The sequence below is a fragment of the Amycolatopsis sp. NPDC034160 genome (assembly GCF_055575355.1).
In genome coordinates, this window is the sequence record NZ_JBVISU010000026.1 from 57,672 (window position 1) to 112,772 (window position 55,101).

Genomic DNA, 55,101 nt, shown 5'->3' on the forward strand with positions numbered 1-55,101 from the left:
GTACGGTCCGACCGTACGCCGGTACTCGCGCTCGATATCGCCGGACCCCACCATCCCTCCTTGGACAGGACGCCTCATGATGCCCCGTTGAAGTTGTCCTGGGATAACAAAGCACAGGCCATGGAGCCGGAGGCGAACCCTTCTGTCGCCGATCCGGCCGACGGCCTGGTTCCGCTTCCCCTTCCCCTTCCCCTTCCCCTTGCCACGGGTGCCCCGATATGGTCCGAAGAGAGCGGTCGTGTACCGGATGCCAATCCGGTGGCCATGTGGTTCGCCGTGGTGTCACATTCCGTACCGCCGAAGATGGCCGAGACCGGCCGGAACGGGCTGGGCGGCTTCCTGGATGTCCTGGCCCGCAACATCAAGCTGCTCGACTTGACTGGGCGGGAGCCGCTGGACATCCGGCTGGAAGTGAACCTTCCGGCGGCTGAACGAGCCTTGTACGCGGCCGGGTTCTTCGCGACGCTGGAAAACGACCTGCGGACCGGACTCGCGCGGCGGGGTGTCACCCCGCGGGCGATGACGTTCGGCTTCGATCACTTGGAGCACGACCCTGGCGACGACCACAAGAAGCGTGGCGTCGGAATCGTCGTGCACAGGTCGCCGAATCGGCCGGTCTGGGGTTACCAAGCCGCGAGAAGTCTCGACCTGGCGCTGCCGTCGCGAAGTCGGGTATTCCCGGAGGCCGTACGGCGACGGCTACGCTGGATGCTGGAGGGGCTCGCCTCGCGGGTGAAGGAGAACCACGATCCGGAACGGCGCCCCTGGCTCCTCCTCGATTTGCGCGCTTCGACGCGGGCGATTCTTCTGCAGTCGGAAGCGGTGACGAACGAGGTGAACGCCGCGGTTCGGGCGATCCTGCCGGGAGCATCCGCGGTGGAGATCGAGAGTTTCATCGGGGACCACATCGAGTTCCGACGAGCTCGTACGACCAAGACCGCTGGACTGTTCCTCGACATCGGCGGGCCGGAACACCCCCTGGACCGGGTCTCAGGTGCGCGCGAGCTGACGTTGTCCTGGCTGGGGAAGGGCGACCGGACGTCCACAGCGGATCGGGTGGAGACGGTGGATCCGCCGGTCGAAGCCGCGATTTCGTTACCCGTCACGCAGGCTGCTCTTCAGTCCCCTCCGGTCGTCGGCATGCCGGATCCCGGCGCCGAGGTGTTCTGGCGAGCCGAGTTGCCGATGACCGGCCCGGTGCGGCTGTCGCCGGGGGACGAGGCATCGCTGAACCGGCTGGCCGACCGCATCGCGCGGAACACCGTGGAGCTGGAGTGGTACGGGCGGGAGCCGTTGGACATCAGGCTGCGGGTGACCGACACGGTGGAACGCCGGGCGGCGACGTTCGAGATGCTGGAGGAGCGTCTGCGGGCCGCGTTGCGCGCTCGCGGGGTGGATGCGGACGCGGTGTGGTTCGCCTTCGACCGCCTGGATACCGGTCCTCGTGACGGTGAGTCGCCCAGTGCGGAGGTTTCGGTGCGCCGCTCCCCGAATCGTTCCGTGCGCGCGTACCGGGCCGAGCGGGACCTGCGGTTGCCGTTTCTGCCGAACAGTGTGGCGTTCTCCCAGGCTTCCTGGCGGCGGCTGGGGTGGTTGATGGAGGGGTTCGCCCAGCGGACGGGCGACAGCGACGATCCGGGTCGGAGGCCTCGCCTGGTCCTTCGGCTCGGCTCCGAGCCCGAAGTGGTTTCGATGCGGACGACCGCGGTCACGATGCAGGTGGAGGCGGCGGTGCGGGCCGCGTTGCCGTGGGCTTCGGACGAGCGGATCGGTCAATTCGTCCAAGAGCACATCGAGTTCCGGCACGAGCCGTCGTCCGGGGACCCGGTGCTGGTGATCGAGGTCGAGGGACCGGTACATCCCCTGGACCTGACCCCTGCCGATCACTCCTTGACGTTGTCGTGGACCGATTCGACACCCGAAATTCCCGAGCCGTCCGTACCGACTCCCGAACCGGCCCCACCGACCGAGCCAGCCGAGCCGCTGTTCCCGTTGCCTGCCGCGCAGGGCCCCGCGCTGCGGACGAAGTTCATCGCGAAGCAAGTCGGACTGGACGCTCCGGTGGAGTACAACTGGTCCGCGGTACTTTCGGTGAGCGATCCATCGAGGCTGTCCGATGTGGGCCGACTGGCGCTGGGCGACCTGGTGGATCGTCTCGTCCAGGACGGCAAGGTTCCGGCGCCAGGGCACGAGCCGTTGGATGCCAGGGTGCATGTGACCACGAAGAACGGTCGAAGCCATCAGTACGGCCGCGCCCTGTTCTACATGACGAAAAAAGCGCTGCGTTCCGCGCTGCAGGACCGGGGCGTCGATCCGGAGGTGCTCGGGCCCGACTTGGAGCACGTCCCGCACCGGGTCGCCGGGGACGGTCCCGAAGGCGTCGGGATCACCGTGCATCGGTCTCCGGGCCTGTCCGAGGAGGCCTATCGAAATGCTCGAAGTCTCGACCTGCTCTTCCTGCCGCGCAATGCGGCGCTGTCGCGGGCGTCTCGGCGTCGGCTGGGTTGGCTGGTGGAGGGCCTGGTGCGGCAGGCAGAGCAGAACGTCGGCCAGGACCGGCTGTTTTTCGATCTCCGCAGCTGGCCCGCGATGATCGAGGATCGGGTGCGGACGGTGACTGCCGAGGTGAACGCGCTGGTGCGTGCGGCGCTTCCGGGGGCCTCCGAGGAGCGGGTCAAGGCGTTCATCGCCGATCGCATCGAGCTCAGGCAGGAGGCCGCGTCGAAGAAGTACAACGCGGTGCTGTTCGTCGATGTGACCGCGCCCGTCCTGGTCCCTCCGGTCGGTGTGACGCGGGCCGTTGAACCGATTCCCTTGCCCGCCGCCACGGACGCGATCCGCCCCTCGGCGATCGTTCGTCCGCAGGATCCGGTCTTGCTGGTCCGCTGGCGGGCCGAACTTCCCGTGACCGGGGCTCTGCGGTTGTCCCCGGAAGAGGAGACCGCGCTGGGTGAGCTGGCGAGTCGCATCGCGGAGCTGGAGCGGTCCGGCCGTGAGCCGGTGGACGTCAGGATGAAGCTGACCGACACACCCGAGCGGCGAGAGCAGTTCGGGCCGGCGCTGTTCGCCAAGCTGGAGGACGCGCTGCGAGCGGTGCTGCGCGCGCAGGGAATCGATGCGGACGCGGTGCGTTTCGCCTTCGACCGGCTGGAGGACACCGTGAAGGCTGACGCGCCGCCCAGTGTCGAAGTCGCGTTGTACCGGTCGTCGGACCGGACTGTGCGGAGTTATCAAGCGGCTAGGGACCTCCAGCTGACCTTCCTGCCGCGCCGGGCCGAGTTTTCGCACGCTTCGCGCCGCCGGCTGAGGTGGATGGTCGAGGGACTGGTCGAGCGGGCGCGGGACAACACCGACCCGGACAGGCGTGTTCGGCTGGTTCTGATTCTGAGTAGTTCGCAGCGGATGACCGGACCGCGGTCCGACGCGGTCACGGCCGAGGTGAACGCGGCGGTGCGGGCCGCGCTTCCTGAGGCGTTGGACGACCAGATCAAGCAGTTCATCAGGGGCCACATCGAGTTTCGTGCGGAGCCGTCGGACCAAAACGCGGTGCTGTACCTCGACCTGCAGGGCCCCGAGCATGCACTGGACCGGCTTCCGTCCCAGGTCGGACTGGACCCACCCGTGCGGAGCGACCAAACCGAGAAGAAACTCGTACTGTCCTTCCGCACCCGGAAGCCGGAACTTGCGAAGCCTTCCCGTCTGCGGCTGGGGAGGGCGGTGGAGGGGCTGGCCGAACGGGTGCGGGACAACACCGACCCGGACAGGCGGCCTCGACTGGTTTTCGAACTGCGTACGCCGCCGATGATGGGCACGCGGTGGGCGGAGGCGGTCACGGCCGAGGTGAAGGCGGCGGTGCGGGCCGCGCTTCCTTCGGCGTCGGAAGAACAGATCAGCCAGTTCCTCGAAGACCACATCGGGTACCGCCAGAGCCAGACGGAGCAAGAACCGGTCCTGCTTGTGGAGATCGACCCGGTGGACGGAATATCGGTCGAATCCAGGCTGGCCGGCTCTCCGATCCCGCTGCCTACCCTGGACGCACCGTCGCGGCCCCCGATGACCGACGACCGCGCCGGGACGGCTCCCCGCCTGGACGCGGTGTGGCAAGCCGGGCTGACGATGACTCATCCCTCGCGGTTGGCACCCTGGGATGAGGCGTCGTTGGACGACTTGGCGGCTCAGATCGCACGGAACAGCGTGGAACTGGACCGGCACAACCTGGAACCCTTGGACGTCAGGGTGATCGTGACGGACACCGCGGCGCGGTGGCGGGAGCACGGGCCGGCGTTGGTCGAGCTGCTGGAAAGCCGGTTGCGGGCGGCCTGGGGGGACCAGGGCGCCGAGTCCGAGGCCTTCCGGCTCCCCTTCGGCTCCCTCGAAGTCGAGGTACGTGAGGGCGAACGGCCGAGTGCCGTGATCATGGTGTACCGGTCACCGAACCGGTCTCAGCTGAGCTATCAGGCAGCGAAACGTCTCGATCTGGCACTCCCGGTCGTCGGCGAGGGGATTTCTCGTGCTTCTCGTCGTCGGCTGGACTGGATGGTGGCAGGGCTTGTCCAGCGCGTGCGGGAGAATACCGATGCCGCGCAACGGGTTCGGCTCGTCCTCGAGCTGCGTTCGGCGAAGCCCGGTGCCGTGGGCCTTGAGCGGCGGGTGACCAAGGCGGTCAACGAGGCGGTGCGGGCCGCGCTTCCTGAGGCGTTGGACGACCAGATCAAGCAGTTCATCGAGAACCATCTCGCGTTCCAGCTCACCGTCGTTGACTCGGCGTACCCGACCCTGCGGCTGGACATCGAGGGGCCGGACCATCCCCTGGACCGGACGCCTGCCGACCCGGAACCGCTGCTGTACTGGTCCGGGGCGAATCCAGTGGTGGACACCACCAGATCAGGCATCAGCGGTCTCTTCCACACGGTGAACGAGGAAGGTGCCCAGCTCTTCGCAGATGACGAAGGGAAGTTCAGGACGTTCGGCATCTGGCTGGGTGAGAAGATCGTCGGCCAGAAACCGGACGTGCAGCTTCCGGACGTGCGATTCATGGTGCGACTGCAGCGAGGTTCGGGCGACACGAGCATTCAGACGTTGGTGCGGGATTGCCTCCTCGGCTTGTTGCAGGAGGGGATGAGGCAGGGAGGGATGTCCCAAGCCGCGGCCCAGGACTTCGCCTTCACCTGGTCGTGGGGCCAGGACGCGGGCGGCTATGACGGCCTGGTCTCCCTGCGGACCCACGTCACGCCGAGACGAACACCGGATCACTACCGGCAAGCACGCGCACTCGTGGATTCCTTCCTGAGCGCCCGCCCGCAGCTACCGGTGGCCGTGGAGCAGCGGGTCACCTGGGCGCTGGAGGGTTTCTTCGGCCGATTCGCGGCCGCCACGGCCGAACGGCCGACCTTGTTCTTCAACCTCACCGGTTCCCCAGCAGCCGCACCAGCTCGGCTGAAGGCGTTCGAACAGCTGACTTTGAAGGTGCTGACGGACCTCTGGAACGCACGTGGACGGCGGTTCGGTGTGCCTCCGGTCGAGCAGATCATGCGTGACCACGTACGGATGGAGTGGCATCCGACGCTGAAACTCCCGCACAACAACACCTTCTCACTTCGGGAGACGATCCCGGGCGAGGCCGGTGTGCCGGTGGAGGACGTCCTGCCGGATGCGACGGCACCGGCAGCGGCGCGACCGGAACCGGCATCGAACGTGTCGGAAGAACCGGTGGAGGTGGATTCGCCGGAGAACACGCCCCGGAGCCCGGTGGACGAGTCGGGCGATGTGATCATGTCGGACGCGGGCGGGCCGCTGGCAGAGCACGACTGGCCGGGTTCGGTGTGGGAGAACGTAAGCACCGCCTGGGAAGAGCCGCCCCACTTTCCCGCGCAGTCGGCCTTCCGATCTCCGTCACCGTTGCTTTGGCCGGAGAACGGTGAGGGATCGGGTGAAGGATGGTTCGGGGACATCGACCCGGAGACGTTCGCGTCGATGGGATTCGATCCCGCCGACTTCCCTGACCTCGGTGATCCGCTGGACAGCGTGACGTTGGAACGACCGGCTGGGTCTGTCGGGGATCCGGTGTCGTTGGTGGAGGTAGTGGGTGGCGATCAGGTCGATCTGTCTGATGTGGATTTTGTGCCGTTGCGGGACAGCACTGGCCGTGTGCAGGGTGTGTTCTTTCCCTTGGCAGCGGGTGAGGTTGAGGTTGTGGGGTCGGCTTTCGCGCGGGGTGCGGGGGTTGCGGGTGCGTATTCGGTGGTGGGTCATGGTGGTGGTGGTTTTTCGGTTCGGCGGCGGTCGGATGGTGCGCGGGTCCGGTTGGATGAGGCTGGGTTGTATCGGTTGCTCAGTAGTCGTGAGTTGCCGGGTGGGCAGGGGTGGCGGGGCAGCCCCGAGTTGGTGGTGTTGAGTTGTCGGGTGGCTGATCCGGCGGTGGGTGATCTGCTGGGTGGTTTGCGGAAGTTGTTGCGGGAGAAGGACTACCACGGCGACGTGAAGGGTCCCGCGACGCCGGTGGAGATTCTCCGGGATGGCACCGTCCGCGTCCCCGTCAGTGCTTCTCCCTCGCAAGATTCGGTGAGACTCGGCCTCCTGCCGGAAATCGATCAGGACGCGTGGAGGTTCACCGAAGACACGCTCGCCGCGATCAACGGCAGGCAGGCTCCGGAGAACCGCCCCGAATCGGAGACGAGTTCGCTCGCGGAGTCCGAACGCGTTCCCGAGGCTCCGGATGGCGACGCTCCGGGAGTCAACCCGCTGGTGACGACGGCCCTCGGCGGACTCGCCGGGATTTCACCGGCGAAGGTGCCGTTCGCCCCGGGCCGGTCGACCGCGGACAGGGACGCTCTCGCCGGTGTCCGCGCGGTCGCGCGTGACGTGGCCCGCGTGGCGGTGCTCCGAGGGGACCTGGGGCTGGGCCCGGTCAAGGTGACGATCACCGGATACGGCGGCGGGAACGGCTTCTTGCCCGGACCGCGTGACACGACCGCCCAGCGGCGCGCCGGCCAGGTGCGCGATCACTTCCACGAGGCACTCGCCGAAGAGTTCGCCGTGCTTCAAGGGGACAACCGGACCGTCGGCGTGCGGGATGTCGAACTTCGCGTCGAAACCGGCCGCTTGCCGTCGGATGTGGCCTCGGCGGACCGGAATCGGGCCACCGTCGAGGTCGCTTTTGACGACGCTCCGAACACCCCGGAGCAGCAGGCCGCCGCCGGATACGACCGGGCCGTTCACGGGCTGCCAGGGCTGGAGCTGTCCCGGTCGGCACTGCGGGCCGGGATCGCCGAGTACACCGCGATGGCCGGTGAGGGCATCTTGGAGCACCATGCCCTGCCCGAAGGCACCAGGAAGCGGCTGATCGCACTCGACCGTTCGCTCGCCGCGCTCCCCGAAACCGGCAGGGCCCGCGTCCGCACTCTCGTCAACGAAGCGCTGCTGGCCGCTTCCCTAGTGCCCACTCGACAACAGCCGCGTCCTCCGAAACGTTCCCACGGTGGTGTCGAGGTGGACAGAAGGGCTGTGCAACCGGTGACGCCCGCCCGGCTCACGCAGATGCTCGAAGAGCTGAACTTCGGCATCGCGAGCGGTGCGGACCCGATCACGTCGGCCACCTCGATGTTGGTCGGTCTGGCCATCCCCGCCGACGCCGACCTGCCGGTGCGCCTCGCGCACCTGGGCCTGGTGAACCTCAGCGCCAGCGCCCGGATCGCCCTCGCCACCGATCCGTTGTTCACCGCGCTGTCGAAGAATTCCGCGGCGCTGACGGAAGCCTTGTTCGCCGCCACCGGCAATGAGGAGCAGTACTTCCTCAACACGGCTGCTTCGGCCGCCATCGACACGAGTGTCCGCGGCAGGGTGCCCACACTGGCGGGACTGCTGCGGTTGGGCCGTGCCGTGGCGGACGCGACCGAACACGGCCTCGCCGGGGCGAGCGCGGAGAGCCGGTCCAGGTCCGACCGGCCGTTCGGCCGCACCCAGGAGGAGATGGTGTGGAAGCGGGTCGCCGACGCCCGAGCCGAGTTCTCCGGTCTTGAACAGCGCGCCTTGCGTCTGGTGGGCGCCGACCAGGCCGACAGCGCCGTACGGCGGGAATGGCGTGAGCTGACCGCGCGCTGGGCCCGGTCCATGCAGAAGCTCGCCGCCGCCGAGCTGAACGTCGACGAGGCGCCGGTGCTGACCCGGAAACTCCTGCGGGACAGCCGGATGAGCAGGATGCTGGTGTCACCGCTGATCGTGGACCGGGGAAGCCGCCGCCTCGGCCGGGTCGACCACGAGTCCTATGCGGACAGGATGCGCCGTCAGCTCGCGTCGGACCCGGAAGTCACGCCGGTCGGTTCCGGCACCCTGGCCGACGGCACGCGGCCCGACATCTCCTTGTCCGAGGCGCTGCGAACGGCGGACGGGCGGACGTCGTTCTGGGAGCGGGTGGCGGAGACCGGTGGCGCCATGCTGTCCCTTCCGGACCACGCGGTTCATCTCCAGGCCACCACGGTGGACGGCCGGCGGGTGTTCGTCCTCAACGATCCGAAGGACGTACACCCGGCTTTGCTCACCTCGGACCAGTTCGCCAAGTGGGCGACCTCCGGGCAGGCCTATACGAACGCGAAGTTCTTCCCGGACCTCATCTCCGACGACGCGAGTGTGGCCGCGACGGAGCGCGAAGCACCGGCAGAGGAACCCGCCGTCCTCGACTCCGCCGAGCCTTCAGAGCGCCGGGCCGACACGGAACACTCGGACGTCCCTTCCGGCTCCGGTCTGCTCCGGAGACAGTCGAGTATCGCCTCGACCGTCGGGGAGATCTCACCCTTCGACCTGCGTCGTACGGCGAGTGAGGGCGAGCTGAACCGGCACCGGACCTCCAGTCTCACTTCGTCGCGCGGACGTGACACGCCACGCAGTCACAGCCCCGAAATTCACCGGTACGGCGGGCGGCGCCCCTCGCCCGGGAGGCGGTTCGGTGGCAACGACGGTCTCCTTCAGGTGCCGGTACACCGATCGGCCGGTGGATACGCCGGCACCTACTTCCCGACGCACGAGTCCCCGCTCGAGACCTCCGCGCACTGGCGGTCCCGTTTCGACGACCCGCACCCACACCTGCCCGAGACGATCCAGGAACTGCCGGAGGACGCCGACAACCTCCCGCAGGTGGTGAGCGACGCCGCGGCCGACCAGGAGACGTCCTCGCCGCTCGGGTCCGCCGCGACGTTCGAGGGCTTCTCGGCTTACCCGGGAAGGGCGGTTCCCGACGTCGAACTGTCCGAAGTGCACAGTGTGGTTCCGGAGGCGGGGACACACGACAATGCCGAACTGGCCGATACGGCCCTGACGGTCTGGTCGGAGCCGCTTTTGGAGGTGTCCGGTCGGGTCGACGAGCGAGTGGAAGGCGCACGTCCTTCCGCGGTGCCGGTCGAGCAGGCGCGGGTCGAAGCCGAGAGGCTGGTACGTGACCTGCCGTCCGTGCTTTCCGTCGTGGACGAGGACACACTTCAGTTCCTGCATGACGGCCTGACGGCGATGGTGACCGACTTGATCGCCGACGGGGTGGCTCCCGAGCAGGCCTGGGCGGAAGTGGAGGTCGCGCGCTTGCGGGACGATCTCGAAGCGTTGCGAGGCCCGGTGAGGGAGGCGCACTACACACAGAGCGCGGCCGAGATCCGGGGCCGGTCACCGGAACCCGAAGTTTCTCCCGACTTGGTCGCGGACGCCGAGCGGGCGTTGGACAAGTGGCTGGTGCCGATCATGGAGGCGTCGGAGCGGCTCGAGGACCTGGAGGATTCGCCGGAATCCGCGGCTGCGGTCGAGCAGGCGCGGGCCGAGGCCGAGCAGCTGGCGCGGGAGCTGCCGTCCGCGGTCGAGGGGGCGGAGGAGGAGGCGCGCCGGCTTCTGCACGACGGTCTGGTGTCGATGCTGACCGACGCGATCGTGGGCGGCACCGATCGGCGATCGGCTTGGCACCGCCCGGAGGTGGTGGTGTTGCGTGGTGAGCTGGAGGCGCTGCGCGGGCCGGTGGGGGAGGCGCATTACACGCTGACCGCGGTGCAGGTCCTCGGGCCGGTCCGGCCCGAGGCCACGGAGGTACCGCCGAGTGTGTCCGATGTGGACCGTTCCGATGCCGGGTCCGTCGGCGATGTCGCCGGGCAAGGCGTGCCGTTCGGAACGGGTGAGGCGGCGCGCGGTTACGGAGTGAATCCCCACGAGCTGACCGCTGTCGCGGTCTTCAACGTCCCCGTCGACGAGCTGGATCAGTGGGACCCGGTGTGGCGGACGTCGGACGAACCACTTTACCGCTACGACGGCCGGGCGCCGGCGACCCTGTTCGGTGAGGGCTTCACACCTCGCGACCCCTACACCTACGACCTGATGCTCAGGACGGGCGCCGACTCGGGCACCGCCTTCGTGTCGTTCACCCGCGACCCCGAGCTGCACCTCAACCCCTTGACCAGCGGGGTCTACCTCGGCCTGTTCCGGTACGAGATCGAGGCGCCGGGTGGAATCGTCGTCAATGACACCGCCTTGGCACACGACGCGATGTACGAACACGAGGAGGAGATCGTGTTCGCCGGTGGCGTGCGGCCGCGCTTCATCCGGGGCGCCCACGAGATCACCGCGGACGGAGAACTGGCCGCGTACCACCCCAATCCCGGTTTCCGGCCCGGCAGCGAGTCGGCCAACGCGCGCGGTACAGGGCCTCGGCCCGACTCCTGGTCCGATCTCGCTGCCCCCGACGTCGACGACCCCGGCTTCGCGGAGGATCCGGCCGAGCGGGCGTTGGACAAGTGGCTGGTGCCGATCATGGAGGCGTCGGAGCGGCTCGAGGACCTGGGGGATTCGCCGGAATCCGCGGCTGCGGCCGAGCAGGCGCGGGCCGCCGCCGAGGAGTGGGTGGGGGAGTTGCCGTCCGGGGTGGCGACCGTGGACCAGGAGACGCGCCAGACCCTGCACGACGGTCTCGTCTCGATGCTGACGGATCTGATCGCCGGTGGCGCCGGTCGCGCGGAAGCCTGGGAGAACGCCGACGTCTCGCGGTTGCGCGCGGACCTGGAGTCGCTGCGTGGCGGGGCGGAGCCCGCGCACTACGGCAGGAGCGCGCTGGAGGTGCTGGAACAGCAGACGATGGACAAGTGGGAAAGGGCGATCTTGGGGGCCTCCGCGCGGGTGGAGGAGCGGGAGGAAGATTCGCCGGAATCCGCGGCTGCGGCCGAGCAGGCCCGAGCCGCGGCCGAAGGCCTGGCGGGCGGACTGCCGTCCGCGGTGTCCACTGTGGACGAATGGTCGCGCCGGACCCTGCACGACGGCCTGGTGTCCATCCTGACCGACCACATCGCCGGGGGAGTCAATCCCCGGGTCGCCTGGCACCGGCCGGACGTGGTCGGGCTGCGCGGCGAGCTGGAGGCGTTGCGTGGTCCGGTGGAAAGCGCGCACTACACCCGGACCGCGATGGAGATCCTGGGGCAGGTCCGGTCCGGTGGGGGGGACGAGGCGAACGCCGGGCCGGTGACCGAGCCGGCGCCGGTCGAAGCGCGGTCGAAGGCGCGGCGGGTGTGGGAGCGGTGGGAAGAGCGCGTCGGTGAAGCCGGGGAACGGGTTCGGCAGCGTGAGCAGGCCGAGCCGCAGGCGGTGGAATCCGCCCGGGAGACGGTCGCCTCCCTGATCGGTGCGCTGCCCCGGGCGGCGGCGAGTACGGACACCGCTGCCCGGCAGCTCGTCCACGACGCACTGGCGACACTGCTGACGGACCTGATCTCCGCAGGCGCGTCGCCTCGCGCGGCCTGGGACCATCCGGATGTCGCGCCGCTGCGGGAGAGTGCCGAGTCGTTGCGGGATTTGTCGAGCGTCCGTACGCACTACACCGGTGTGCCGTTGGCCCTGACCCGGTTGCCCGCCCCGGTCACGGGATCCGCGCCCGCGCCGGTCATCGCCGAGGCGTCCGGCTCCGGGCAGGTTTTCCAGCGACCCGACTGGCTCGCCACCCCGGCGACCGAGCTGGCGCGCGAATCCCTGTCCTCGCCGGATTCGAACGAGCCGTTCGAAGACGAGGTCAGCGTCCAGTCGGGTGAGTGGGGCGATGGCCTGCCGATACGGACGGCCGACGGACGCTATGAAGCGGCCACCCGGGCGCCGGCGGGGTGGCTGAGCGAGCCCCGTCGCGAAGGCGGACCCGCCCCGGAGCCGGGCCGGCTGTCCGGGGCGGTGGCCGAGTTCGAGGCTCAATTGTCCCTCGATCCCCAGCAGGGGGTGAGCGAGGCGTCATCGTTCCGCGAAGAGGCGGCGGCGTTGCTCGGCGAACGTCCCGCTCCCAGGACTGGCTACGGGCCCGATGCCGCCGAGCAGCAGCGATTGTGGCGGTCCATGACCGACGCGGTGGCCTCGGCTCTGTCACGGGATGCGGACGCGGAAGGCTTGGCCTCGGAACTACGGGCCGGGTTCGAGCGGCTGCGTACGTTCGACGACCTCGCCGCGTGGGCCGAAACGGAGCTGGCGCTATTCCGGAATCGGATCGAGCAGGCCAGGGCGCGGTTGGACGAAAGGCGGCAGGACGCGCCGCCGCCCAAAAGGCGGCAGGTCGCGCCTCCGGACGAACATCCGCAGGACGCGCCTCCGGACGAACATTCGCTGGACGCGTCTCCGGACGAACATTCGCAGGAAGACCTGGAACGGTGGCAGGAGCAACTGCTATGGCGGGAGCAGTTGCGTCGGAACGAAGCCGAGGCCCTGCTGGGTACGTTGCCGCCGACGGTGCCCGGCGGGGCACCCAAGCGGATCCGGCAGGCGTTCCATGACGGCATCACGACGATGCTGACCGACCTGCTTCTCCACGGGGAGCAGCCGATCTACGCCTGGACCGAACTGGGTGACGTGCGGCAGGCGGCCGAAGCCGTCCGGCTGAGCAGTCGTCATCTGCGGGACGGCACCCCGGAAACGCCGTTCGGGCAGTTCCCCGAGCCGGGCCGCGGGTTCTACAGCGAGGACTTGTGGGAAGAGGATCTGCCGACCTACGTAGAACCGGGTTCCGAGGCAACGCGGCACTCCGATGGCGCACCGGCCTACACCGCGCATCCCGTCGCCGATGAGCCCCCGGCTTACGAGGACAGTCTGGCCGGATTCGACGACGACATGCAGGAAATGTTGCCTTACCAGGTGGAGCAGATGGCCGACCTGCTCGCCCAGCTGCCGCGCAACGAGATCGTCGCGCTGCGGACGCGACTGCTGCCCCGGGTCCTGCCGCCGAAGGGGCTGACGCCGGACGAACTCGCGCGTCGGTTCCCGTTGCACGACCTCATGTTGAGCGCGCTCGCGTATCACACGTTCATCGAGGGGGATCAACCCGGCGCCGCGGGGGAACGTGCCCAGATGCTCGCACTGCTCGACAAGCCGGGGATCAACGACACATTGGGGGCCGTGGCCCGGCGACGTCCTGTCCTGGACGACGCCCACCACGCGCTGCGGAACATGTTCACCGTCGCGAGTTCCTACGCCGAAACGCCGTCGCCGTCGGAGTCTCGGCACGCACCGCGACCGGAAAGCACCCTGACCCCGGATGTCGATCTGTCCGAAGTGGACTTCGTTCCCTTGCGTTCGCGCTCGGGTGTGGTGGTAGGCGTGGGCTTCCCGCTCTCGGACCAGGAGCGAGGTGTGCTGCGGGAAGCGTTCGAGAACCGCGCCGTGGTGGAGGGGGAGTTCAGCGTTCCGCTGCACCATGGGGAGAACGGCTTCTCGGTCCGCACCAGGAGCGGGCGGATCGTGTCGCTGGACGAACACGCGGTGGTGCGACTGCTCTCGAGCGTCGAAGTGCCGGGAGACGCGAGTTGGCGGCAACGGTCGTCCCTGGTGTTCCTCAGCTGCCGGGTGAGCAGCCCGCAGCACGGGAACCGGATCGTGGCGCTCGCCGAACTGCTCCACGATGCCGGTTTCCAAGGCGACGTCCACGGTTTCGACACCCGGGTGGAGGTCCGGCGGGACGGAACGGTCCTGCCGTTGCTCGATGGTGCCGATCCCGCTCCGGGATCCGTGGTCTTCGCCGCGCCGGTGCAGGAGTTCGCCGGGCTGGGTCTGACGTCGAGTATCGGTCCGGTCCCGGCCATGGCCTCCCCGGAGCCGGCTTCCTCACCGGAGTCCTTTGTGGATTCCGAACAGGCGCGGCGAGACGAGGTGAACGCGGAACTCGGTCGCCGACGCGTCTTCCAAGTACAGGGCTCGCCGCTACGACTGGAGGGCTCCGGAGCGCGGCAAGAACTGCGGAACCTGGCGAGCGCATTGAAGAGGTCAGCCGCGTTCCAGCAGGTCGACGGACTGCCGATGCCGCAAGTGAAGATCCGCGGGCTGGGGCCCGGTGCCGACCACGTGGCCGCCCTGCTGCGCGCGGAGCTGGGCGGGTCCGGGCCCGCGCCGCACATCCAGGCCGTCCCCACCCTGCAGGGTGCGATCACCGTCGACGTGACGGTGCGGACGGCGCCGAACGGATCGGTGCACGGCCCCACTGCCTCGTCGGTGGGCGCGATCGGCTTCGACTCGGCCGCCACCCCGGATGGCGCCCGCTGGGAAAGCCTGCACCAGGCGATGCCCGAGGAGGACGGGCGGAAGACGTTCCGGGTGTTCGCCGAGGGACGTGACGGCGGCTTCGTGCTCGACGGCACCGTGGTGGACGGTGCCACGCTTGCCCGGCACGTGCGGAACTCGCCACGGTTCCGGGCACTCGCACGGGATCCGAAGGTGCCGGTGACACTGATCGGCGCGGATCCGGCGGACCCGGACGCCGCCAAGCGGGCGGCGCAGGAGTTCGCCGAGGCACTGCGGGGCGACGGACCGTTCCGCACCGTGCTGGCGGCGTCCCGGCCGTTGGCCATCGACGCCTCCGGGCGGGCGGTGCCCGTGCAGGGCGGGCAGCTCGCCTTGGTGGCGAAGATCCGCCCGGACGACGTCGAGTGGATTCCGTTGAAGGGTGCGGACAGACGTCAGTTCGGGATGGGTTTCGCTTCGAAGGATCGCCTCAGCCAGGATCTGCCGAGCCGAGCGGTCCTGGTGAACGACCACATCCTCCGTGCCGGATACGAGACCTATCAGGACAGTGACGGCAACTGGCGAAGGCAAACCACGATGTGGCCGTGGGCGACGGCCGTCGGCGGAGAGCGGACCCGACCGGTCGAACTGCTGCTCGACGAGGTGGAAGGCGAGTTCGGCGCGTCGCTGACCGACGGCAGCACCTGGTACGTCGACCCGAACGCGGCTGCTCGTCTCCTTTACCGGTCGTCGATGTTCCAGCACCTGACCGGAGGAACGGTCCGGCCGCCGCTTCTCGTGTTCACCTGGAACCTCGACACGGCGGTCGGTGCGACGAGCAGGGCCAACGCCAGGCTGCTTGCGCGGCTGCGCGAGCTGGCCGGGCCGTGGGAGGCCTACGACTACTCCGGCAGCTACAAATTCGCCCGCAACGCGATGATGGAATTGCCTCGCGGCGCGAAGTTCGTCAAAAGTGGCGGGCCAACGTGGCAGGACGTGACGCTCGTACAGTCGGAATCCGTGTGGGGCTTCCCCGTCCAGGGCGGTTCGCTGAAGACGGCGGTGCTGGAGAGGTTCTTCGACGCCGTCGACAACGGTACGGCTCTCGTGGACGGGGTGTGGGGGACCAGGAAACCCTTGATCGTGGCCGTGGACTCGCCGGACGGCACGTTCGCCAGGGTCGACGGCAAAGCCGGGGCCGTGCTGGAACTGGACGGTCGCGTATTCGGGCAACTGCTGCTGAGCGATCCGCTGTTCCGGATGACGGTGAAGACGAACCCGGCACGACCGGTGGTCCTGGTGGCGCGCGACAGCGGCAGGCGCGTGAACTTCGGCGGCTTCGGCTTCGACTTCGCAGGAGTTCTGCACGACAACGGTCTGTACTCCGACGTCTACGCGCCCACGGGTGACGCTCGGCTGGAATCGGACCGGATCACCACCGGCGATCCGTCCGATTTCGTGAAGGTGTCGGAGCTGCGGGCCGGGGATTTGCGAACCGCGGTGCTGAAGAACGCCGGTGGGGAGCCGGTCGCGCTGTTCGTGCGCTTCCCCGGTGACCAGGTGTACTTCGCACGCGCCAAGCAGTGGGCGGCCCGGGCCACCGCGAACGTGCTGCGGAAATTCCTGGTTGACGACGGTCATCAGGCTCCCTACGCGGTGAACTCCCCGTGGCAGGGGCTGCCGGTCTTCCTGCTGACGGGGGCGGATCCGCAGGGCTATCAGGCCATCCGTAAGGACGGGGCGCCCCAGTCGCTCACTCCGGCGGAGCTGGCCAAGATCGTCCGCGCCGAGCCCGCTCTGCGGGCGATGCTGGGCCGGGGCAAGGCTGTGTCGTCGGACAAGTCGCTGGTGGTCGTCGCGTTGAACGGCAGGGCGGCCGGACTCGGGGAGATCGCAAGCGGCATGCAACGCGGCGGTTATTCGCGCTTCATCTACCTGCCCCCGGCCAGGATCAAACTGTCCGCCACCGGCCGGATCACGATGGACAGCGGTGACTTTCGGGTCGATCCCCCGTGCGCCCCGACGGCGGACGAGGTCCTCAGCCACCCCATGGCCAACGACATCCTCGGGGTCCACGGGCAGTACTTCCCTCTCGACGAGAAAGACGCCCACTACATGTTCCTGGCCGCTTTCAACGATTCCGCGGTGCGGCAGTCCTACTTCTTCCAGCGGACGACCGGCCAGGACGCGAGCGGCGCGACAATCACGCGACTGACGCCCTACCTCTCACCGTGGGCGGGAAGCCCGCGCCGACCGTGGTACCTCGACGGCCACGGCCTGAAGCAGGGGATGCCGGTAGCGCTGAAGACCGATTGGCCACACCACATCGGGGACGAGGTGGCCCTCACCGGACGGACGGCCGCGCGCATCGTGCACGGAAGCGAAATCTATCGACGAGCGGCCCCGCACCCCGAGAGCCCGGTCGTACTGGGGCAGTGCTCACTGAACTCTCCGGCCAACGGAGCCGCCGGCGCACCCGCCCTGCACTACACCGTGGAGTGGCGCAAGCTGGTGCGGGAGCCGGTCAAGGGGTACGGCGCCACCGACGACGTCTATGTCACGGACACGACCAGCATCCGCAAGTTCAAGGAGAAGGACGGACTCTTCTCCGAGGCACTCCCGCACGGCGAGCAGCCCGATCCCCCGGTGCCGCTGGGTGATCTCGCGGCGAGCGTGATCGGACCGGTGACGGCCGGGTTCACCGGTGACGGCGGAATCCTGTCCGAAAGCGAGCTCCAGGAAATCCGCGACGCGGCGCGGAAGGTGGTCAGGGCGGCGGCGTGGCGGCAACGGAACGGGGTCGCCCTGCCCGAGGTGACGATCACCGGGTTCGACGGCCAGGAGCGCGCCGACACCGTCGCCGCCGTGTTCTCGGCCGAAGTGCGGTCCGAAGCGCTGCGGATGACCGGCCTGGGCTTGCCCGTCGACCCCGACGACGTCGTCGTCCACGTCGTTCCGGCCGACCCGGCCCAGAGCGCCGGCTTGGCCGCGGACGCCCTGCGGCGCGCGACGCTCGAAGTCGTGCTCCCGCCTGCGGAACTGGGGGAGAAGGAGATCGCCCAGGCGGCCACGGATTCGAGCAGCAAGGCCATCAGGGCCCTCAACGAGGCCTTCGCCCTCCTCGCTCCGGGGCAGCTCGCGAACAACCCCGCCACGGCCCCGGACGCGCAGACCGTTCAGGCGCACGGCTCCGCCCTGGACGAGGATGTCCTCCTCGAGGCGCCGTCAGATGAGCCTGTCCAGTCGCTCCCGGGTGTCGTCGCCGGCCGGCGAAGCGATCCTGTCGCCGTCGCGGAAATCCGGGCCCGGCTCGAGCGGATGGCGGAAGCCGCCTTCACCGGCGGCCAGCGCAAGTACCACAAGATGCTCGGTCCCGACCTGTTCGGCCTTGGCCGGACCCCAGAGGCGCCGGAAGCGCTGCGTGGTCTGGACTACGACGAGCTGAGTGGGGCTGAGGGCATGACTCTGCTACAGCGCCTGGACATGACGAAACCCTTCCCCGAAGCGGAAACACTGACGTACGGCGCACTTGCGGCGGCCGATCAGGAGGTGTTCGTCTCGGACTGGACCGACAAGGAGTTACAGTACTGGGACTCCGTGGGCATCGACTTGAGTGAGTTGCCCGCCCAACGGGAGACGCCCCGGCTCCTCCACGGGATCTGGCTCGGCGGCCCGCTGGCCGCGGACGGCACCACGGGTCTTTTCCAGCAACGCTTCGCCGGTTCGGCGAAGACGCTCGGCGGCCGGGCGGTGCTGTGGACGGACGTGCCGCGGAAACGGATCGAAGCCGCGGTCAGGAACGAGGCCGACGCCTCCCTCGTCGGCGTGCGCGAGATGGTGAAGTGGGCGCGAGAGAACGGCATCCACCTGGTCAACGTCGACGAGGTCTTCAACGCCGAGTCACCGATGCTGCTCGACCCGTTCTACCGAGCCGAGCTGACAAAGGGCACGGGACGTGGATACGCGGCGGCATCGGACGTGCTCAGGGTGCACATCGAGGCCCGATTCGGTGGCTTGTACATGGACGGTGACGACATCCTGCATGACCCGGACGTACTGCTCAACGTCCACGAGTCACCCGAGGGCTATGCCTTCGGCGGGATCCGGGTCGGCGATTCCAGAGTGGTGAGCAACAACAGTCCCCTCGCGATGGCCAAGGGGCACCCGTTGGCGTGGCTTTATCTGCTTCAGCTCGGCGAAAACTATGACCGGACCCAGCTCGAGCTCTTCCCGGCAATGGCGACCATCGCGAGCAAAGAGTTCTACGCGACCCCGCAAGGCAGGCTCCGGCGGAATTCAGTGCTGCAGCGAACCGGACCGGACACCTTCTTCAAACTCCGGGAACGACTCGGACTGAAAGAACTCCCGCTGATGTCCGGTATCGGCCAGCACTCCAGCCAGAGCTGGGCACCGGGTTCGTCGACCCAGCCGACCCGTCCACGCGTCGCCGCCGAGGACGCCGAGGGCACCGCTCTGCTGACGGCGAAGGTGGTGCAGTCGTTGGTCCGTCAACTGCGTAACCGGCAAGGTGACCTGTTCCTGACCGACGTGGCCGACCTCGTATTCCAGCACACCACCCCGGACGTGGTGTGGACGGCCGCTCTGGAATTCCTGGCGAGCGTGCCCGCTCTCCGGCAGGAAGTGCGCACCGCCACCGTCGAGCGATTCCTGAACGGCTCGATCACCGCGACCCCTCTCCCGGAAGAGGTGGCCGCACTCCTGCACCGGCGTGCCGGTGCCCAGGTGGAGTTCCTCGGGGACGCCCTGGTGCCGGTGACGATGTCCGCCCCCGTGGGCCGGGGAGTCGAGCCCGCCCGCCCGGATTGGCGCACTGCGATCCCCAGTGAAGTGATGTCCGACTTCGCCCTGGATTTCCTGAACCGGCGAACGGAGACACAGCAGTCCCTCATGAAACGGCGGGCCGAGCAGATGGAGGGCAGCTCGACCAAGCGGGTCCGGCTGCCGGAGGAACCCGCGGACAGCCGGGACACGACACCGGAATCCGAAGTGGGCGGACGGGATGCCGGACCCCGTCCTGGCCTGCCGGAACTGCTCATCGAGCAGGTGCCCGGCAGGACCGGCCTCACCGCGGATCAAACGAAAGCGTTGACCGAGCAGGCGCGCTCGTTGACCGAGCACGCCCTCACCCGTGCCGCCCAGGGTTTCGCGCCCCAGGTGGTCACCCTGCACGCGGCCGAGGGCGGCGGCCTCGCCACCGCGGCGGCACAGGTGCTGATCAGTGCGATCGGCGAGCACGCGAGCCGCCTGCGCGGCGTGCCGACCACGGCCATCGACGTCGGCCTGATCCCGCGCGTCGAACCGGCGCCTGCCGCGCGGCCCGGCACGGCGGAACTGCGGGTGGACTGGGAGCTGCGTGGCCCCGGCCACCAGACACTCGGCGAGACCGCGCCGGAGCGGCGCGTCGAAGCGCTCGACATCACCACCGAGCTCTTGCCTGTGAAGCACCCGATCCTCGACGATCCCACGTGGTCGCACAGCGAGGCGGCAGACGCGGATTGGATGACCGACGTCGAACCGGTGACCGAGGTGCAACTCGACGCCGCGCGTGCGCAAGCCGCCCCGGTCACCGTGTTCGGTGAGGACGCCGGACCCACGATCATGGCCGCCGGCCGGTGGCGGCACCCGATCGCCTACGACCACGGCCGCTACGAGGTCTCGGCGGGCAAGTGGGTGCAGGAGTACACCGTCCGGTTGGACTTCGCTGCGCCTGCCGGGTTCGACGTGAAGAGCTACGTCGAACGGGCGCAGGCCGGGCTCGACAGGCTCTACAACCATCAGTATCGCCTGCCCAGCGGGGACGCGTTCCACTTCCGCGTGGTGCACGACCCCACCGGCGCGGCGCACGCGACGATCACCGTCGGACCCGACGGCGGCAAGGCCGACCAGCTGCACTGGCCCGTGGACATCGACGAATTCACCGTGGCCCACGAACTCGGTCACTTCGTAGGGCTTTACGACGAATACGTCCGTCGCGATCCCGACGGAACGCCGTGGGTGTTCCGGAGCCCGTCGTCGAACCGGATGGTCGACGACGACGGCCTCTTCACCGTGCACCTGAAGAACTTCCTGAAGGAAATGCGTGAGCACGGCCGGACCGACCTCGCCGAGCCCTCGCTGAAGCCCCGCCACCTGTGGCTGGTGGAGAACCGCGCGAGGGCGCTGGGCGCGACGATCGAGGTGTCTTCGGCCCGTTCGCTGCCTGCCGACGACTCGGCCCCGGTGCCTGAAGCCCCTCGGCGGTCCCACGACTCCGCCGGGGACCTTTCGCCGGCGGAGGCCGGTCCTCCGTCGAAGAAACGCGCGCTCCGCCCGCAGGTGAGCGTCCTCGCCCGTGCGCCGCACGCACTCGGTGCGGCGCTCTTCTCCACCGACCCGGCCACATTGTGGCTGTGGCGAGAGATTTACGACGAGCTGCCGCCACGGCCGATCAACGGCCTCCGCAATCCCTTCTACGTTTTCGTCACCGCGCGCGACGGCGGATTCGACGTCGACGGGCGGTTCGTCGATGGGGCCGGGCTGGCCGCGCGCGTGAGCGGGACCCAGGCGTACCGGGACGCGCTCGCCGCGGAACCCGATCTGCCGGTGACGGTGATCGGCGTCGACCCTGCCCGGCCGGGTGCCTCCGCTCGCGCGCTGCGCGAGTTCAGTGACGCTCTGCGCGGCAAGGGTCCCTACCGGGAGATGTACGCGGCCGATCTGCCCGCGTCGGAGCAACCGCAGTACGGCGGTTTCCACCGCATCTCCAGCCCGCGCTTGGAAGACCTGAGCTGGAAGCGATTGGTCGACGCGCACGGACGGGACTACGGGGTCGGCTTCCCGGCGAACGCGAGTGCGGCCGAGGCCCTGGAGTCGGGTGCGCGCCAAGCCACGGATCACGCTCTCTCCGAGGATCCGCCCGCCTCGCCGGCTCCCGGCGAATTCACCCATCGAGCGGAACTGACCCGGCCGGCCTGGTTGCCGCTCCGCCGGGAGGCACACCCGACAACGAAGGAGGATGATGGTTACGATGACTGAGACCACGGACGGCACGCGAGCGGAGGGTCCGCTGGAGAACTGGTTCCTGCTGATGGACCCCGCTTGGCGCCCGGCCTCGGAGAACGACCCTCCGCCGATCGAGGCGGTGGTCGGCCTGTGGCCGGTGGAAGAGGAAGGGAAGCTCGGCAAGTTCAGGGCGAACCCGGATTACACGCCGACCGACGAGAATTCGCCATCGGATCCGCTGGACGCCGTGCTGCGCCTGGTCCTGCAAGGCCGGGCAGAGGCCGAGCACATCCAGCTGATGCTGCGCGACACGCTGTTCGACATCGCGATGAACGGCGACGGCAACCCCTTGATCTCCAAATCCCCGGACGACATCCTCTGCGTCATCGTGGCCACCGGTGAACCCCACCGCCGTCGGCTCGCGTCGCCGGACTGGCGGCGGATCGACCTCGGAGAGCTGGTCGAACTGCTCACCGACGAGGTCGACGTCCTGTTCAACCCGGCGGGTCCCGCCGCGGTACGGCTGACCGGTGAGTTCATGCGCGAGACGCTGGAGATGGACGACGAGCAGGTCGCCGGGCTCTACGCGAAGAGCAATCAGGACGCCTCGGGCCTGCGCGTGGTGATGTGGGAGCCCGGCGCGGGGGAGGCGGCCGTCCCCAAGGCGCCCGAGTCACGCCCGGACACGCCCAAGTCCGAATAGCGCTCAAGTCGCTCGACCCGCTCTTGACTGTCCATAAGGGACACAGTGTGGGGCCAAGGTACCCGACCTGGGTGCTTTGCCTGGTTTCGCGAGGAGGTCGTGAGTGGCGATTCGGGTTCTAACCCGAATCGCCACTCACGACCCCATGTGGAACAGGACAAAGAGGTGCAAATCGGGCACTCGGTCGCCAGGAGGTGTTCCTTGCGGACAGAGGCCCAGAGTTCCTTGAGGAGGCACGTTCTCAGGGGTGACTCACCGGCGCGGTACGACCTCGAACTGGCCCATCATCGAGTGCGTCGCATGGTCGAGGAAGTGGCAATGGAACGGATACCGGCCGGTATGGGTATCGAACGTCGCCTCGATGCGGACGACGTCTCCGGGGTTCAGCCGTACGGTGTCCTTCGGATAGGCGTCGTGGCCGGGCTCCGGTTTCCCGTTCCGATCCAGCACCCTGAACTGCACGAGGTGCAGGTGCATGGTGTGCGGGATACCGAAGGCGGCGTCACCGTTCACGATCTCCCAGATCTCGGTCGAGCCCTGCTCGATTCTCGCGTCCACGCGATTCGGGTCGAAACCCTGGTCGTTGATCAGGAATCCGCCGGTGGCGGGGTCGAAGCGCAGGACGAAACGCCGCCTGTTCGCCACGCGCTCGCGAGGTGGATTCGTGGACGGCCATCCCGGAATCTTGGCCTGTGCCAAAGGCGTCCGTACACCTGTCCAACCAGGGATGGCGAGTTCCGGCTTGGCCGATGACGCGCCGCCGCCGACCCGGAACTGCAGGAGGTCACGCTTGTTGTCGGACAGGGCGACGACGTTCCGCAGCGCGATGGCGGTTCCCGTCGGCGCCGACCGGAAATCCACCAGCACCTCGGCGCGCTCCGCCGGCCACAGGTCGATCTCCTGCCGTACCGCCGGCACGCGCAGGAAACCGCCGTCCGACGCGATCTGCAGGAACCGTGCTCCGTTGGAGAGCTGGAACTTGAACACCTCGAGGTTCGAGACGTTGATCAATCTGAGCCGGTACAACCGCCGCTTGACTTCGAAGTAGGGCTGAGGACGGCCGTTGACGAGGATCGTCGGCCGGTTCATGAAGTCGTCGTTCACGAAGACGAGCTGGCCGTCGCCGTTCAGTTTCGCGTCCCTGAGCATCAACGGAACGTCGAATTCGCCGCTGGGGAGGGGAAGGAGCGCGTCCACCGGATCGGACAGGAGGTAGGCGCCGGAAAGCCCTCGATAGACCTGTTCTCCTTCAAGGTGATGCGTGTGGTCGTGGTACCAGAGTGTGGCGGCCAGCTGGTCGTTCGGATACCGGTACACCCTGGACTGCCCGGACGCGATCGGGTCCATCGGGTGCCCGTCACTCGACGCCGGCACGTTCGCGCCGTGCAAGTGCACCGTCGCCGGGGATGCCATGCCGTTGACCTGCCTGATCACCACGGCGCGACCACGGTGGGCACGGAGAGTGGGGCCGGGAAAGCCTCCGTTGAAGGTGAGTGCCCTGGTCCGTATGCCCGGCAGGATCTCGTGCTCAGACTCCGCGATCCGCATGTCGTAGAAGTCCGTGTCCCCCGTGCGCCGGGTGGGTTTCAGCACGGGAGGCAGGGGAAGCGGCACTGAGAAGGGCGGTAGCTCCAGCGGATCGTCAGAGACCGCGGACGCCAGCTGTTTCGTCGGAAAGATCAGCGCCGCACCGGCCGCGGAACCGAGTTTGATCGCGTCTCTTCTGCTCAACACGTCGATCACCTTCAAGGGGAGGGGGAAGTAGCCGCGGGTGGAGGGTGGCCGCGAGAACGAGAGCGAGTACGAAGGAGTACTGCAATACGGTGATCGCGGCGGAGAGCGTGTTGCCGGGGGAAATGGCGTCGCCCACGGTGAGTTTCGCCAAGGGGATCGTGGCCGAAGCGGTGAGAACGGCGGACGCGGTCGCGAAGACCAGTGTGGCCGCGATGCGCCCCGACACCCACCGTCGGGCGGCCGCGGCCGCGAGCAGTACGTTCGCCGCCGTCACGTGCGCGACGAGCAGCGTGCTCCCGAGGAAATGGGGGACCGCTCGCGCGGCGATGGCGGGAGGCGGGGTGGGTGTCCCGCCGACTACGGCATGGTGTCCGGTACTCGCGGGGCGGGAAGACGGCCGGCTCAGTGCGATGTCCAGATAGGACGCCCAGTCCCGGATCGCCCAGGCCACGACCGCCGCGAGTGCGATCGCCACCAGGATGAGCGGGGTGGCGGGCCAGGTGACGCGTGGTGGCGGTGGTGACGCGGGCAGGGTCATGATCGTGCCTCGCACAGAGGCGCCTTCCCGGCCCGCGTCACGTCGGCCACGGTTCAGTACATCGTGTGCGGATTGGCCGAGGTCGCGGGGATTTCCTCCCCGCTGGCCCAGTGCTCCAGCAATTTCCCGTCGCGGACCCGGAGCAGGTCGATACTGACGCTGTTCTCGATGTCGAACAATTTCTCCAGGTGGATGACGACCGCTACCAGATCACCCTCGGCGACGACCGTCTTGACGTTGGCCCGATATTCCGGCTGCGCCGCGAACGCGTCATGAACGAACTGGTGCAGCGCGGCTTTACCATTCGGGACATTCGGAAAATGCTGGTAATAGGTGTTGTCCCCGATATAGCGATCCAGCGCTTCCAGGCGGATTTCGTCATTCGGCTGGTTGATGATCTCCGCGAAGGCCGCCCGTCCGACACGTTCGCTGGTGGCTTCCGTGGACAGCGGCAGTGGCCTGGAGATCCGGGGCGAGCTGAGTGTCGAGAACATGTCGTTGCCGATACCCTGCGGTCGGACGGCTTCGTTGACTTCCCAGTGTTCGGCGATCTTCCCGTCGCTCAGCCGGAAAACGTTGACCTTGGCGATACCCATATCGCCGGCTTTCGGCAGGAAGTGGCTGTGTGCCACGACGAGATCGCCTTGGGCCACCGTCCTCTTCACGGAGAACCGCAGATTCGGGTTCCGCTCCCGCAGGTCCGCGTGGTAACGGCGGAAGTCGGCCCTGCCGTCGGCTATCGCGGGATAGTGCTGGATGAGGTCGGGGCGCACCACGTGGTCGAGGTGGCCGAGGTTCCCGCGGTTCAGCGCGTCGAAGAAGCCGAGGATGATCGTCCTGTTCATCGCTTCTTTGATCACGGTGGACGATCCGTGCGAAGTCTGCTGATGCTGCCGTGGTGCGGAAGCCGCAGCCGGGGTGAAGGCGGGGATCATCGCGATGGAGAGGATGATCGCCGTGACCACTCGTGGGTAGGTCTTTCGTGTCATGTGATTCTTCGCTTTCTGCGAATACCGAAAATGTGACTGTGCGCGATCAGAAGCATCGCTCTCGTTTTCTTATGGCCTTACCAGTACCTTGGTGGCCGTACGCGTGTTCATCGCTTCGTAACCGGACTCGATGTCGTCCAGGGACACCGTCCTGTCGAAGATCGAACCCGGGTTCAGTGTTCCCGCCAGCACTCGTTCGACGAGGTCCGGGAGGTACGCGCGGACCGGCGTGAGGCCGCCGGTGAGGGTGATACCGCGGAAGAAGACCGGTGTGACGTCGGCGATCGGCGGTCCGCCCATCACGCAGACGGTCCCGCCGTCCCGGCACAGTGCGAAGGCCGTGGTCTGCGCCTGCGGGCTGCCGCCGCATTCCACCACCACGTCGGCGCCGATCCCCTGAGTGGCCGCGCGGACGAAATCGACGGATTCGGCCACGCTCTCGGCTCCGACGGCCCGGAAGGTGTCGGTCGCACCGAATTCCTTGCCGCTCCGTAGCCGGTTTTCGTGTCTCCCCACCAGGATGATCCGGCCGGCCCCGGCCTCCCGGGCCGCGAGCACGGCGCACAACCCGACGGGGCCGTCACCGAGGACGGCGATCGACGAACCCGGTTCGACCCGACCCGCCCGGACGGCGTGGAGTCCGGTCGCCATCGTGTCGGTGAGGGCGAGCAGGGAGGGCAGTCGTTCATCGTTCCGGTCCACCGGCACCGCCACCAGATTGGCGTCGGCGAACGGGACCCGGACCGCTTCGGCCTGTCCGCCGTCGCCGTCCACGCCGAACATGCCACCCGAGGCGCAGGCGCTGAACAAGCCGATCCGGCAGGTGGGGCAGGTCCCGTCGGCGAAATTGAACGGCGCGACGACCATCACTCCGGGGCGCAGGGTGGTGACGTCGAAGCCGACATCCTCGACCACGCCGACGAACTCGTGCCCGCATCGAGGGCCTTGAACAGGTCCGGGAAGTCCTTGGTAGCCGTGCAGATCGGTGCCGCAGATGCCGGCGGCGACGACGCGGACGACAGCGTCACCGGGTTGTCGCAGCGCCGCGTCGGGAACCTTTTCCACGGTCAGCCGATGCTTTCCGTGTAGGACGGCAGCCTTCATGAGGGCACCTCTCTCCGGCCCGCGGTGGTCGAATCCGGCTCACCCGGCTCGAGTCACCAGACCGTCCACCATGGCTTCCGGCAAGGCAAACGTTCTGCGGCACCGGCTGTCCGTTCGTTCACCATGGTTGCCTGTTCTTCCCCCGCCCCCGTCTTCGTCGTGCGCGGAAGGAATTCCAGGATGGTAATTTGCTGCTTTTCCGGTGTTCCAGTTTCCGGGGCATCGATCGGTGTTGGAATGCGGCTGAATGGCGGTGGTCCACACGCGGTCGTCGCGAAAAAATGCGAAGTCCGTCGGAAACGACGGTCGCTCGAACGAGCCTGTGCACAACCACGACGACGAAACGGGGCATCGTGCGTTCAGAGGGGTACGGCCATCGGTCCGCGGGGAACACGTGGTCCGGCCTGGAGGGTGGCAACGGCGACGGGGAGGCTCCGCTCATGCCGTCGGGTGTGCTGGTACCGGCCCTGGAGCTGGCCCGCTGGCTCGATCACTACGTGGACAGGCTCCTCGAAGCCGGCATCGAGGACATCGACGCGCCGGCGCGTGAGCGCGTGGACCTCATGGTCGGCCTCTCGAACGCGGCCGAGGCCCTCCGCGCTTCGGAACGCTGCGACCACGAATCCGCCGAACGAACGCTGCGCTCGTCGCTCGAGCTCATGCGGGGGATCGATCTCGACCGATTCGCCCTTTTCGCTCGTTAGCGCCCGGAAGGTCGCGCACTCGGGCAGCGTTCGTTGACGGAAGTCTCGGATCATTTCCAGTGTGCTGTGCGAGACAACGGCACGCAGTACACAGGAAACCATGTCAGCCGGCGACGTCACAGCAGCGCATCCCGCTCGGATCGACCGTGTACTCGATGCCCAGCATCCGTACTTCTATCTCAGCGAGAACACCGCGTTGATCAATCCCAGGATCTCCACCTGGTCCGGGATGGTCACCGCGGCGGGCGGAAAACTGCGGCTTCAGGTGCCGTGGACGGTGAAGCGGGTACGGGTCGTGACCCAGCTGTACGCCGACGAGCCGGAAAACGTGATCGAGGCCTACGACGACGTCATCGAGTTCGGTTACCGGTCGGCGACCGGGCTGGCCGCGCTGCTGGACTGGTCGCGAACGCTGGCGAGCCCGCTGGACCTACCGGGCCCGGGTGACTACCGCCTTCGCTATCACGTACGGGCCTCGCCCCGGGACGCCGTGGAGCCCGGAGTCGAGCGCATCCCGATGGCGGAAGCGCTGGTTCAACTCTGGCCGTCGGAGCTCGGTGGCAAGGAGGAATTGCGGATCACCGGGGAATTAGGGAACTTCTGGCACCCCGGGTCGCGGCTGAAGAGCGTCTGGAACGGCTGAAAAACGGCCGTCACTGCCCGAGCGCACCCCGGCGATGAGCAGTTCGGACATAAACAACGGACTTCGCTGGCTTTGGTCAGGGGTGCTCCACAGAATGCGATTACTCGCTCAAGTGGACTCGGAGGTGAAAGTGATGCGTGCCGTGCTGTCCGTACCCTTGCTCGTCGCACTGGGCTGTACGGCCTGCGGGACCGCGGCTCCTTCCGACGCCCACCCGTCCACGCCTCGGTCGTCGGCCGAGACCACACGGGTTCCGGTCGGTTCCGTCGCTGCCCGGCCCCCGGTGCAGAGCGTTCCCACCGCGGTGATTCCCCTGTCGACCGTCGAAAACCCCCATTCCGACGGCGTCTTCGCTGATTCCGTGGCCGTGAGCACCGAATGGCTTCGGCAGTGGTGCGAGCTCGACTGGCGTGAGCCGATCAACGCGAATCTCGATCGCGCGGCGCGCTACCAAACTCCGTCCGCGGCCAAGGACGACCGCCGCGAGGGCGACACCGACGACACCTACCGGAGCATGCGGGAACAACAGCTGAGCAGCGGTTGCGACGAAGTGACCGCGATGCCGAGCCCGGAAGCGCCGCAAAGCGCCGACGTGGCTTATCTGGTGCTTTCGGCCCGCCGCGTCAATTCTTCGGCAGGTGTCGCCTTCGAGACCGAGCAGGTCCGTTCGGTGCGCCGGGTGCTCCGGCAGACCGACGGACGCTGGCTGGTCGACACCAGGGTGGAGGCCGGCTGATGCGGCTCAAGGCCTTGTTCGCCGTCGTGGTGCTCACCGTGGGTGGTCTGCTGCTGGTGCTGCCGCGCCCGGAAGAGGCGGAGGCGTTGAGCTGCACCGGTGCCGCTCCTCAGACGGCGGCACCCGCGCCGGGCGGAACCGCCACTCCGGACCTCGCTTTGCCGCAGCTCGAAGTCGCCAAGGCCATCGTCGCCACCGCGAAGGGGATGGCGATCACCCGGCGCGGTGTCGTGATCGCCCTGCAGATCGCGAGGCAGGAATCCCGATTCGAAGCCGGCGTGGTCGTCGGCCGGGCGACCGGCGCCTTCCAGCAGATCGCGCCGGGACCGAACAACGCCTACGCCGGTTACGACCGGAAGAACGCGGGCATGGCGGCGAAGGGCTTCTTCACCGTGCTGCTCGCCCGGGTTCCGGGCTACGACACCGATGCCCGCTCCAACGCCGACATCGGCCAGGTCGTCCAGGCCAGCGGCGCCGGAGCGAGCAAGTACGAACCCTGGCAGCCGCTGGCCGAGTCGCTGGCGAACGTGCTCTACGACGGCACCGCCGCGATGACCTGCCAGACTGGCCGAAGTGGACCGACGGCGGTGCGGGCCAACGGGGTCGACGTCGAACTGCCACCGGGGGCGGGCCTCGCCGGAACGGTGCAGGCGCCGACCCCGGAGACGGCGCGAGTACTCGCGGCCGCGCTCTCCTGGCTGGGCACGCCGTACGCCTGGGGCGGCGGGACCGCAGCCGGGCCGTCCCGCGGCATCCGTGACGGCGGTGTCGCCGACGCGAACGGGGATTTCGCCAAGGTCGGTTTCGACTGCAGCGGACTGATGCTCTATTCCTACGCCCAGGTCGGTGTTTCCCTGCCACGGACGTCACGCGCGCAGCACGCCGGCGGCGGGGCCGTCGTGCCGTGGGGTTCCGCCCTGCCGGGGGACCTGGTGTTCTACGGCGCCGTCGTGCACCACGTGGCGCTGTTCCTCGGCGTTGTCGACGGCGTCCCGTACATGGTGGAAGCGCCGCAGAGCGGCGATGTCGTCAAGATCTCCCCGGTGCGCACCGGCGGGGACTTCCGGGCGGAAGTCGTCCGGCCCAGTCCAGGAGGAGGGGCTGATCAGCATGTCTGAGCACCCGCCGGGTTACGAAGCCGAACAACCCGTCGACCTGAGCAGGCCCGTCGCCTACCAGCCGCCCCCGGCCCCGGAGCCGCCCGCGCCTGCCCGCCGCCCGGAAGGGCGTAAGGGAAAGCAGAAGAAAGCGCCGGAAGAGGCCGCTCCCGAAGCCGTCTTTGGGCTTGTCACGGTCGCCAACGTCCAGCCACGGACGTTCAAGAGCACTGTCGCCAGGAAGCTCTACGCCGGTCTCGAACCCCGCCATGTGAACGTGCGGCTGTGGAATGGTGTCGGCACGATCAGGCGCGACGGCCTCGTCGTCGCCGACATGCCCGCCGACCCGCACGGCACCGACTGGCGACGGCAGAGCTGGGCCACCGACCAGCTGGTCCTCCCGGTCCCCGACGACTTCCACGCGGCAAGGGCGGCCTGGTGGATGCTCGACCGGCTGGCGGCCGAAGGCCGTCCGGATCTGGTGAGCACGGCGATCGTCGTCGGCATCCAGACCGGCGCGCACCGAATACTCGGCCGCAAGATCATCAAGACCTTCGCGGAGCGGACAGCCGCGGTGGTCCGCGTCAAACTGCCCGGCGGAGTCGTTCCGCCCGACGACGAAGCACGGTGGGAACCTCTGGTGACCGCGGTTTCGAACGCGCTGAAACACCTGCCCTCGCGAAACCGCCCGGTGATGCTGCCGCAGAGGGCACCGAACCAGGTCGTTCAACTCGACAGCCGACGGCACGGGAAGGCCGCGAACCAATGATCCTTCACTTTCTCGCTCAAACACCGAATCCCTTCGACGGTGTCGCGCCCGACTTCGGCGTCTTCGGCGTCGAATTCAACGCCGCCTGGAAGAAGCTGCTCGGTGGCGTGTGGGGCCTGGCGTTCGTCGTGTTCGCCTTCGGCACGATCCGTGCGACGCTGGAGCTGCAATCGGCGAAGCGGCACGGCTACCACACGTCGGTCGCGGGACATTCCGCTTCGCTCAAACGCTCCGTGATCGGCCTAGCCGTACTGGCGAGCCTGGGTCTGATCTTCGGCGCCGTTCTGGCCGTGTTCTGAGAGGCATGAGATGCCTGGAATCGACGGCCGCGGTCACCTCGTGGAGTTCGTCCCCGATCCGTCCACCCCGCTCGACGACCTCGCGAACTCGGTGCACGCCTCCGCGTTCGATCTCGTCAAGCAGGTATTGAACGGCTTGGGGGAGCAGGAGAAGATCAGTCCGGCGACGCCGGGCTTCCTCACCCAGTACGCCGCCGCGGCGGGCCTGGGGCTGGTGGTCATGGCCTTCGCGGCCATTTTCGCGGTCTTGCACAGCCTGCGCCGCGGGGGACGTGACGAGCTGCGCGAATCCCTGTTCAAATACCTGCCGCTGGCGGTGTTCTTGATCGTCTTCTCCCCGGCGATCGGGGTGCTGATCTCGAACGTCGTCAACGCGGCCACCGAGGGGATCACCGGCTGGGGTGCGGCCACCATCGGCCAGAGCGGGGCCCGGGTGGAGCAACTGGCCGGGATCACCGCGGACAAGCTGCCGGGCGGGGCGTTCGTGGGCTTGCTCGTTTCGATGCTGATCGTCTTCGGCGCGCTCGGCATCTTCCTCATCCTCGCCGTGGAGAAGATCGGTCTGCCGGTCGCCGGGATCGTCGCCGGAGTCGGCTGGGGCATGTTGGTGCATCCGGTGTGGCGGCCGAAGGCGCGGTGGGCGCCCGGCCTCTGGCTCGGTCTGAGCTTCGCGGAGCCACTGCTCTTCCTGCTGCTCGCCGCGGCTTTCGGCGCTTTCGGCGCGACCGACGGAGACCTCTCGGGGGTACCCGGACTGATCCAGCTGTGCCTGCTGGCCGTCGCTCTCGTCCTGTCGAGCGCGGTACCTTTCCTGCTCCTGCGAAGGCTTCCGGCGACGCGAACCGGGGGCTCGGCCCGTTCGAGCGCTCGGCCTCCGGCTCCGGTCGGGGTGCGCGAATCGGTCGTCGTTTCCCTGGAACGGGGGACGGCGCTTTCGACTTCCTCGTTCGAGCGGAATCCGGCGCAGTCGCATTCCATCGAGCAGGCGTACGAACAAAGACAGCGGGAACGGCGGAACTCGCAGCGTGACCGGGGACAGGCCGAGCGGCGGCAGCACGTTCCGGAGCCACCGGGCCATCTTGAGGCGGAGACCCACACCGAGAAGATTTCGTCCCCGATTCGAGGGCGTGCCTGATGCGTACTTCGATTCTGGGTGGAGAGGTTTCCGGCCGCGGCCTGCTGGGCAAAGTGGACGGCCGTACCGGTGTCGCACTCGGCGTCACCGGGCTGCTCGCCGGATGGTTGTGGCTGGGCATCGGTGGCGTCGCGGGCACCATCGTGGGCCTCACCGTCCTGCTCGTCGGTGTCATCGTCCTGTATCCGTGGAACGGACAGCGGTCCGTCGCGGCGGGCTGGGTCCGCCGGTGGCGGTTCCTCGTCCGACGCCGCCGTGGGATCACCGACTTCGCCGCCGATCCGGACAGCGAACAGGCGGTCTTGCCGCCTCCGCTCGGCCGGGTGGCACCGCTCGACCTCAGCGGAACCCCGCACGAGGACATGTTCATCCTGCTGCATTCCAACCCCGGGGAAGCCCCTTATCTCTCCGTGGTGATGGAGGTCGACGGCCAGCCTCAGGGGTTACGGACCGTCGCCGAATTCGAGACGGCGTCGGCGCGGTACGGCGTGATGCTGTCCCAGTTGGCCCGGGACGGCTCCTTCCTCCGCGGCCTTCAGCAGATCAACCGGATCCTGCCGCACGATCCGGCACGTCACCGGGCCTTCGTCGCGGCCAGGGTCTCCGAACGGCCGGGTATCGAGGCACTCGTCAAGTCCTATGAGGACCTGATCGACCTCACGGCACACACCGCGGAACAACACCGGAACTACCTCGTGGCGAGGTTCCCGCTGAACGGCGAATTCGCTGTCGCGGCCCGGCGGCACGGGCAGGGCGAGACGGGCTGGGCCGGACTGGTGCGCGAGGAACTGGCCAGGCTCGCCGATCTGGTGAGCCGGGCGGATCTGGTGCGACCGCGGGTGCTGGGCGAACAACGCACCTGCGCGGTCCTGCGGTCGATGCAGGATCCGTCGTTCCCGGTGGATCAGCATGAAGGGATCCGCTGGCACAACTGCTGGCAGGACTACCGCGCCGGTCGTGGGCACATGACGGTGAACGATCGCTGGCTGCATCGGGTGGCCGCGGTGCCCAGGGACGGCATCGGCGCCGTGCCGCTCGGCCCGCATTGGCTCGCGCCGCTGTTGGTCGAGGTCAACCCGGCGGTGATCCGGACGCTCAGTGTGCGGATGGAGTTCGTGCCGGCGCGGATCGCCAGGGCACGGGCCGTTCGCGACGTCACGGTCGACGGTGCGAGCAGGCACAACGCCGCGGAAAAGGGCCAGGTCGGCGACGGTACCGACGAACTGCTGCTGTCCGCGTCCCGGCGACGGCTCGACGATCTCTCACCCGGCAGCGGTCACCACGGTGTCGACTGGACGATGTCCCTCTCGGTCACCGCCGCCGACGAGGGTGAGCTGGCCAGGGCGTCCACCCGGGTCGGCAACGCCGCGGCCAACTGCGCGATCGGCAGGCTGGAATGGCAGGACACGTGGCACGACGCGGCGGCGATCACCACTTATCCGCTGGCGCGGGGGATGGCGGTGCCCAAATGACGGTACGGACTTCAGCGGCCGTGGCCCTTGATCCGGGGGCACCGCAGACTCCGCCTCTGGCGGTCGAGCCGGAGCCGCGGCGGAAGAAGCGCCGCGAACCGCGCCGGACCCGCTGGCTGGACCGGGCGGGTTGGTACGAGCCCCGCGAGACCGGCGCGCGGTCGACGACCCGGCAGGCGGAGGCGCTGAACCTGGCCCTCTCCTCACCGCCGACGACGCATCGCGGCCTGATCCTCGGCACCGACAGGCTTTCCGGCCAATTGGTGTGTCACGATCCGTTCATCGCCTACGAGGACAAGCTGGTCTCGGCGCCCAACGTCGCGGTGATCGGCGACGTCGGCAAGGGCAAGAGTTCCCTGCTCAAAACCTGGGGAACGCTACGCCAGCTGTTGCTCTCCGGCCGCCGTGTGGTCGTTCTCGACAAGAAAACCCAAGCGGGGCAAGGTGAGTACACCCGGCTCGCCCGCGCTGTCGGCGCACCGTCGATCCGCTTCGCCGTGGACGGCACCGGAAGCAGGCTGAACCTGCTCGACCCGGTCATCTCACTCGGCGACGCGGGCGAGGGCGGTAAGCAGGCGGGCCGTCCCACCGGGCAGATGATGCTGCTTCGCGCCGTCCTCGCCGAAGCACTGGGCCGCGAGGTGAGCGAGCGGGAGGGCAAGGCGCTGCGGATCGCGCTGTTCGCCGCGACGAGGGACGCGCGGGAACGCGACCGGGTCCCGGTGATCGGCGACATCGTCCATCACCTGATCAGGCCCGCCGCAGAGGCCGCGAAGAACATCGGCATCCCCGTCGCCGAACTGCGCGAGTGGGGTTTCGACCCGGCCTTCGCCTTGGAGCGCATGATCGAGGAGGATCTGGCCGGGCTGGTGGACGGGGAGACTTCGCCCGACGTCCAGCTCGATCACCCCAGTGGTCTGGTCCACTTCGACATCTCCGCGCTGCCCGTCGAGGGGCCGGCGCTGCGGATCGTGATGACGGTGATCAACACCTGGCAGACGAACATGCTCGCGCAGCGTTCGCAGCAACTGATGCAGACGGTCAACATCGTCGAAGAGGGCTGGCACGTAGCGGAGGGTGCGCTCGGGAAGGTGTTCCAGCGCAACACGAAACTCGCGCGCGGACTCGGCCTGGCGACGATGGCCGGATTCCATCACGTATCGGATCTGCCCGCGGAATCGGCCGCCCGCTCGTTGCTGCAGGAGGCCGAGACGGTGTTCATCTTCGGGCAGTCATTGCGTAGCGACGCCCTTGCCTGCGTCGATCTGTACGACCTGCCGGCGGGGACCGAGGACACCATCATGGGACTCGGGCGGGGCACCTTCCTGGCCAAGATCGGGTCCGAGGCGCCGCTGCTGGTCCAGCACATCCGCTCACCGGCCGAAATCCAGCTCACCGAGACCGACGCCGCCATGACCGGTCCGCGTTATGGCCCGCGGCGTGGTGAGGGGTCGTGAGTGGCGAGGACGGTTCTATTGTGGAATAAGGCAAAGTTGTCGTGGTCGGCACCTCTGCGGTGCACGTTCCCGTCGAAGCCGACGACCGCCCTCATGTCGCGTTGAGGAAACCGGTCATGTCCCCGATGTGGCATCGGAGACAGTCAGCGTCCCCCATGCCACATTGGAGACGTCAGACCGCGGCGCGAGCCGACGTCGCACGCAACACGACACCTTTGCCTTATCCCGCAACCTCCCCTGGCTGTCCTTTGTGGTCGCGTGTTACGGTCAGCACGCGTCGCACATTGCCGCATTTCGGTCGGTTTACCGGATGCGGAAGAACCCTCAGGCGGAACACGCCTTGCCCCAGCCCGTTCGTGGTTGTTGAGCCTGGCTTCAGGCCTCTGCCCGGCCTTGCCGGGATCGTCACGAAGTGCGGATTCCCGTAGGAGTAAGTATGACGCCGGTACGACACCAGCAGGCTTCCAGCGCCTACGAGCGCTATCTGCAAACCGATCGCCTGTTGAGCCTTCAGCGAGCCGGCGAGCTCGTCCACTCCGACGAGATGATCTTTCTCGTCGTCCAGCAGTCGTCGGAACTGTGGCTGAAGCTCTTGGCTCACGAACTCGAGTCCACTGTGGCACTGATCCGCGTCGATTCGATACTTTCGGCGATCCGTCACCTCCACCGGGCGCATTCCTGCCTGGAGCACTTGACTCGGCAGCTCGACGTGCTCGATCACATCCCGCCCTGGTCGTATCAACAGATCCGGACCCAGCTGGAAGACGGCTCCGGATTTTCTTCGCCCGGCTGGAAGGCGACACGTGAGGTCGCCCGGAGCCTGGGCGCCGCCTTCTCCGAGCTCTTGTCTCGGCGAGAGATCGGGTTACGCGAGATCTACGTCCACCACACCCGTTTCGAGGACCTCTATCAGCTCGCGGAGGGCCTAGTCGACCTCGATGCCGACTGCATGCTGTGGCGCACAAGGCATCTCAAGGTCATCGAGCGCACCATCGGCGCCGGGGCGAACGGGTTGGCCGGGACACCGTTCGAGGTGATGGCGAAGCTGACCACGCGACAGTTCTTTCCGGCACTCTGGCAGATCCGTTCCCAGCTCACCGACGAAGCGGACAAAGGGCTGACCTACTCGGGCCCCGTCCCGCGCCAGCAGTCCTGATGACGAACGAACCGTTCCGAGCTTCCCGGACGGACTGGGAAGATCTCATCGAAGCCGTGCGACCGTACTTCGGGGCCTTGATCGACACGCAACGCACACCCTTGACCCGGCCTGTCCTGACCGACGACGAATCCGGCTACGAAAGTTCAAGGACACCTGGGGCGGTGCCGACTGCGAGCACTTCGCTGCCGGAGTTGATGGACGAGATCGTCGAGACCGTGCTGGAACGCGGTTACCTCAACGGTGCGCATCCGCAGTATTTCGGCTACTTCCATCCGCGTCCACTCCCCGTCGCCGTCCTCGGGGACAGCATCGCCTCCCTGCTGAACCAGAGTCCGGCGGCGTGGCGCATGGGCCCCGCCTCGGCCGCGATGGAGGTGCAGACCCTCGCCTGGGTGGCCGACTTCATCGGGTTTCGAAGTGCGACGGGAGCGGTCCTTCCACCGGGGATCTTCACGTCGGGAGGGACCATGGCCAACGTTTCCGCGTTGAAGATGGCCAGAGACGCCGTGCTCGGAGAAGAGGTGCGGGACAACGGCATGACGGGAGACGGTGCACAGGCGACCGTCTACGCGTCGGCCGAGTCGCACTATTCCCTCTCCAGGGCGATGGACATGCTGGGCATGGGCCGGCGCTCGCTCCGGCTCGTCCCGGCCGATCGGAGCGGAGCCATCCGCCTCGACGTCCTGACCGAGCGGATGGACGACGATCGGCGCGCCGGGCACCGTCCGGTCGCGATCGTCGGCATGGCGGGCGCGACCGCCACCGGCGCGATCGATCCGCTGGCGGAACTGGCCGCGCTCGCCGCCGAGCGCGGCATGTGGTTCCACATCGACGGTGCGGCGGCCGCGGTCTTCGCCGACCTTCCCCGGACCCGCCTGGAGTTCACCGGTCTCGCGCTGGCGGATTCGGTCACCCTGGATCCGCACAAGTGGCTGTTCCTGCCCTATGGGCTGGGATGCCTGCTGGTCCGGGACCCTAATCGGCTTTCGAACAGCTTCTCGGAACAGGCACATTACTGGAGCCATGACAGCCGTACCGACTTCGTGCACCTGGGGCCGGAAGGCGCCCGCCCGTGGAAGTCGCTGGGATTGTGGCTGGCACTGCGACACCTCGGCCGCGAAGGCTACGAGCGTCTGCTCATGGGCAATCTCGACGTCGCCCGGTATCTCGCCGGACGGGTGCGCGAGGTAGAAGGTCTCGAACTTTTCGCCGATCCGGCGCTCCCCGTTTGCTGTTTCCGGGCGATACCCCCGCACGATGGTGACATCGACGCCTACAACGCCGCCTTGCACAGCGAGCTGATCCGGCGCGGCGACGTCCATCTCACGCTCTGCCATCCGAACGATGAGACCTACCTCCGGGTGGCCATCAACAACTACACCACGCGCCCGGAACATGTCGACGTGCTCGTCGACGCGGTACTCGAAGCCCGCGCCACGCTCGACCAGGCCGGCGGTCACTGACGGCGAGTACGTGGATCAGTCGAGTATCGCGGGCAGGCCGTCGAGGCGGCGCATGAACGAACCGGGACGCCAAACGAGGTCCTCGGGGGCGGTCATGAGCCGGGCCCGCGGGAACCTGGTGATCAGCATGCGCAGCGCGATCTCGGTTTCCAGCCTGCCGAGACCGGCTCCGAGGCAGCGATGGGCCCCGTGCCCGAACCCCAGATGGCCGCGTGTGTCGCGCTCGATGTCGAAGGTGTCCGGATCAGGGAAGCGGGCCGGGTCGCGATTGGCCGCGCCGGGGGAGACCGCGATCATCTCGCCGGCCGGGATCTTCACACCACCCACGTCGACGGGCTTCTCATAGAACCGCGGTGGAAGCAGTTTGAACGGTGATTCGTAGCGCACGATCTCTTCGACGGCCCGGGCGAACAGTTCCGGCGCGGCGATCAGCTTCTTCACCGTGTCCGGCCGGTCGAGCAGCAGGGCGAGTCCGGTCCCGATGGTGGTCACCGGTTCCGAGCCACCGATGAGCATCACCACGTAGGTGGACGCCAGCTCGTCGGCGTCCAAGCCGCCGTCCGCTTCGTGGATCCGCAGCAGCCGGGTGAAGAGGTCGTCGCCCGGTTCCCGCTTCTTCACTTCGATCATGCGGAGGGCGAGTTCGTGCAGGCGCCGCGCGCCGTCTTCGGCCTCGGCGACGCTGTTGCCGGTGAGCATCGACATCTGCCAGGCGGGGAACTCTCCGCGCTCGTGTCCGGGAAGTCCGAGCAGGTCGGCGAGCACCGTCGTGACCAACGGCCGCGAGTAGTCGGCGACCAGGTCGACAGGTTCGCCAACGGGCAGCCGGTCCAGTAGTGACGCTGCGGTGCGTTCGATGGCGGGGCGAAGGCGAGCCACCCGCGCCGGACTGAACTCGCCGCTCAACTGCGTCCGGAGCCTGCGATGATCGGGACCGTCGCGGTCGAGCAGGCTGCGGCGTGACCGGTGCGCCAGTTTCGCGCTGTGCTCAGGACGGAGGATCGACTGCGGGACGACCTTTTTCCGGTGCTGGACGATGTCCTTGCACGCGTCGGGATCGGCGAGGATCTCCCGGACGTCGGCGTACTGGGTGACCGCCCACATCCGGAAACCGTTGACCTGGACGGGTACGGCGGGTGCCGTATCCCGTAAGCCCTCGAACACCGCGTAGGGACAGGCGGTGTACTGGGGTGTCGCGAGATACTTCGGCCGGTTCTCTGTCATGACAGCCTCCTGCCCGCGGCTCAGATACTGACTTCCGGATAGCCGCGCCGAGGCCGGGAGACCTCGTCGAGCTCGAGCCGGTGTTCGTCGGGCAGGCAGAAGTCCGCGCCGGCCAGAGATTCCTCGAGTTGGGCAAGGGTCCGCGCGCCGACCAGCGGTGCGACCACCCCCGGGCGATCGCGAACCCAAGCCAGGGACGCGACGACCGGGGTCACGCCCAGTTCGTCGGCGACGGATGCCACGACCTCGACGATCCGGGCCGCGCGGTCGTTCAGATGCCTGCCGACATACCATTTGAAGAACCGGCTCCCGGCCCGCTCTTCCGGTACGCCGTGCCGGTACTTCGCGCTCAGCACACCCCTGCCCAAGGGGGCCCACGGGAGAATGCCGAGGCCCAAATTCTTCGCGGCAGGCACCACTTCGCGCTCGATGCCTCGCTCGAGCAAGGAGTACTCGACCTGGGTACTCGCCAGTGGCCTGCTGTTCTTGCCGGCCTGCCGGACGGCGGCGACGGCGGTTTGCCAGCCCGCGTAGTTGCACACGCCGGCATGGCGTGCTTTACCCGAGGTGATCGCCGTGTCGATGGCCTCGAGCGTCTCGTCGATCGAGACCTTCTTGTCCCAGGCGTGCACCTGCCAGAGGTCGACGTGATCGGTGCCCAGCCGGGAAAGCGAAGCGTCCAGCGCCTTCAGCAGGTAGCCGCGCGAGGCGTCCGCGGTCGGCCTTCCGTCGACGATCACGCCCGCGGACTTCGTCGCCAGGACGAGTGATTCCCGCGGCAGTCCAGCACCGAGCAGCCGTCCGACCGTTCGCTCGGCCTCACCGTCGCCGTAGACATCCGCGGTGTCCAGCAGGTTGCCACCCGCTTCGAGATAAGCGGTCAGTTGGCTCGCCGCGGCGTCGTGGTCGGTCGTCGTGCCCCAGGTCGAAGTTCCCAGGCCGAAGGGAGAAACGATCAGGTCGCTTTCGCCGAGCCGGCGTGATTCCCTCATCGTGACGAAGCCTTTCGCTCGGAGATTCGGATGTCGAGGTCGTCCTCGGCGTTGATGACGAGTCCGGAAAGGACGTCGGCGTCGCCCCTTGCCAACCGCACCAAGGCTTCGACGGCGGTGTCGAGTGGGGTGAAGGCGCCAGAGTCACGGGCTTCGATGGCCCAGCGGCCGAGGCGGGCCAGCCAGGGATCGTCGGTGGTCCCGGCGAACTCGATCCCCGCGCGGGTGAGCCCGGCGTCGACGATGCCGGGGTTGTAGCTGAGCACGGTGACACCGGTCGAGCGCAACTCGGCGGCAAGGTTCTCGGACAGTTTCAGCAGAGCCGCCTTGGACACCGAATAGGCGGTGGCGTACGGCCAGCGTTTGATCCCGGCCGGGCTGACCAGGTTGATGATCCGGCCGCGGCCCGCGGGGATCATCACCGCCAAGGCGGCCTGCGCGCTGAGCAGCGGACCGGCGACGTTGACCTGCTGGGTGCGCCACCAGGCGTCGAAGTCGATGTCGGCGGTCGGGCCGGCCGGGCCGGGATCGACGGCGTTGTTGACGAGGACGTCCAGACGTCCGCTGACGTCCATGATCCGCGCGACGACGTTCTTCATGGCGTCGCCGTCGACGACGTCGGCGCGCACGGCCTCGACGAGGATCCCGTCCGCGGTCAGCTTCTCTACGGTTTCTTCGAGTGCCGCGGCGTCCCGTCCGGTGATGAACACCCGCGCGCCCGCTTGGCCGAGCGCCTCGGTGAACGCGCGGCCCAGTCCTTTGGCGCCGCCCGTGATCAGAACCGTCGAGTCCCGCATCGGGGTACGTCCTCCGTCGGTGTCGTCGAGCGAAACAGGGCAGATCCGGGGCGGCGGGTCACCGCGAGCGCAGGATGGATTCGACCGAAGCCACGAACTCGCCGATCTCCTCGGAGTGGTGAAAAGCACGGTCGTACACCACGTCGATGGTGAGTCGTCCGCTCATCGTCGACACGAACATCCCGGGGACCGGGCCGTTCAGCGTCGCGGCGAAGCGGCTACCGGTGACACGCAGGCCGTCGGGCAGCAAGGGATCCCGCACGTCTCCGATGTTCGACACCATGATCGTCATGGGTGGGGGAGGCGCAGGCGCGTGACACTGGGCCAGCAAGGCACGCTGGGGTTCGTCGCGTTCGAGGGCCGAACGCAGTTCCGTGGTGACACGGAGTCCGACCTTGAGCGGTTCGTCGTCGGCGGCGACCGGGACGGTGACCGTGCACGGAAGGGCTCCGCACAGCTGGGCGTCCGCATCGAGCGGCGGGACAAGCCGTTCGCGGAAGTCCACCGGGACGCACAAGGTGACCGGTAGCGGGCCGTCGGTTGCGGGAGCCTTCGCCCGTACCGCTCCGGAAACCGCTCCACACAACAGACCCGTGACCGAAATTCCGTTCTCGCGGGCGAACGCGACGATCTCGGCGGTCGGCCCGGGCTCTAGTTCGAGGAGGTGCACGCCGAAGCCGGACGATGGCGCGCCGGGACCGTCCGTGACCGCCAAAGGCTCTCCCCGCACACTGGGCGGCTCGGGCCACCCTTGTTCGTACCGTCCGGTGAAGAGTTCTTCCAGTCCCGGCTCGAACACCGGACGCGGCGCCGACGGAGGGGCTTCGCCACGCAGCAGGGCGGTGTAGATACCCAGCAGGTTGTGCAGCAGGTTCCGCACCAGGCGACCGTCGGAAACCGCGTGGTCGACGGCGAGCGTCAGGACCGTCGCGTCAGCCGTCTCATGCAGCGACAACCGGCTGATCGCCCCGTCTTCCAGCCGCCGGGTGATGTCGTCGCCGAAGGTGCCGGCGCCGCCGGTCACCTTCGGCATGCCGTCCCGCAAGCTCAGGTGAAAGCCGCCTGGACTGCCCAGAATTCCGCAGCGCAACAGGGGGTACTCGTGGCCGAGTCGCTGCCACGCGCGTTCGAGCACCTCTGTCTCGAACTTCCCAGCGAAGGCGGTCCGGACCACGACGGGCCCGAAGCCCGCGAGGAGGAAACCCGTCTCGCTGACCGTCAGCGCCCGTTCGGTGGTGGTCATCGTTTTCCTGTCTTGCCGCCATGGCACGTGGTTGTCGGCTCGGAACGTCTCCCATCGCCGGAACCGGGGTCAACGCCAAGGGAAGGGAACCTGCCCGCTTTTCGCCGAGAAATGGCCGATCGGGCGGCGCTGCCCGCTTGATCGAACTCGCCAACGACCTGGCCCAGCCGCCACTATCCATAAAGGACAGATCTCAAGACCGCAACACCCAGTTCGGTGCTGGGGTCGTAAGTGATTCGGGTCGTTCTGTTAAGAAGAAGGCCGAGCGTGTCGTGATTGAGGGCGGCCTGTTCGTCGGGTGGCGGGCATCGCGAAGGCGTAACTCGCGTGCTCAGACACGTAACTCGCGTGCTCGGACGCGGGACTTGCGTGCCAGACTCCCGCACTCGGGTGTTTCGCCTCCAAGCACGCGAGACTCGTCTTCCAGCACGCGAGTTTCGCCTCCAAGCACGCGAGTGCGGCGTCACGTCACCCAGATCACCCCACGCCAGTCCAGAACCAGGTCCGAAGGGTCTATATCAGGGTGCGGGGTCAGGTACTCCCTCGGCGGCCCGCGGCTCACCGGAGGTCAGTTTCAATCCGATGACCCCGCCGATGATCGCTGCGAAACAAACGCCTTTGAAGAAGGTCAAGGACTCCCCGAAAAGCACGGCTCCGAAGACCACCGTGCCGACGGAGCCGATACCCGTCCAGACGACGTACCCGATGCCGACATCGAGATTCTTCAACGCCACACTGAGGAAAATGGTGGCGCACGCGGCGGAGACGACCGTGATCAGCGAGGGCACGAGCAGCGTGAACCCTTTGCTTTGTCCCGTGCTCAACGTGAACACGATCTCGAACACCGCCGCGACCAGCAACGCGGACCACGCGCGCAAACCCGCCCGTTGGCGATCTTGAACAGGCACTGTCGTGACTTCCTTACTCGGCGGGTTCATGCGCCGACCGTGGCGTGCAGCCCGGCGATTCCCAGAACGATGACGGCGAAACACGTCATCTGGATCGCGGTGACACGCTCCCGGAGGAAGAGCCTGCCGAAGACGATCGCGCCGATCGTGCCGCCACCGATGAGGATCGTGTACGCGACGGCGACATCGATATCGAGCATCACCAGGCTCAGCAAGTAGATCACGATCGCCGAGCACGCGATGGAGAACACGGATGGCCATGGTTTCGTGAAACCTTCGGCCGCGCGGGCGCCGAAGATGAAGGCGACTTCGAAGACGATGGCGATCCCCAGATACAGCCAGTGCATGACACCCCATGCTTTCCGTGGTCGGGCGAACTGCCGCGGGCGCCGGCTCTCGGATCAGTGAACCCCGGACACGGCCGGGGATTTCAGCGATCGGGCGGCGGGGATCGGGAAGTGGCTCCCCGGTTCGAGCTCCATCAGGAGCTTGTCCAGCAGGACGACGGGATCGGCATCGACGTGAACCCGGTCCCGGCTGTGCTGATGCAGGAATCCCTCGGTCACCATGTGGTCGGCGAACTGCAACAGCAGCCGGTAGTAGCCATTCGCGTCCAGCAGGCCGATCGGCTTGGTGTGCATCCCCAGATGCGCCCAGGTCCAGACCTCGAAAAGCTCCTCCAGTGTCCCGGCTCCGCCGGGAAGAGCGATGAATCCTTGGGAAAGCTGGGTCATCCTGGCCTTGCGGACGTGCATGTCGGCGACCACCTGGAGTTGGGTGATACCGCGATGCGGTGCCTCGCCGCCGACGAAATGCTGGGGGATCACACCGATCACTTCGCCGCCCGCCGCGAGCGCCGCGTCGGCCACCGCGCCCATCGTGCCGTATCTGGCGCCGCCGTAAACGAGACCGAAGCCGCGCTCCGCGAGCAGAGTGCCCACGGCCGCCGCCTGACTCAGATAGCGCGGGTCGTTGCCCGTCGAAGAGCCACAAAAGACAGTGATACGCTTTTTCACGAGAATGCCTCCTGAGCCATTCCGCCGTCAGCGGAAGTCGCCACCGGCACTGATGGCCGTGGAAGTCCGGTATTTCGAGATGTGACAATACGCCGAAGTGGCGATAATTCCGGAAAATACTGCACGTTATCGCACTTTTGGTAGACGTCCGGCCACTGTCGTGCGTTCGACGGTGTCCAGGCCGAGCATCGAGAGCAGACCGGTACGTTCTTCCTCGTCACGGGCGAGCCGGCCGACGGTTCGCGCCGCACGTGCCCGGATCTCCTCGCCAGGCGGGTCCATGGACACTTCGCCGCTGGTGCCCGGCAATCGGTAGACCGGGGCTCGACGGGGGGTGCCTGACTGGGATCGGTGCGAAGTGTTCGCCATCGGCAAGCCCTCGGTCGTGACAGTACGCGGTCTCAAGATGGCGACAGCGCTGCCGAATCGGGTGATCTGGTGTTCCTGCACGGGACTGTACGATCGTTTTCGCGTTCCAAACCTCTTCCGGATGTGAACGTGTCCATTCGGGAATGATCGCGGGACAAGCGGGCAAGGTCTTGCCCGCCACTGCCCCGAGCGTTGTCACCACGCCCGCGGTTCCATGGCCAAACCAGTTGCCCGAAAGTACTCGCCCTGATGGTCTTTTGGAGTGCATCAAGGCTTGTATTGTTGTCGTAACGGTACGTGACCGGGTAGATCTTGCGGTGGCATTCGAGGGAGACCTCGAATGCCGGAGATCTTCTCGTCTGACGCAATTCTGGATCGGCAGGTAAAGGTCGATGTCCGTTAGTCTTTCTTTTCTCGAGTGGGACCATGAATTGGCGGCTGTCGAACGTGACTTCTATGCGGCGGCGATGGAATGGCACTTCGGTCCGGAGACGGGGTCGCGGTTCTGGCTGTCGAAGGCGGACTCTCTCGGGTTCGAGCCGCGCCGCGAGGTCCGCACCCATGACGATCTACGCCGATTCCCGAACGTGGTCGGCGAACTGAGGAACGTTCCGGTCGAGGCCCTGGTGCCGCGAGGGTACGGCGACCGACCGGATGTGATCGGTGCCTTCGACAGCGGTGGCACCACAGGCCCGCCGAAACGAGTCCTGCTGATGTCGGACTGGATGCGGCATTCGTTGACGTGGAAGTCGCTGCGCATGGACGAGCTGGGGTTCCCGCTCGACGCCAACTGGCTGACGATCGCGCCGAGCGGACCGCATATCTTCGGCCGATTGATGGCGGAAGTGACCCGGATGCGAGGCGGCATCTGTTTCACGATCGACCTCGATCCGCGCTGGGTGCGCAAATCCCTGGCTCTGGGACGCACCGAAGAGGCGAGCAGGTACGCCGAGCATGTGGTGGATCAGGCGCACTCGATCCTCGAACAACAGGACATCGGCGTTCTCGTGGTGACGCCGCCGTTGCTGGTCAGGATGTCCGAGTCCGACCGCCTGGTGGATCTCATCAACGAGAAGGTGTCGGTGATCATGTGGGGTGGGGCGCACCTGGACGCCGACACCCGCGAGGTGCTGCAAGGAGAGGTCTTCCCGGAGGTACGGCTGTGCGGTCAGTACGGGAGCACCATGATCTTGGGCGGGAGCATGGAGCGCGCGGGTGCCGGAAAGCCGGGGCAATGCGTGTTCGATTCTTTCTCGCCTTACACGACGTTTTCGGTCGTCGACCCCGACTCACTGACGGAGGTCGCCGATGGCGAGCGTGGGCAGGTCGTGATGCATCACGTCAGCAAGTCCCTGTTCCTGCCTAACAACCTGGAGCGGGACCTCGCCACCAGGGTCGCCGCGCCGGCCGGAGCCTTGGGTGTCTCGGTCGCCGACGTCACACCCGTCGCCGTCTTCGAGGACGCTCAGGTCATCGAAGGCGTCTACTGATGGCCGTCATTCCGCGCCTGGACGCGCTCGGCCCTTCGAATACCTTCCGGTCGCACCGTGTCGACGAGGTGACCGGTGTGGACGGGAGCGCGCTCGCGGAACTGAGTCTGGCTCCCGGTCTCTACGTGAAGCGCAGTATCGCGAAGATGCGGAAAGCGCGTCCGATGCCCTTGTCGGTACGGATCGACCGGATCGCGGCCGCGGGGGCACAGTTCTTGCGAACGGTCGACGGGGTCTCGCTGGACGAACACGAGCGACGGGTGTCGCAGGCGTCCGGCGTGGCGTTGTCCGTGGTCCGAGAAGCATCCCAAGCCATCGTGCGGGGCGCCGCGGCGGTGGGGGAGTCGGTGCGGTGCGCACGTCCGCTCGGAACCAGCGACGATTGGCACGAGGTCTCGTCGACGGGAGCGGTCTGGAAGCGCCGAGGTGACGTGCTCGCGGTGCAGGCACCGGGAAATCATCCCGCCACCCACGCCGCTTGGCTCGAGGCGCTCGCGTTGGGATACCGGGTCGCCGTTCGCCCGTCGCGACGGGAACCGTTCACCCCGTATCGGCTGGTCCAGGCTCTCCGAAAGAGCGGGTTCGGCGCTGATCAGGTGACTTTTCTGCCCACGGATCACACTGTGGCCCGTGAGTTCGTCGACACCGCGGATCTGGCCTTGGTCTATGGCGGAAGCGACGCGGTGGCGAGGTACCGGCACCGGGGAGATGTTCTCGTGCAGGGACCGGGCCGCTCCAAGGTCTTGATCGCCGACGGCGAGTGGGCCGAGCATGTCGACACCGTGGTGTCCTCGGTGGCCGGCTTCGGTGGCACCGCTTGCGTGAACGCCTCCGCGGTCCTGGTCGACGGCGAAGCGGACGCTTTCGCGAAAGAACTCGCCCGCCGGCTGGCCGAAATCGCCGTGCTGCCACCGGCGAGCGACGCCGCTGTTCTTCCCGCGTTCCCGCTGGAACGCGCGCGGGAACTCGAGGCTTACCTGCGGAGCGAGCTGAACGGTGGCGAGCTGCTGTCCGCCGGTGAGCTTCTCGAACCGTTGCCCGGCGGCGGTGCGGTCCTGCGACCGGCTGTCGTCCTGCTCGACCGTCCGGATCCGTCGCGGCTCGGCATCGAGCTCCCGTTCCCGTGCGCATGGGTCGCCCCATGGTCGCCGGCGGACGGGATCACGCCACTTCGCCACAGCTTGACCGTCACCGCCATCACCGGCGACGACGAACTGCTGGCGTCGTTGATCGAGGAAACCACCATCGGCAACCTGCACATCGGCGACCGGCCGACCCACGAGATGCGACCTGGCCTGCCGCACGACGGGCACCTCGCGGAATTCCTCATGCGAAGCAAGACCGTGATCCGGGGCGACTTCGCCCACCACTGAGACGGCTTTGGTCGAGTCGAGAGGACCGAAAGTGTTAAGCAGCCAAGACGAACTCCGGTTGTACAGGGCGGCCTCGCTGGCCGCCCGGTCGACCGCCCCAGGTACCCTCGCCCGCCTTCTCGGGAATCCTGCCGCCGCTGACATCGACGATCGAGTCGAGTTCGATCACGTCGCGGCCCTCGTTTTTCCCGACTCCGTGACGGATGTCCGCGATTTCCTCGCCGAGGCAGGCTTCGAGCCCGGGCCTTCCGTGCCGAGCAGGGTGGTCCGGTCCAGGCTCGCCGAGCGGCATCGTGTCGCCGAGGACGATCTGGACGTCACCATCGTCCACGCGTCGCCGATCACCGGCATCGGTGGCGACCTCGAGATCTTCGTCCTTCCACGCGGCTCGGCCGAGAGGGTCGCGCCGGGGCTCATCGAGCGTGAGCGCGCGAGAGAGGAGGAGTCCCACACCGGTTGGCTGGTGGCGGAGGGGGAACTCGAGCGAACCCGGCGGACCTGCCGAGACCTTCTCGGGATGAAACCCGACGGTGGTGGTCACAATCCCCATGAGGATCCCGGCACGGGCGGCCGGACGGTGGTGTACTTCAAGGCTCCGGCAGGTGACAAGGGGAATCGCCCCCGGTTCGAACTGACCGCTCGAGGACGCCACACGGAGGTTCTCGCCGCGCACGTGGGGGAACCGGTGTCGATGCCCGACGAGCACACCGCTCTGCTGTCGCTTCTCGCCGGCCACTGGTCGGCACGTGCGCTCCACGTGGCCGTCGAACTCGGGATCCCGGACGCGGTCGGCGACGAGGCGCTCGAGCCCGGAGAAGTGGCACGTCGTATCGGTTGTGATGCCGGCGCCACCGCACGCTTTCTGCGATTTCTCGCGAGGGTCGGCCTCGTGCAACAGCGAGCGAACGGTTGTTACGAGACGACGGAGCGAGGCAAACTGCTTCGTGCGGACAACCCTTTCAGCGACTTGACCCGGCTCTACGGTGGCGAGTTCTACGACGCCTGGAACGATCTCGCCGCGGCCCTGCGAACGGGTCGTACGGCCTTCAGCCATCGCTATGGGGTGGAGCATTTCGACTATTTCGCCACCGCCCCGGAATCGTCCCGGACCTTCGACCGCGCCATGCAGGCCGTCACCCGCCTCGTCGCGAAGGAGCTCAGTCACTCCTGTCCTTTCCCCGCCGAAACGACCGTGGTCGACATCGGGGGTGGCAATGGCACACTGCTGCGCACGATCGTGGACGAGCATCCCGGCGTGTCGGGCGTGGTGTTCGATCGCGCGCACGTCACCGGATCGGCGGTGGCCGACCTTGCCGCCGAGCCCGGCGGCAAGGTGCGCTTCGTGGCCGGCGACTTCTTCGAGGAAGTACCCGCGGGTGCGCAGACGTATCTGCTGTCCCGGGTGCTGCACGACTGGGACGACGAGGATTGTGACCGCATCCTGAACAACTGTCGCCGTGCTTGCGATGCCGGCGCCAGGCTTCTCGTGGTGGAACGCCTGCTTTCAGGCGGCTCGCCGAGCCGGTCGGCCGGTCTCGCCGAACCCTGGGATCTGCAGATGCTCGCGGTCACCGGTGGCCGGGAACGTGAGCGGACGGAATACGAAAAACTTCTGCACGGCTCAGGTTTCCGTGTCGATCAGGTCATCGCGATGCCGGTGGATCTGAACCTTCTCGTCGCCACCGCGATCTGATCCGGCACAGACTCACATTTCGCGGGACTGCGTCGTCGAGTGGGCAGAAGATCCACTACGACGAAGGAGATCGCGATGGACGCCCGGCTCGACTACTTCCGCAACCCCGTCGGCGGAAAGTTCATGCGGAACATCATCTCGGCGGGGAGAACGCTGGCCGGCTCACCGCTGTCACTCACGATTCAGGAACTGGTGCGGATGCGCGCGAGCCAGATCAACGGTTGCGCCGTGTGCCTGGACATCCACACCAAGGAGGCCGCCGCCGCCGGGGAGTCCGCCGTGCGGATCAACCTGGTCGCGACCTGGCGCGAGGCGACGGTCTTCACCGAGGCCGAACGCGCGGCGCTGGAGCTGACCGAGCAAGCCTGCCGGATGGCCGACAGCGCCGGTGGCGTCACCGACGAAGCCTGGGCGAACGCCGCCCGGCACTACGACGAGGACCAGCTCGCCGCGCTGGTGGGGGTGATCGCGCTGATCAACGCCTTCAACCGGGTGAACGTCCTCGTGCGGAACCCCGCCGGGGACTACCAGGCGGGGCAGATCGCCTAGCGACCGTTCGCCGGGCCAGTGTCGCTGACACGGGCCCGGCGGCACGGTCACTCACCCGTCCACGACCGGAGCTTCTCGGGGTTCCGGACGCCCCAGATGTGCCGGATGCGGTCGCCGGTGACGTCGAAGGCGAACACCGCGACGGTCAGATCGCCTTGCCGGAGCACCAGGCCGGGTCGTCCGTTGACCGGCCGCTCCAGGAGCGCGAGGTCGGACGTCTTGCGCGCGACCTCCATGAGATAGGACGCGACCCGCTCCGGCCCTTCGAAGGGGTGGAGTGCCGCGCTGACGAGTCCGCCGCCGTCGCCGACCGCCTTGACGTCGGGGTCGAGGAGGCCGATGAGCGCGGTGATGTCCTTGGCCTCCCACGCCTTCTTGAACTCCTTGACGAGGTCGGCCTGCCGGGTGACCGGGGTGGGGGAGGCCTGTGCCGCGCGGATGCGGCGGCGCGCGCTGGAGGCGAGCTGACGACAGGCCACCGGGGTGCGACCGACGATCTCCGCCACTTCGGCGAAGGGGTAGCGAAAGACGTCGTGCAGGATGAACGCGACCCGTTCGGCCGGGGTCAAGGACTCGAGCACGACGAGGAACGCCATGGTGATCGACTCGTCGAGGGTGACCCGGTCGGCCGGGTCGTCGACGGCGGACGGCGGCCGTCCGGTCGTCCATTCGACGTGCCCCGGCACCGGCTCGGGAATCCATTCGCCGACGTAGCGTTCCCGTCTCGCGCGCGCCGAGCCGAGCAGGTCCAGGCAGATGCGGCTGGCCACCGTGGTAAGCCAGGCGCCGGGGGAGTCGATCGCGTTCCGCTGGGCGGGGGACAAGGCGTACCAGCGGGTGTAGGTCTCCTGCACGACGTCCTCGGCCTCGGACAGCGAGCCGACCAGCCGATAGGCGAGTCCCGTCAGCTGGCGCCGCTCACTCACGATCGCCCGCAGGCCGGGATCGAGCTGATCGGGTGCCGGTTCGTTCATGGGATTCGCCTCCTGGTCACCTGCAACTGTCCCTGATACGACGAGGAAGCCCCGCTGGATGTGAGGTGCGTGGTGACCTCACATCCAGTGGGGCTCTCTCGTCGTAGTGCCGAGACTCAACACCTTCCGGCTAGGAGCCCAGCATGACGACGATGACCACGTTCGGCGAACTGACCGGTGACTACTCACTCGACACCGCCGGGACGACGCTCGCCTTCGTCGCCCGGCACACCATGGCCAGCAGGGTGCCCGGGCATTTCGACGAGTTCGACGGCAACGTTCACCTCGACGGCGAGGACCCGTCGAGGTCCAGCTTCCGGCTCACCGTCAAGGCCGCGAGCATCCACACCGGCCACCAGCAGCGCGACAACCACCTGCGCACCGCGTTCCTCGACGTGGCAGGCCATCCGGACATCACTTTCGCGTCCACCGAGGTCCGGCACCTCGGCGGCCCCCGGTTCGAGGTCACCGGGAACCTGACCATCCGAGGTGTCACGAAGGAGGTCGGCGTCGCCGTCGAACTGACCGACGCCAAGCCTGGCCCGGCGGGTGGCTTCCGGGCAGGTTTCAAGGGGAGCGTCACGATCGACCGCAACGAGTGGGGCGTGAACGGGAACTTCGCCACCAAGCTCATGATCAGCCCGAAGGTGACCTTGCAGTTCACTATTGCCGCGAACCGGCGATCCCCGCGGAGCTGACCCGCCACGGGTGATCGGGCGCAGAGTGAGTCGGTCCGCGGGTAAGGTCATCCTTGATGATCGACCGACAGCGCCTGCTGGTTTGGTGGGGCGCCCTGCGCTACACGGCGTTCACGGGAACCGATGTCCCGCCGAAGCGGTCGGCGGGATTACGCAGGTTGCGCGGTCTCACGATCGTCGGGTTCGGTCTGTGGGCGGGTTTCATCACGTTCTCAACCGTTTCGACGTCGCCGGCCGCGAAAGTCTTCAACGTGGTCGTCACCGTGCTGCCCTGCCTGCTCGCGGTGCGTTCGCCGCTGTGGGGATGGCGCGCGCTGATCCTGGGCATCGTGCTCACCCCGTTCACGCTGCCCGGCATAGCCGGGACCTGGGGCTGGCCATGGGCACCGGGACTCGCGCTGACGGCGGTGATCGTCTTCTACCTCGTGGGGGAGAGCAACGACCAGGCGGAGCTGACCTGGGCGGCGCTGATCTCGTTGGGTGCCGTGTCACCCTTCCTCGACGACTGGCGTGACGCGGGACTGCTCGTGGTGCTGGGTGGCACAGTGTTCTTCGTCGGCAACACGGTGCGTCAGCGCAGGCTCGCCGAAGAAGCCCGCGTGGCACAGCAAGAACGCCGGCTCGCCGAAGAGACCCGGGCGGCGCTTTTGGAGGAACGCGCGGGTATCGCACGGGAACTCCACGACGTCGTCGCGCACCACATGTCCGTTCTGGCGTTGCGGGCGGATTCGGCGCGTTTCCGGTTCCCCGGTCCAGGCGGGGCCGACCGCGACGCCCAGATCTGGCGCGAGTTCGCGGACCTCGCGGGAACCGCTCGGGAAGGCTTGACCGAACTGCGCAGGCTGCTCGGTGTCCTTCGATCCGATGACCGTGCCCCACTGGTCGCCCCGCAGCCCGGGCTGGGCAAGGTGATCGAACTCGTCGAAGGGGTCAAGGCCGCCGGGACCCCCTGCGACCTCAAGCTGCGCGGTGACCTCGACGCCGTTCCGGTCGGGGTCGCGTTGTCAGTGTTCCGGATCGTGCAGGAAGCACTCAGCAACGCAATCCAGCACGCTCCCGGCGCGTCGATCTCCGTCGAACTCGTGACCGGGGAGAGTTCCGTTCGCGTGCGCATCGAGAACGGTCCTGGAGCCGGGCCGACGCGGACAGCGCAGGCAGGCAGTGGGCACGGCTTGGTGGGAATGCGGGAGCGGGCCGCTATGCTCGCGGCCGATCTTGAGGTGAGGGAGAAGCCAGACGGTGGTTTCCTGGTCGCCTTGACCGTTCCGCTCGATCGTGAGGGGCAACCGCAACCGTGATCTCGGTGGTCATCGCCGACGACCAGACCATGGTCAGGCAAAGTTTCCGTGCGGTGCTCGACGCGCAGCCCGACATGCGGGTGGTCGGGGAGGCCGCCGACGGAGCCACCGCCGTCGCCCTCTGCGCCGAACTCGAGCCGGACGTCGTCCTGATGGACGTGCGCATGCCCGAACTCGATGGTCTGGAGGCGACCCGGCGGATCGTGGCAGGACGGCACGAAGTCCGCGTCCTGATCCTCACCACCTTCGACATCGACGAATACGTGTTCGGCGGACTACGGGCCGGCGCCAGCGGTTTCCTGCTGAAGGACTCCCCACTGGACGATCTGGTCACCGCGGTCAGGGTGGTCTCCGCGGGCAACGCGCTCTTCGCCCCGACGATCACCAGGCGCCTGATCGGCGAGTTCACCCGCACCCACGCATCGGCGCACGCCTCACACGCGCTCGTGGCGGAGCTGACCGCACGTGAGACGGACGTGCTCCGGCTGATCGCGCGCGGACTTTCCAATACGGAGATCGCCGAAGCACTGGTGATCGCGGATCAGACGGCGAAATCCCATGTCAGCAGGGTTTTCGCCAAACTCGGGGTCCGGGACCGGGCGCAAGCGGTGATGGTCGCGTACGAGGCAGGGCTCGTCGTGCCGGGCAGCACGCCCTGATGGAGTGACGTGTTCGTGAAGGTGGCGGAGGGAGGTCGTGAGTGGCGATTCGGGTTCTAACCCGAATCGCCACTCACGACTCGGGTGGGCCCCTTTGCGTGAGCCCGCTCTCGCCGGATCCACCACGACAGGTTCGCCTTGTCCCGCTCTAACGGTGGAGCCGACCAGCAGTTACGAAGTCCGTGAAGATCCAACCAGCACGCACTGATACCGGGGTAGGGGTTCGGGCGAAGTCGGCTACCGGGGTAGCGGTGCCAAGACGGTTCCCCCGGGCGATGCCCACCGGGCGAAATCCGGAGATCGTTTCCCCATGCATCGCTCGAGAAGGCCGCGCGTGACACCGGCGCTGATCATCGTCGCCGCCGTGACGACCGTGCTCGCCGTGGTCGCGTTCATCTGGTGGATTTCGGATTGGCCGCTCGGCGTCGATTCCGCGGTCTACCGGGCAGGCGGGTTCGCCGTGGTCCACGGGGAGAGCCTCTATTCACCGTTGCGCGCTCTTCCCGACTGGGCACCGGAACTGCCGTTCACCTACCCACCGTTCGCCGCACTGCTCTTCACCACGCTGACCGTGCTGCCGCCCCAGTTGTGCTGGGGCCTGCTCGCCCTGGCCGCCGCCCCTTCCCTCTATTGCGCGCTGCGGCCGTTCGCGGACCGGGCGCACCTGCCAGTGCTGCTGGTCGGCGCGTTCGCGGTTCAGCCGGTATGGCAGACCATCGGCCTCGGCCAGATCAATCTCGTTCTGCTGGCCGTCGTGGTGACCGACATGCTTCTCCCGCGCGAGTCGCGTTATCGCGGGATCGCGATCGGGATCGTCGCGGCCGTCAAACTGATCCCGCTGATTTTCATCGTCCACCTCCTGGTGGTCAGGCGTACTGGTGACGCGGTACGCGCGTTCGCGGCGTTCCTGGGTGCGACGGCGTTCGCCATGGTCGTCCTGCCGGAAGACTCCGTGCGCTACTGGACCTCCGCGATCTTCAACGACCATTTCGCCGAAATGAAGGGCTGGGTAGGGAATCAGTCGTGGCAGGGATTCGTTGCGCGGACGTTGCCGGAAGGGCTGGCGGCCACGGTGGCGATCGTGGTGTTCGGGGTGGTTTGCGCGGCGCTGGCGATGTGGCTCGTCCGTCGTCTCCATCATGCGGGCGACGATCGCGCCGCACTGCTGGTCACGGCCGGATGTTCCCTGCTGCTCAGCCCGATTTCCTGGACACACCACTGGGTGTGGGTGATACCCGCCCTCGGGTGTCTCGCCGCCCGGGGACGCCGCGAGGTAGCGCTGGTGGTCGCCGTCCTGTTCACCGGATGGACGGTCGCCGTCGTGCCGGGCGGTGGTGGGGCCGAACGCGACTGGAACTTGGCGGAGGCGGTCGTCGGCAACGCGTATCCGATCGTTCTTCTCGTCGCGGTGCTCGTCGTGGCCACCGGACCCTCCCGGCGTATAACGGCATATACGTTGGGAGGGAGTGGGTCATTCGTCAGTGTTCGGCACATTTGCTCGACCCTCACGCGTGTAAAGCAAAAGAAACGCGAGGATGCCCGCGAGTCCGGCGACGCCGGTGTCGAACGCCGTCACGACCGGCCCGGTGATCATGAGAAGTCCCTTCAAGAGGGTGGGGAGTGGAGGGCAGCGCGCTGACGGTCGGTATGGCCTCGCAGGAGATCTCCACGGCGGGGTCTCCCGGCGGGTGATAGGGGAGGAGGGGGAGCCGGTCGATCCGCATCGCGAAGTACGCGGTCAGCGGCGGGATCGCGTCGTCCGGATCGAGGCGCATCGAGAACGCGAAGCAGCGCGTCCTGGAGGACCGGAAGTCGGCCGAACTCCCTGCCGCTCGCTGACTTCAGTCAAGTGTATAACGACCTATACCGCTGGGCCGACTTGAAAATCAAAGAATTCAAAACGAGAAACTGGCCAAGAAGCACGCAGAGAGTTTTTTGCAGCTCGGGAGTGGCAATGAGGCCCCGGTGCTGGGGCAGCGGTGTTCTCGCTGTATCGCGAAAGCCATTTTCGGGACACCACATGTCCCGAAAGTGGCTTTCGCGACATGGGCAGCAGCGGTGTGGGTCACGACAACTTCGCCTTACCTCCTCAAGTGGGCATCGAGCGGCTTTCGGCGACCAGCCCAGACCCGCCGCCGTGAAGGCCTCCTTCCCTGCTCTCAAGGTAGGGAAGGAGGCCTTCACGGCTACGTCACGGTTGTCTTGTCGCGAAACCATTGGTCGGCACCACTGCCACATTGAGGTTTTCTCAGTAGCGGCCTTGGTGTTCGAGTTGGGTGAGTACGAGGGCTGCTTTGATGATGGTGCCGATGTGGGTAGGGCTGAGGGTGATG

General features: G+C 67.6%; 34 protein-coding genes (1 of these 34 cut by a window edge). 21 read left to right on the forward strand and 13 right to left on the reverse strand.

Annotation, left to right across the window (positions count from 1 at the left end; all coding sequences use genetic code 11):
• A protein-coding gene (locus tag ACZ54P_RS34970; RefSeq protein ID WP_465465886.1) for a scabin-related ADP-ribosyltransferase crosses the window boundary here: on the forward strand, positions 1-21,516 show its 3' portion. 3,930 nt of this gene lie to the left of the window's left edge; 21,516 of the gene's 25,446 nt are visible here — the last part of the coding sequence; its start codon lies beyond the left edge, outside the window; the stop codon is at positions 21,514-21,516.
• Positions 21,509-22,186 (forward strand): type VII secretion system-associated protein, encoded by a 678-nt coding sequence (locus tag ACZ54P_RS34975; protein WP_465465887.1) that lies wholly within the window; start codon positions 21,509-21,511, stop codon positions 22,184-22,186. The genes ACZ54P_RS34970 and ACZ54P_RS34975 overlap by 8 nt, the downstream gene beginning before the upstream one ends.
• A 252-nt stretch (positions 22,187-22,438) precedes the next feature.
• On the opposite strand, the gene ACZ54P_RS34980 is transcribed toward ACZ54P_RS34975, so the two are convergent.
• The 4 genes from ACZ54P_RS34980 to ACZ54P_RS34995 all read right to left on the reverse strand — a co-directional run bounded on the left by ACZ54P_RS34980 (position 22,439) and on the right by ACZ54P_RS34995 (position 26,551).
• On the reverse strand, positions 22,439-23,920 hold the full coding sequence (locus ACZ54P_RS34980) for a multicopper oxidase family protein (RefSeq protein WP_465465888.1): 1,482 nt from the start codon (positions 23,918-23,920) through the stop codon (positions 22,439-22,441).
• Positions 23,829-24,473, reverse strand: coding sequence for a hypothetical protein (locus ACZ54P_RS34985; protein ID WP_465465889.1), 645 nt, complete (start codon positions 24,471-24,473; stop codon positions 23,829-23,831). The genes ACZ54P_RS34980 and ACZ54P_RS34985 overlap by 92 nt, the downstream gene beginning before the upstream one ends.
• Before the next feature lie 38 nt (positions 24,474-24,511).
• Complete coding sequence (locus tag ACZ54P_RS34990) at positions 24,512-25,447, reverse strand: nuclear transport factor 2 family protein (protein WP_465465890.1); 936 nt, start codon at positions 25,445-25,447, stop codon at positions 24,512-24,514.
• Positions 25,448-25,516: 69 nt separating this feature from the next.
• Entirely contained in the window at positions 25,517-26,551 is a 1,035-nt protein-coding gene (locus ACZ54P_RS34995) for a zinc-binding dehydrogenase (protein WP_465465891.1), read from the reverse strand.
• 353 nt (positions 26,552-26,904) lie between these two features.
• Between ACZ54P_RS34995 and ACZ54P_RS35000 the strand changes: the two genes are divergently transcribed.
• From ACZ54P_RS35000 to ACZ54P_RS35050, 11 genes are all read left to right on the forward strand, one after another.
• On the forward strand, positions 26,905-27,255 hold the full coding sequence (locus tag ACZ54P_RS35000; RefSeq protein ID WP_465465892.1) for a hypothetical protein: 351 nt from the start codon (positions 26,905-26,907) through the stop codon (positions 27,253-27,255).
• Between the two features lie 100 nt (positions 27,256-27,355).
• A complete protein-coding gene (locus ACZ54P_RS35005) occupies positions 27,356-27,898 on the forward strand; it encodes a hypothetical protein (protein ID WP_465465893.1) in 543 nt (180 codons plus the stop codon).
• Between the two features lie 133 nt (positions 27,899-28,031).
• Entirely contained in the window at positions 28,032-28,634 is a 603-nt protein-coding gene (locus ACZ54P_RS35010; protein ID WP_465465894.1) for a hypothetical protein, read from the forward strand.
• Positions 28,634-29,752, forward strand: coding sequence for a C40 family peptidase (locus ACZ54P_RS35015; RefSeq protein ID WP_465465895.1), 1,119 nt, complete (start codon positions 28,634-28,636; stop codon positions 29,750-29,752). The genes ACZ54P_RS35010 and ACZ54P_RS35015 overlap by 1 nt, the downstream gene beginning before the upstream one ends.
• Positions 29,745-30,500: a hypothetical protein gene (locus ACZ54P_RS35020; protein ID WP_465465896.1), complete on the forward strand. Its 756-nt coding sequence runs from the start codon at positions 29,745-29,747 to the stop codon at positions 30,498-30,500. The genes ACZ54P_RS35015 and ACZ54P_RS35020 overlap by 8 nt, the downstream gene beginning before the upstream one ends.
• The gene (locus ACZ54P_RS35025; protein WP_465465897.1) at positions 30,497-30,799 is read left to right on the forward strand and encodes a hypothetical protein; all 303 of its coding nucleotides are present in this window, start codon (positions 30,497-30,499) and stop codon (positions 30,797-30,799) included. The genes ACZ54P_RS35020 and ACZ54P_RS35025 overlap by 4 nt, the downstream gene beginning before the upstream one ends.
• Before the next feature lie 10 nt (positions 30,800-30,809).
• Complete coding sequence (locus ACZ54P_RS35030) at positions 30,810-31,934, forward strand: hypothetical protein (RefSeq protein ID WP_465465898.1); 1,125 nt, start codon at positions 30,810-30,812, stop codon at positions 31,932-31,934.
• Positions 31,934-33,406 carry an SCO6880 family protein gene (locus ACZ54P_RS35035; RefSeq protein WP_465465899.1) on the forward strand — a complete coding sequence of 491 codons (1,473 nt, stop codon included), beginning with the start codon at positions 31,934-31,936 and terminating at the stop codon, positions 33,404-33,406. Before ACZ54P_RS35030 ends, ACZ54P_RS35035 begins: the two co-directional genes overlap by 1 nt.
• Positions 33,403-34,863 carry an ATP/GTP-binding protein gene (locus tag ACZ54P_RS35040; RefSeq protein WP_465465900.1) on the forward strand — a complete coding sequence of 487 codons (1,461 nt, stop codon included), beginning with the start codon at positions 33,403-33,405 and terminating at the stop codon, positions 34,861-34,863. The genes ACZ54P_RS35035 and ACZ54P_RS35040 overlap by 4 nt, the downstream gene beginning before the upstream one ends.
• A gap of 436 nt (positions 34,864-35,299) precedes the next feature.
• On the forward strand, positions 35,300-36,019 hold the full coding sequence (locus ACZ54P_RS35045; protein WP_465465901.1) for a tryptophan 2,3-dioxygenase family protein: 720 nt from the start codon (positions 35,300-35,302) through the stop codon (positions 36,017-36,019).
• A complete protein-coding gene (locus ACZ54P_RS35050) occupies positions 36,019-37,485 on the forward strand; it encodes a pyridoxal phosphate-dependent decarboxylase family protein (protein ID WP_465465902.1) in 1,467 nt (488 codons plus the stop codon). Before ACZ54P_RS35045 ends, ACZ54P_RS35050 begins: the two co-directional genes overlap by 1 nt.
• 15 nt (positions 37,486-37,500) lie before the next feature.
• Here ACZ54P_RS35050 and ACZ54P_RS35055 read toward each other — a convergent pair whose 3' ends face one another.
• The 8 genes from ACZ54P_RS35055 to ACZ54P_RS35090 all read right to left on the reverse strand — a co-directional run bounded on the left by ACZ54P_RS35055 (position 37,501) and on the right by ACZ54P_RS35090 (position 43,947).
• Positions 37,501-38,709, reverse strand: a complete 1,209-nt coding sequence (locus tag ACZ54P_RS35055; RefSeq protein ID WP_465465903.1) for a cytochrome P450 family protein — start codon at positions 38,707-38,709, stop codon at positions 37,501-37,503.
• 20 nt (positions 38,710-38,729) lie between these two features.
• A complete protein-coding gene (locus ACZ54P_RS35060; RefSeq protein WP_465465904.1) occupies positions 38,730-39,701 on the reverse strand; it encodes an aldo/keto reductase in 972 nt (323 codons plus the stop codon).
• Complete coding sequence (locus ACZ54P_RS35065; RefSeq protein WP_465465905.1) at positions 39,698-40,498, reverse strand: SDR family NAD(P)-dependent oxidoreductase; 801 nt, start codon at positions 40,496-40,498, stop codon at positions 39,698-39,700. The genes ACZ54P_RS35060 and ACZ54P_RS35065 overlap by 4 nt, the downstream gene beginning before the upstream one ends.
• Before the next feature lie 58 nt (positions 40,499-40,556).
• On the reverse strand, positions 40,557-41,741 hold the full coding sequence (locus ACZ54P_RS35070) for a phthiocerol/phthiodiolone dimycocerosyl transferase family protein (protein WP_465465906.1): 1,185 nt from the start codon (positions 41,739-41,741) through the stop codon (positions 40,557-40,559).
• Between the two features lie 518 nt (positions 41,742-42,259).
• Positions 42,260-42,649, reverse strand: coding sequence for a DMT family transporter (locus ACZ54P_RS35075; protein ID WP_465465907.1), 390 nt, complete (start codon positions 42,647-42,649; stop codon positions 42,260-42,262).
• A 26-nt stretch (positions 42,650-42,675) separates the two neighbouring features.
• Positions 42,676-42,996 (reverse strand): DMT family transporter, encoded by a 321-nt coding sequence (locus ACZ54P_RS35080; RefSeq protein WP_465465908.1) that lies wholly within the window; start codon positions 42,994-42,996, stop codon positions 42,676-42,678.
• 54 nt (positions 42,997-43,050) lie between these two features.
• On the reverse strand, positions 43,051-43,671 hold the full coding sequence (locus ACZ54P_RS35085) for an LOG family protein (protein WP_465465920.1): 621 nt from the start codon (positions 43,669-43,671) through the stop codon (positions 43,051-43,053).
• 120 nt (positions 43,672-43,791) lie between these two features.
• Entirely contained in the window at positions 43,792-43,947 is a 156-nt protein-coding gene (locus ACZ54P_RS35090) for a hypothetical protein (RefSeq protein WP_465465909.1), read from the reverse strand.
• Between the two features lie 518 nt (positions 43,948-44,465).
• Here ACZ54P_RS35090 and ACZ54P_RS35095 point away from each other — a divergent pair.
• From ACZ54P_RS35095 to ACZ54P_RS35110, 4 genes are all read left to right on the forward strand, one after another.
• On the forward strand, positions 44,466-45,524 hold the full coding sequence (locus ACZ54P_RS35095) for an AMP-binding protein (protein ID WP_465465910.1): 1,059 nt from the start codon (positions 44,466-44,468) through the stop codon (positions 45,522-45,524).
• Positions 45,524-46,897 (forward strand): aldehyde dehydrogenase family protein, encoded by a 1,374-nt coding sequence (locus tag ACZ54P_RS35100; protein WP_465465911.1) that lies wholly within the window; start codon positions 45,524-45,526, stop codon positions 46,895-46,897. The genes ACZ54P_RS35095 and ACZ54P_RS35100 overlap by 1 nt, the downstream gene beginning before the upstream one ends.
• A 31-nt stretch (positions 46,898-46,928) precedes the next feature.
• A complete protein-coding gene (locus ACZ54P_RS35105; protein ID WP_465465912.1) occupies positions 46,929-48,590 on the forward strand; it encodes a methyltransferase in 1,662 nt (553 codons plus the stop codon).
• A 75-nt stretch (positions 48,591-48,665) separates the two neighbouring features.
• A complete protein-coding gene (locus tag ACZ54P_RS35110; protein WP_465465913.1) occupies positions 48,666-49,139 on the forward strand; it encodes a carboxymuconolactone decarboxylase family protein in 474 nt (157 codons plus the stop codon).
• 47 nt (positions 49,140-49,186) lie between these two features.
• On the opposite strand, the gene sigJ is transcribed toward ACZ54P_RS35110, so the two are convergent.
• Entirely contained in the window at positions 49,187-50,113 is a 927-nt protein-coding gene (gene sigJ / locus ACZ54P_RS35115; protein WP_465465914.1) for an RNA polymerase sigma factor SigJ, read from the reverse strand.
• 143 nt (positions 50,114-50,256) lie between these two features.
• On the opposite strand from sigJ, the gene ACZ54P_RS35120 reads away from it, so the two are divergent.
• The 4 genes from ACZ54P_RS35120 (at position 50,257) to ACZ54P_RS35135 (ending at position 54,407) form a co-directional block, all read left to right on the forward strand.
• A complete protein-coding gene (locus ACZ54P_RS35120; RefSeq protein ID WP_465465915.1) occupies positions 50,257-50,811 on the forward strand; it encodes a YceI family protein in 555 nt (184 codons plus the stop codon).
• Between the two features lie 56 nt (positions 50,812-50,867).
• Complete coding sequence (locus ACZ54P_RS35125) at positions 50,868-52,109, forward strand: sensor histidine kinase (RefSeq protein ID WP_465465916.1); 1,242 nt, start codon at positions 50,868-50,870, stop codon at positions 52,107-52,109.
• Entirely contained in the window at positions 52,106-52,768 is a 663-nt protein-coding gene (locus ACZ54P_RS35130) for a response regulator (RefSeq protein WP_465465917.1), read from the forward strand. The genes ACZ54P_RS35125 and ACZ54P_RS35130 overlap by 4 nt, the downstream gene beginning before the upstream one ends.
• A 334-nt stretch (positions 52,769-53,102) precedes the next feature.
• Complete coding sequence (locus ACZ54P_RS35135) at positions 53,103-54,407, forward strand: glycosyltransferase 87 family protein (protein WP_465465918.1); 1,305 nt, start codon at positions 53,103-53,105, stop codon at positions 54,405-54,407.
• The last annotated feature ends 694 nt before the right edge of the window (positions 54,408-55,101 follow it).

Excerpts from the sequence above, each read along its gene's own strand:
- ACZ54P_RS34995 (WP_465465891.1), bottom strand. The coding sequence starts at position 26,551 with ATGAAGGCTGCCGTCCTACACGGAAAGCATCGGCTGACCGTGGAAAAG.
- ACZ54P_RS35080 (WP_465465908.1), bottom strand. The coding sequence starts at position 42,996 with ATGCACTGGCTGTATCTGGGGATCGCCATCGTCTTCGAAGTCGCCTTC.
- ACZ54P_RS35050 (WP_465465902.1), top strand. The coding sequence starts at position 36,019 with ATGACGAACGAACCGTTCCGAGCTTCCCGGACGGACTGGGAAGATCTC.
- ACZ54P_RS35040 (WP_465465900.1), top strand. The coding sequence starts at position 33,403 with ATGACGGTACGGACTTCAGCGGCCGTGGCCCTTGATCCGGGGGCACCG.
- ACZ54P_RS34990 (WP_465465890.1), bottom strand. The coding sequence starts at position 25,447 with ATGACACGAAAGACCTACCCACGAGTGGTCACGGCGATCATCCTCTCC.
- ACZ54P_RS35035 (WP_465465899.1), top strand. The coding sequence starts at position 31,934 with ATGCGTACTTCGATTCTGGGTGGAGAGGTTTCCGGCCGCGGCCTGCTG.
- ACZ54P_RS35015 (WP_465465895.1), top strand. The coding sequence starts at position 28,634 with ATGCGGCTCAAGGCCTTGTTCGCCGTCGTGGTGCTCACCGTGGGTGGT.
- ACZ54P_RS35030 (WP_465465898.1), top strand. The coding sequence starts at position 30,810 with ATGCCTGGAATCGACGGCCGCGGTCACCTCGTGGAGTTCGTCCCCGAT.
- ACZ54P_RS34975 (WP_465465887.1), top strand. The coding sequence starts at position 21,509 with ATGACTGAGACCACGGACGGCACGCGAGCGGAGGGTCCGCTGGAGAAC.
- ACZ54P_RS35055 (WP_465465903.1), bottom strand. The coding sequence starts at position 38,709 with ATGACAGAGAACCGGCCGAAGTATCTCGCGACACCCCAGTACACCGCC.
- ACZ54P_RS35125 (WP_465465916.1), top strand. The coding sequence starts at position 50,868 with ATGATCGACCGACAGCGCCTGCTGGTTTGGTGGGGCGCCCTGCGCTAC.
- ACZ54P_RS35025 (WP_465465897.1), top strand. The coding sequence starts at position 30,497 with ATGATCCTTCACTTTCTCGCTCAAACACCGAATCCCTTCGACGGTGTC.
- ACZ54P_RS35045 (WP_465465901.1), top strand. The coding sequence starts at position 35,300 with ATGACGCCGGTACGACACCAGCAGGCTTCCAGCGCCTACGAGCGCTAT.
- ACZ54P_RS35070 (WP_465465906.1), bottom strand. The coding sequence starts at position 41,741 with ATGACCACCACCGAACGGGCGCTGACGGTCAGCGAGACGGGTTTCCTC.
- sigJ (WP_465465914.1), bottom strand. The coding sequence starts at position 50,113 with ATGAACGAACCGGCACCCGATCAGCTCGATCCCGGCCTGCGGGCGATC.
- ACZ54P_RS35065 (WP_465465905.1), bottom strand. The coding sequence starts at position 40,498 with ATGCGGGACTCGACGGTTCTGATCACGGGCGGCGCCAAAGGACTGGGC.
- ACZ54P_RS35090 (WP_465465909.1), bottom strand. The coding sequence starts at position 43,947 with ATGGACCCGCCTGGCGAGGAGATCCGGGCACGTGCGGCGCGAACCGTC.
- ACZ54P_RS35110 (WP_465465913.1), top strand. The coding sequence starts at position 48,666 with ATGGACGCCCGGCTCGACTACTTCCGCAACCCCGTCGGCGGAAAGTTC.
- ACZ54P_RS35060 (WP_465465904.1), bottom strand. The coding sequence starts at position 39,701 with ATGAGGGAATCACGCCGGCTCGGCGAAAGCGACCTGATCGTTTCTCCC.
- ACZ54P_RS35010 (WP_465465894.1), top strand. The coding sequence starts at position 28,032 with ATGCGTGCCGTGCTGTCCGTACCCTTGCTCGTCGCACTGGGCTGTACG.
- ACZ54P_RS35120 (WP_465465915.1), top strand. The coding sequence starts at position 50,257 with ATGACGACGATGACCACGTTCGGCGAACTGACCGGTGACTACTCACTC.
- ACZ54P_RS35100 (WP_465465911.1), top strand. The coding sequence starts at position 45,524 with ATGGCCGTCATTCCGCGCCTGGACGCGCTCGGCCCTTCGAATACCTTC.
- ACZ54P_RS35020 (WP_465465896.1), top strand. The coding sequence starts at position 29,745 with ATGTCTGAGCACCCGCCGGGTTACGAAGCCGAACAACCCGTCGACCTG.
- ACZ54P_RS35005 (WP_465465893.1), top strand. The coding sequence starts at position 27,356 with ATGTCAGCCGGCGACGTCACAGCAGCGCATCCCGCTCGGATCGACCGT.